This is a genomic window from Alistipes senegalensis JC50 (assembly GCF_025145645.1).
Taxonomy (GTDB): domain Bacteria; phylum Bacteroidota; class Bacteroidia; order Bacteroidales; family Rikenellaceae; genus Alistipes; species Alistipes senegalensis.
Map to the genome: position 1 here is coordinate 2,133,246 of NZ_CP102252.1, position 57,671 is coordinate 2,190,916.

At 62.0% G+C, this 57,671-nt stretch carries 36 protein-coding genes (2 of these 36 cut by a window edge); 27 read left to right on the forward strand and 9 right to left on the reverse strand.

Annotated features, from left to right (window positions below):
• The 16 genes from NQ519_RS08305 to NQ519_RS08380 all read left to right on the forward strand — a co-directional run.
• On the forward strand, window positions 1-368 hold the 3' end of the coding sequence (locus NQ519_RS08305) for a hybrid sensor histidine kinase/response regulator transcription factor (RefSeq protein WP_019151622.1). The gene continues 3,586 nt to the left of window position 1, outside the view; 368 of the gene's 3,954 nt are visible here — the last part of the coding sequence; its start codon lies beyond the left edge, outside the window; it ends in the stop codon at window positions 366-368.
• A gap of 108 nt (window positions 369-476) precedes the next feature.
• On the forward strand, window positions 477-1,775 hold the full coding sequence (locus tag NQ519_RS08310) for a TolC family protein (RefSeq protein ID WP_026076703.1): 1,299 nt from the start codon (window positions 477-479) through the stop codon (window positions 1,773-1,775).
• A gap of 19 nt (window positions 1,776-1,794) precedes the next feature.
• The gene (locus NQ519_RS08315; protein ID WP_019151620.1) at window positions 1,795-2,979 is read left to right on the forward strand and encodes an efflux RND transporter periplasmic adaptor subunit; all 1,185 of its coding nucleotides are present in this window, start codon (window positions 1,795-1,797) and stop codon (window positions 2,977-2,979) included.
• Window positions 2,980-2,981: 2 nt separating this feature from the next.
• Window positions 2,982-3,722: an ABC transporter ATP-binding protein gene (locus NQ519_RS08320; protein WP_019151619.1), complete on the forward strand. Its 741-nt coding sequence runs from the start codon at window positions 2,982-2,984 to the stop codon at window positions 3,720-3,722.
• 3 nt (window positions 3,723-3,725) lie between these two features.
• Complete coding sequence (locus NQ519_RS08325) at window positions 3,726-4,946, forward strand: ABC transporter permease (protein WP_019151618.1); 1,221 nt, start codon at window positions 3,726-3,728, stop codon at window positions 4,944-4,946.
• 24 nt (window positions 4,947-4,970) lie between these two features.
• Entirely contained in the window at window positions 4,971-6,020 is a 1,050-nt protein-coding gene (locus NQ519_RS08330) for a sensor histidine kinase (protein WP_019151617.1), read from the forward strand.
• Window positions 6,017-6,736, forward strand: coding sequence for a LytR/AlgR family response regulator transcription factor (locus NQ519_RS08335; RefSeq protein WP_019151616.1), 720 nt, complete (start codon window positions 6,017-6,019; stop codon window positions 6,734-6,736). The genes NQ519_RS08330 and NQ519_RS08335 overlap by 4 nt, the downstream gene beginning before the upstream one ends.
• Window positions 6,737-6,843: 107 nt before the next feature.
• The gene (locus tag NQ519_RS08340; protein WP_187120523.1) at window positions 6,844-7,362 is read left to right on the forward strand and encodes an RNA polymerase sigma-70 factor; all 519 of its coding nucleotides are present in this window, start codon (window positions 6,844-6,846) and stop codon (window positions 7,360-7,362) included.
• 36 nt (window positions 7,363-7,398) lie between these two features.
• Window positions 7,399-8,580: a FecR family protein gene (locus NQ519_RS08345; protein WP_083871130.1), complete on the forward strand. Its 1,182-nt coding sequence runs from the start codon at window positions 7,399-7,401 to the stop codon at window positions 8,578-8,580.
• A 127-nt stretch (window positions 8,581-8,707) separates the two neighbouring features.
• Window positions 8,708-9,556, forward strand: coding sequence for a WG repeat-containing protein (locus NQ519_RS08350; protein WP_019151613.1), 849 nt, complete (start codon window positions 8,708-8,710; stop codon window positions 9,554-9,556).
• Between the two features lie 297 nt (window positions 9,557-9,853).
• Window positions 9,854-13,672 (forward strand): SusC/RagA family TonB-linked outer membrane protein, encoded by a 3,819-nt coding sequence (locus NQ519_RS08355; protein ID WP_019151612.1) that lies wholly within the window; start codon window positions 9,854-9,856, stop codon window positions 13,670-13,672.
• A 13-nt stretch (window positions 13,673-13,685) separates the two neighbouring features.
• On the forward strand, window positions 13,686-15,221 hold the full coding sequence (locus NQ519_RS08360; RefSeq protein WP_019151611.1) for a RagB/SusD family nutrient uptake outer membrane protein: 1,536 nt from the start codon (window positions 13,686-13,688) through the stop codon (window positions 15,219-15,221).
• An 18-nt stretch (window positions 15,222-15,239) separates the two neighbouring features.
• Window positions 15,240-16,190: a hypothetical protein gene (locus NQ519_RS08365; protein ID WP_019151610.1), complete on the forward strand. Its 951-nt coding sequence runs from the start codon at window positions 15,240-15,242 to the stop codon at window positions 16,188-16,190.
• Between the two features lie 22 nt (window positions 16,191-16,212).
• A complete protein-coding gene (locus tag NQ519_RS08370; RefSeq protein ID WP_026076702.1) occupies window positions 16,213-18,801 on the forward strand; it encodes a zinc-dependent metalloprotease in 2,589 nt (862 codons plus the stop codon).
• Between the two features lie 13 nt (window positions 18,802-18,814).
• Window positions 18,815-21,379: a zinc-dependent metalloprotease gene (locus NQ519_RS08375; RefSeq protein WP_019151608.1), complete on the forward strand. Its 2,565-nt coding sequence runs from the start codon at window positions 18,815-18,817 to the stop codon at window positions 21,377-21,379.
• Between the two features lie 12 nt (window positions 21,380-21,391).
• Window positions 21,392-24,067, forward strand: coding sequence for a zinc-dependent metalloprotease (locus tag NQ519_RS08380; protein WP_227901146.1), 2,676 nt, complete (start codon window positions 21,392-21,394; stop codon window positions 24,065-24,067).
• Window positions 24,068-24,202: 135 nt separating this feature from the next.
• Here the strand turns inward: NQ519_RS08380 and NQ519_RS08385 are convergent, their stop codons facing one another.
• Window positions 24,203-25,123 (reverse strand): helix-turn-helix domain-containing protein, encoded by a 921-nt coding sequence (locus tag NQ519_RS08385; RefSeq protein WP_019151606.1) that lies wholly within the window; start codon window positions 25,121-25,123, stop codon window positions 24,203-24,205.
• 153 nt (window positions 25,124-25,276) lie between these two features.
• On the opposite strand from NQ519_RS08385, the gene NQ519_RS08390 reads away from it, so the two are divergent.
• The 3 genes from NQ519_RS08390 to NQ519_RS08400 are packed head-to-tail and all read left to right on the forward strand — an operon-like array spanning window position 25,277 to window position 30,626.
• Entirely contained in the window at window positions 25,277-26,290 is a 1,014-nt protein-coding gene (locus NQ519_RS08390; RefSeq protein ID WP_019151605.1) for an efflux RND transporter periplasmic adaptor subunit, read from the forward strand.
• Complete coding sequence (locus NQ519_RS08395; RefSeq protein ID WP_019151604.1) at window positions 26,287-29,337, forward strand: efflux RND transporter permease subunit; 3,051 nt, start codon at window positions 26,287-26,289, stop codon at window positions 29,335-29,337. Before NQ519_RS08390 ends, NQ519_RS08395 begins: the two co-directional genes overlap by 4 nt.
• Window positions 29,337-30,626 (forward strand): TolC family protein, encoded by a 1,290-nt coding sequence (locus NQ519_RS08400; RefSeq protein WP_019151603.1) that lies wholly within the window; start codon window positions 29,337-29,339, stop codon window positions 30,624-30,626. Before NQ519_RS08395 ends, NQ519_RS08400 begins: the two co-directional genes overlap by 1 nt.
• A gap of 40 nt (window positions 30,627-30,666) precedes the next feature.
• Here NQ519_RS08400 and NQ519_RS08405 read toward each other — a convergent pair whose 3' ends face one another.
• Window positions 30,667-31,821 carry an acyltransferase gene (locus tag NQ519_RS08405; RefSeq protein ID WP_019151602.1) on the reverse strand — a complete coding sequence of 385 codons (1,155 nt, stop codon included), beginning with the start codon at window positions 31,819-31,821 and terminating at the stop codon, window positions 30,667-30,669.
• Window positions 31,822-31,832: 11 nt separating this feature from the next.
• Entirely contained in the window at window positions 31,833-32,867 is a 1,035-nt protein-coding gene (locus tag NQ519_RS08410) for a GntR family transcriptional regulator (RefSeq protein WP_019151601.1), read from the reverse strand.
• Between the two features lie 159 nt (window positions 32,868-33,026).
• Here NQ519_RS08410 and NQ519_RS08415 point away from each other — a divergent pair, with 159 nt between their 5' ends.
• The 6 genes from NQ519_RS08415 (at window position 33,027) to NQ519_RS08440 (ending at window position 43,029) form a co-directional block, all read left to right on the forward strand.
• Window positions 33,027-34,499: a GH39 family glycosyl hydrolase gene (locus tag NQ519_RS08415; protein ID WP_019151600.1), complete on the forward strand. Its 1,473-nt coding sequence runs from the start codon at window positions 33,027-33,029 to the stop codon at window positions 34,497-34,499.
• Window positions 34,500-34,583: 84 nt separating this feature from the next.
• Entirely contained in the window at window positions 34,584-35,846 is a 1,263-nt protein-coding gene (locus tag NQ519_RS08420) for an MFS transporter (protein WP_019151599.1), read from the forward strand.
• Window positions 35,839-37,284, forward strand: coding sequence for a hypothetical protein (locus tag NQ519_RS08425; RefSeq protein WP_019151598.1), 1,446 nt, complete (start codon window positions 35,839-35,841; stop codon window positions 37,282-37,284). The genes NQ519_RS08420 and NQ519_RS08425 overlap by 8 nt, the downstream gene beginning before the upstream one ends.
• Before the next feature lie 20 nt (window positions 37,285-37,304).
• The gene (locus NQ519_RS08430) at window positions 37,305-39,164 is read left to right on the forward strand and encodes a class I mannose-6-phosphate isomerase (protein ID WP_019151597.1); all 1,860 of its coding nucleotides are present in this window, start codon (window positions 37,305-37,307) and stop codon (window positions 39,162-39,164) included.
• Window positions 39,145-40,059 (forward strand): ROK family protein, encoded by a 915-nt coding sequence (locus tag NQ519_RS08435; protein ID WP_019151596.1) that lies wholly within the window; start codon window positions 39,145-39,147, stop codon window positions 40,057-40,059. The genes NQ519_RS08430 and NQ519_RS08435 overlap by 20 nt, the downstream gene beginning before the upstream one ends.
• A 138-nt stretch (window positions 40,060-40,197) precedes the next feature.
• The gene (locus NQ519_RS08440) at window positions 40,198-43,029 is read left to right on the forward strand and encodes an FAD-binding and (Fe-S)-binding domain-containing protein (RefSeq protein WP_019151595.1); all 2,832 of its coding nucleotides are present in this window, start codon (window positions 40,198-40,200) and stop codon (window positions 43,027-43,029) included.
• A 15-nt stretch (window positions 43,030-43,044) separates the two neighbouring features.
• Here NQ519_RS08440 and NQ519_RS08445 read toward each other — a convergent pair whose 3' ends face one another.
• The 4 genes from NQ519_RS08445 to NQ519_RS08460 all read right to left on the reverse strand — a co-directional run bounded on the left by NQ519_RS08445 (window position 43,045) and on the right by NQ519_RS08460 (window position 51,263).
• The gene (locus NQ519_RS08445; RefSeq protein ID WP_019151594.1) at window positions 43,045-43,992 is read right to left on the reverse strand and encodes an aldose epimerase family protein; all 948 of its coding nucleotides are present in this window, start codon (window positions 43,990-43,992) and stop codon (window positions 43,045-43,047) included.
• Between the two features lie 2 nt (window positions 43,993-43,994).
• Window positions 43,995-46,154: a DUF6259 domain-containing protein gene (locus tag NQ519_RS08450; protein WP_019151593.1), complete on the reverse strand. Its 2,160-nt coding sequence runs from the start codon at window positions 46,152-46,154 to the stop codon at window positions 43,995-43,997.
• A gap of 74 nt (window positions 46,155-46,228) precedes the next feature.
• Window positions 46,229-48,115 (reverse strand): RagB/SusD family nutrient uptake outer membrane protein, encoded by a 1,887-nt coding sequence (locus NQ519_RS08455; protein WP_019151592.1) that lies wholly within the window; start codon window positions 48,113-48,115, stop codon window positions 46,229-46,231.
• Between the two features lie 25 nt (window positions 48,116-48,140).
• Window positions 48,141-51,263, reverse strand: coding sequence for a SusC/RagA family TonB-linked outer membrane protein (locus NQ519_RS08460; protein ID WP_227901144.1), 3,123 nt, complete (start codon window positions 51,261-51,263; stop codon window positions 48,141-48,143).
• Window positions 51,264-51,507: 244 nt separating this feature from the next.
• Here NQ519_RS08460 and NQ519_RS08465 point away from each other — a divergent pair, with 244 nt between their 5' ends.
• Both NQ519_RS08465 and NQ519_RS08470 read left to right on the forward strand, forming a co-directional pair.
• Window positions 51,508-54,876: a DUF5689 domain-containing protein gene (locus NQ519_RS08465; RefSeq protein WP_019151590.1), complete on the forward strand. Its 3,369-nt coding sequence runs from the start codon at window positions 51,508-51,510 to the stop codon at window positions 54,874-54,876.
• Between the two features lie 23 nt (window positions 54,877-54,899).
• On the forward strand, window positions 54,900-55,829 hold the full coding sequence (locus NQ519_RS08470; protein WP_044118773.1) for an endonuclease/exonuclease/phosphatase family protein: 930 nt from the start codon (window positions 54,900-54,902) through the stop codon (window positions 55,827-55,829).
• A gap of 75 nt (window positions 55,830-55,904) precedes the next feature.
• Here NQ519_RS08470 and pflA read toward each other — a convergent pair whose 3' ends face one another.
• A complete protein-coding gene (gene pflA / locus NQ519_RS08475; RefSeq protein ID WP_083871124.1) occupies window positions 55,905-56,630 on the reverse strand; it encodes a pyruvate formate-lyase-activating protein in 726 nt (241 codons plus the stop codon).
• Between the two features lie 92 nt (window positions 56,631-56,722).
• Window positions 56,723-57,671 carry the 3' portion of a formate C-acetyltransferase gene (pflB, locus tag NQ519_RS08480; protein ID WP_019151587.1) on the reverse strand. Its footprint extends 1,280 nt past the window's final position, so 949 of the gene's 2,229 nt are visible here — the last part of the coding sequence; its start codon lies off the right edge, out of view; its stop codon occupies window positions 56,723-56,725.

Sequence of the window (57,671 nt, forward strand, 5' to 3'; positions counted from 1 at the left end):
TCGGGATCACGACCCCCGGACTGAACAACACCGACGAACGGTTCATCCTCTCGGTGACGGATTATATCCACGCCCACCTCGACGATCCGGGGCTGTCGGTCAACGAACTGGCGCGTTTCGCGAATATCAGCCGCACGCAACTCTATCTCAGCATCAAGCGGCTGACCGACCGGACGCCTTCGGACTTCATCCTGCAAATCAAGATGCGCGAGGCGGCCGGGTGGCTGCAAACGACGGCGATGACCGCATCGGAGATCTCCTATAAACTGGGTTACTGCAATCCGAACCATTTCAGCCGCCAGTTCAAGGAGTATTACGGCGCTTCGCCCGGCGAATACCGCCGCCGGCACGCGAAGCCCGGGGCGTGAAACGCTCGTCGGTGAAATCCGCCCCGTCGTCGGGGTGATCGGGGCGAACGTCTATTTCATTTGTACGCACGGAAGGCAGCCGGTAAATTTGCGTCAAATGAAAATGCCATGAAACGAAGAGTGTGGATAGCGTGCGTCGCGTTGCTCGGCTGGCAGTTTGCGGCGGCGCAGGACTCGCTGAAGGTCTGGACGCTCGGGGAGTGTCTCGACTATGCGTTGGAGAACAACATCCAGCTGCGGCAGAGCCGCAACGACTATCTTTCGGGGATCGAGGACACCGGGGAGGCCAAAGCCGCGCTGTTCCCGTCGCTGACGGCTTCGGTGACGCAGGGCTTCACGAACTACCCCTCGTCGAACGCCACGGACCGCAACAGTTACACCGGGACATACGGGCTGAACGCCGGCATGACGCTCTACGAGGGCGGCAAACTGCGGACGGCCGTGAAGCGGCAGCAGGTGCAGAACCGCATCGACGCCCTTTCGGTCGAGGAGAGCGCCAACGACATCCGCATCGCCATCGTCCAAGCCTACATGCAGTGCCTCTACGCCGCCGAGGCCGTCACGGTGAACCGCTCCACGGCCGACGTCTCGAAGGCCCGGCGCGACCGCGCGGAGGCGATGTGGCAGGCCGGGTCGATCAGCAAGGTCGATTTCGCACAGCTGGAAAGCCAGTACGCGAGCGACGAATATCAGGTCGTCGTGGCTTCTGCGTCGCTCGACAACTACAAGTTGCAGCTCAAGCAGCTGCTCGAACTCGACATAACGGAGGAGATGAATCTTGCGGCGCCCGCCATCCAGGAGAGTGAGGTGTTGTCAGCCCTTCCCGCCAAAGCCGAAATCTATGCCACGGCGCTGGACGCCATGCCCGAGATCAAACGCGGGGAGCTGGCCGTCGAATCGGCGGAGTTGGGCATCAGGCAGGCGCGCGCAGGATTCTTTCCCTCCGTTTCCCTCTCCGCGGGCATCGGCACCGGGCACATGTCGGGCGGTTCGTTCGAAAGCGGTTCGCAGGTCTGGAACCGCTTCAACGAGAACGTCGGGCTCTCGGTGAGCATCCCGATCTTCTCCAACCGCAAGAACCGCACGGCGGTCAACAAGGCGCGCATCGCCGTCTCGAACAGCCTTCTGGAGCGGCAGAGCCTCGAAAAGGAGCTGCTCCGGGAGGTGGAGTCGGCCTATCTCGACGCCGTGTCGGCCCAGTCGCAGTACGTCGCCGCCTGCGAAAAACAGCGCTATGCCCAGCAGAGTTGCGACCTCACCGACGAGCAGTTCCGTGTGGGGATGAAGAACACCGTGGAGCTGATCACGGCGCAGAACGAACTGACGGCCGCCCGGCAGGAGGTTCTGCAAGCGAAGTACATGGCGCTGCTCAACATCGAACTGCTCGACATCTACCAGGGAAAATAAATCAAACACCATAATCACGATGAAAAAACGCAACATCCTGATCGGGGCCTGTGTCCTCGTCGCCGCCGCCGGCCTCTGGATCGCGCTGCGGCCGTCGGAAAAGAGCGGCATCACGCTGGAAACCGCCCCGACCGAGCGCATCACCATCCGCAACTCCGTGACGGCGACCGGCACGGTGGAACCCGTCACCGAGGTCGAGGTCGGCACGCAGGTGTCGGGCATCATCGACAAGCTCTACGCCGACTACAACGACGTGGTGAAGGCCGGGCAGCTGATCGCCGAGATGGACAAGGTGACCTTGCAGGCCGAGCTGGAGTCGTCGCAGGCCGAGCTGGCGAGCTGCAAGACCGAGTACGAATACCAGCTGAAGACCTACACCCGCACGAAGACGCTCCACGAAAAGGAGCTGGTGAGCGACGCCGAGTACGACCAGGCGTACTATCTCTACGAAAAGGCCCGCAACGCCTACGAGCAGGCCAAGGCGGACATCGTCAAGGTCCGCCGCAATCTGGGGTATGCGACCATCACGTCGCCGATCGACGGTGTGGTGATCAGCCGCGCCGTGGAGGAGGGGCAGACCGTGGCCGCGGGGTTCGAGACGCCGACGCTCTTCACCATCGCCGCCGACCTGACGCAGATGCAGGTGGTGGCCGATGTCGATGAGGCGGACATCGGGCAGGTGGCCGACGGACAGCGTGTGCAGTTCACCGTCGATGCCTATCCCGACGACACGTTCGAAGGCACGGTCGAGCAGGTCCGTCTCGAAGCGACGACCGAGTCGAGCGTGGTGACCTACGAAGTGGTCATCACGGCCTACAACCCCGATCTGAAGCTCAAACCGGGGCTGACGGCCAACGTCACGATCTTCACGCTGGAGAAGGACGACGCGCTGGCCGTTCCGACCAAGGCGCTGCGCTTCGTGCCCGACGCGGAACTGCTCGGGGAACTGGGCCTGACGGTCGAACAGCCTGCGGAGCAGACGGTTGCGGGCCGGCGCGAAATCTGGGTGAAGGAGGGGCAGACGCTTTCGGCACGGTTCGTCGTGACGGGCGCGGCGAGCGGCGACCGGACCGAGATCGTCGAAGGGCTCTCCGACGGCGATGTGGTGGCCGTGGGGCTGACGGCCGCCAGCGCCGCTCCGGCAGCCGCCGTCGAACGCAGTCCCTTCATGCCCTCGGGCCCCGGGGGAAACAAAAAGAAATAGCCATGAAAGAGGTCATCCGGCTGGAAAATATCCGGCGCGACTTCCGGGTCGGCGACGAGACGGTGCACGCCCTGCGCGGGGTGTCGTTCACCATCGAAGAAGGCGAGTTCGTCACCGTCATGGGCACGTCGGGATCGGGGAAATCGACGCTTCTCAACACGCTGGGATGTCTCGACACCCCGACCTCGGGCGAGTACTTCCTCGACGGCGTTCCGGTGCGTTCGATGGACAAGAACGAGCGGGCCGTGCTGCGCAACCGCAAGATCGGATTCGTCTTCCAGAACTACAACCTGCTGCCGAAGAGCACGGCCATCGAGAATGTCGAACTGCCGCTGATGTACAACTCCCGCTATTCGGCGGCGCAGCGGCGCGAACGGGCCGTCGCGGCGCTTACGGCCGTGGGGCTCGGCGACCGCCTGCTGCACAGGAGCAACCAGATGTCGGGCGGGCAGATGCAGCGCGTGGCCATCGCCCGGGCGCTGGCGAACGATCCGGCGGTGATCCTCGCCGACGAGGCCACGGGCAACCTCGACACCCGCACGAGTTTCGAGGTGCTGGTGCTCTTTCAGGAGCTCCACGCCGCGGGCCGCACGATCATTTTCGTCACGCACAACCCCGAGATCGCCCAGTACAGCAGCCGCAACATCACGCTGCGCGACGGGCGCATCACGAGCGACATCCGCAACGGGAATATCTTACGCGTAGCCGACGCCCTGGCGCAGCTGCCCAAACAGGAGGAGTAAACGATGAATTTCACCAATCTGTTCCGAATAGCCGTCAAGGCGCTGAGCAACAACAAGCTGCGCGGATTCCTCACGATGCTCGGCATCATCATCGGCGTGGCGTCGGTCATCACGATGCTGGCCATCGGCCAGGGGTCGAAGCGCAGCATCCAGGCCGAGATCAGCGAGATGGGGTCGAATATGATCATGGTCCACCCGGGCGGCGACCGGCGCGGAGGCGTGCAGCTGAGCGCCGACGACATGCAGTCGCTGAAGATCAAGGATTTCGAAGACATACGGGCCGACACGCGCTATGTGACCTACGTTTCGCCGGCGGTCAACAGCTCCGGGCAGGCGGTTTACGGGGCGAACAACACCCCGACGACGGTCTACGGCGTGAACCTCGACTACCTCGACATCCGCCGCTACAAGGTGGCCGACGGCGACGTGTTCACCGAGCACGACATCAAGACCGCCGCCAAGGTGTGCCTCATCGGCCAGACGGTCGTCGATGAGCTCTTCACCAACGGGGAGAATCCCGTCGGGAAGGTCATTCGCTTCGGGACCATTCCGTTCCGCATCGTCGGGGTGCTCGAAAGCAAGGGCTACAACAGCATGGGCATGGACCAGGACGACCTGATCATCGCGCCCTACACCACCGTTCAGAAGCGCATCCTCGCCATCACCCACTTGCAGGAGATCGTCTGCTCGGCGCTGAGCGAGGTCTATACGGACGACGCGATCGGGGAGATCACCGACATCCTGCGCACCAACCACCGTCTCAAAGCCGATGACGACGACGATTTCTCGATCCGCTCGCAACAGGAGCTGTCGTCGATGCTCACCTCGACGACCGACATGATGACCGTGCTGCTGGCCGCCGTGGCCGGAATCTCGCTGCTCGTGGGAGGCATTGGCATTATGAACATCATGTATGTCTCCGTCACGGAGCGCACGCGGGAGATCGGCTTGCGGATGTCGATCGGGGCCAAGAGCCGCGACATCCTCGCGCAGTTCCTCATCGAGTCGATCCTTATCAGCGTCACGGGAGGTCTGATCGGCGTGGTGTTCGGCGTGGGGGTCGCCGTCGTGGTCAATGTCGCCGCGGCGTTCCCCATCTACATTCAGCCGTGGAGCGTCTTCCTCTCGTTCGCCGTCTGCACCCTTACGGGGGTCTTCTTCGGGTGGTATCCGGCCCGGAAGGCCGCCATGCTCGATCCCATCGAAGCCATCCGTTATGAGTAAATTTTTTTTCGTACATTTGTCAATATGACTGCTTCGCAATCGAAATACAGAGCCTGGCTCGTGCACTTCACGGCCTGGGCCGTGATCTTCGGCATGCCGCTCTTCGTCACGGGACCCGACCGTCCGCTGCTGAGCGGCGGGGAATACCTGCGGTTCCTGCTGATCCCGCTGTCGTTCATGGTGGTGTTCTACACGAATTACCTCGGGCTGATCGACCGCTATCTCACCACGCGGCGGTTCGGACGCTTCGCGGGGTACAACGTCCTGCTGATCGGAGCCGTGATGATCGGCGTGCACCTGCTGTTCCGCTACGTCCTGCCCGACACGGGGCACCGTCCGCCGATGGAGCGGACGTGGCAGGACGCCCTGCGGTTTTTCGCCGGAAACGCCGTTCTCTACCTGCTGGTCGTCGGCGCCGGCGTGGCTATCCGGATGACGGGAGGCTGGTACCGTGCCGAGGCGGCCCGGCAGGAGCTGGAGCACAGCCGTACCGAAGCCGAATTGCAGAATCTCAAAAGCCAGCTCAATCCCCATTTCCTGTTCAACACGCTCAACAACATCTATTCGCTTATTCAGATCGACGTTGACCGGGCCCAGCGGTCGGTCCACGAACTGAGCAGCCTGCTGCGCTATGTCCTCTACGAGAGCAGCCGGCCGACGGTGCCGCTGAAAGCCGAGGTCGAGTTTCTGCGCGACTACATCGAGCTGATGCGCATCCGCCAGCCCCGCCACGTGCGGGTCTTCGTCTCGCTGCCCGGGGAGCCGAGCCCGACGCCCGTCGCGCCGCTGCTGTTCATTTCGCTGGTCGAGAACGCCTTCAAGCACGGGGTGAGCAACGAGAAGCCCTCCTACGTGACGATCGACATCCACGAGGAGGGGCGGCGGCTCGTCTGCCGGATCAGGAACAGCTGTTTCCCCAAGTCGGGCGATTCGGACCGCAGCGGTTCGGGAATCGGGCTGACGAACCTTTCGAAACGGCTGGAGATGATCTACCCGGGACGCTATACTTTCGAATACGGACAAGCCGGCGACGCCTATCAGGCGCTGCTGTGCATCGAACTGCCGGATGAATGAAACTGAGCTGCGCGATAATCGACGACGAGCCGCTGGCCGTGGAACTGATGGAGTCGTACGTCCGGAAGACCCCCTTTCTGGAGTTGCAGGGCTCGTTCGGCAGCGGCGTCGCGGCCTTCGGCATGCTGCGCGACCGTCCGGTCGATCTGCTTTTCTGCGATATTCAGATGCCGGGGCTGAACGGCGTGGAGTTCTCGCGGATGCTCCCCGCCGACACGCGCGTGATCTTCACCACGGCTTTCAGCCGCTATGCCGTCGAAGGATTCCGGGTCAATGCCGTGGATTACCTGCTCAAACCGATCAGCTACGCCGACTTTCTGGCCGCGGCGCAGAAGGCCCTCGAATGGTTCGAACTGAAACGCCGTGCCGGAGCGCCCGCCGACGACCTGCGGAGCATCTTCGTCAAGACCGAATACCGGCTGCGGCAGATCGAGCTGGAGCGGATTCTCTATATCGAGGGGCTGAAAGACTACGTGAAGATCCACGTCGAGGACGAACCGCATCCCGTCTTGTCGCTCATGAGCCTGAAATCGCTGGAGGAGCAGCTTCCCGCCGACCGTTTTATCCGCGTCCACCGCTCCTACATCGTGCAGCCCGCGAAGATCCGCACCATCGAGCGCAACAGCATCGTTTTCGGCCGGGAGCGCATCCCGATCTCCGAAAACTACCGGCAGGCTTTTTTCGACTTTCTGTCCGACCGTTCCCTGCTGCTCTGAGACGGGGCCGTTAAAAAATCGGCGGGATTGCCGCGCTCCCCGGATTATTTGTCTATATTTGCAAGGCACGGATACTGACTTTGACAGGGAAGAGACGGATGGTTATGATGAAAAATCAGCTCATAAAGGCGTTTCAGCGGGGCGAGGAGTGGGCCTTCCGGAAGGTTTACGAGCAGTTTTTCAGCCCGCTGTGCATCTATGCCGTCAAGTATGTGCGGGATGCGAGCGAGGCCCAGGACATCGTGCAGGACGTTTTTGCCGCTCTCTGGCTTCAGCACGACAACTTCAACAATTATTACACGATCCGTTCGTTTCTTTATATATCCGTCCGCAACAGGTCGCTCAACCTGCTTAAAAAGAACTCGCTGACCACCGAAAAGATGATCCGCGTGCAGCAGAACTCGCTTTCCGAAGCCCAGGAGTCGGAGATGGTCATCGAAACCGAAGTGGAACGGCGGCTGATGGCGGCCGTCGAGGCGCTGCCGACCGAGTGCCGGCGGGTGCTGATCCTCTCCATGGAGGGCAAGTCCTACCAGGAGATCGGCGAACTGCTCCATATAGCCATCAACACGGTGAAGAACCACCGCATACGGGCTGTGAAGAAGCTGCGTGAAAAGATGTTGTGAACCCTGAAAAGACCAACCGCGAAAACCGATTATAGCATGACTGATGAATTGATGATCTCCGATCTGATCTACAAGGAGCTGATTGAAGAGATAACGCCCGAAGAGAGCCGTGTCCTGAAAAAGTGGCTCGAAGACCCGGCGAACCGGGCCTTGTACGACCGGATCAGGCAGAAAAACGGCCTGGGCAGGCGGCTGTGCGAATATGTGGATGTCGATTCGCAGAAAGACTTTCGCAGCACGCTGCCCGCGCCTGCGCCCGTCGCTCCCCGCCGGGGATTGCGCTATGCCCTGTATGCCGCGGCGATCGTGCCGCTGCTGGTCGCGGTGACCTTCTTCGGCGCGAGGTTCGGCGGGAGCGGCCGGACCGATGTGCGCCATCCCGAAATCATGCACAACAGCGAGGGGGCCCGACTGATCCTCTCCTCCGGGCAGGTCGTGGACCTGGCGGACGACGAGGGGCGTCCCGTCGTTCTGGCCGAGGCGAATGCCGTCGTCGATGCCCGTGACGGCGAGCGCACGCTCTCCTACAAAAAGCCCGAAGCGGCGGCTCCGGCCGCGGAAGCTCCGGCCGTCGCGGCGGCTCCCGCCCTGCATACGCTGGTCGTGCCGCGCGGCGTGAATTACAATGTGGAACTTTCCGACGGAACCGTCGTTTACCTCGACGCCGATTCGCAGCTCGAATACCCCGTTTATTTCGCCGGGGAGCGGCGCGAAGTGACGGTTTCGGGTCGGGCCTATTTCGATGTCGCCCACGATGCGGAACATCCGTTCATCGTCCGGACCGGCCGGACCGAAATCCAGGTCTTCGGCACTGAATTTTGCGTTTCGGCCAAGGGGGCGCAGAGCGTTACGACCCTCGTGGAGGGCAGCGTCGGGTTGTTCGATGCCGGCAGCGGCGAGCGGCTGGCGGTGCTGACGCCCGGACAGCAGGCCGTCGTCAGCGGCGACCGCTGCGAGGTCCGGCAGGTCGAAACGCTCTATCAGACAGCCTGGAAGGACGGCTATTTCATTTTCGAATCGAAGCCCGTGGGCAGTATCATGGAGGAGCTCTCGGCATGGTACAACATCGACTACGTGCTGAAAGACTCCCTGCGGGATGTCAATATCACGGCGCGGATCAAGCGTTACGACGACATCGAATCCGTGCTGGACATCCTCTCCAAGACCCGCAGCGTGAACTTCAAACGCGACGGGCGGGTGATTACGGTTATGAATTGAAACCGCCTCCGGTAAAAGTCCTCATTTTTTGGTGAAATTTCGGCCGTTCGGGTAGCCCGGGCGGCCGATTTGTTTGTTATATTATACAAAGTGTAACTTCGGTTCGATACCGATAAATGAGCCCATCATGAAAAAACCGTTCCTTTTTTCCGCTGCGGCATTGCTCCTGCTGACGGGAGCCGCGGCGCCCGAGAGTCCCGAGTACACCGTGTCCAAACATCATAACGGGCCGGAACTCTATTACTACTATGCCGATACGGCGGGCAATCGGCTCAACGATGTCCGTTACGCCGAGGCGCATCCTTTCTGCGGCGACCGGGCCCTGGTCCGCGAGACGAAAAAGTACGGCTACATCGGCCCTGCGGGTGAACTGGCGATTCCTTATCGGTTCGATGCCGCCCTGAATTTCGGTGATCTGGGCTTCGACAAAGACCTGGCTGTCGTGCGGTTCGCCTTCCGCGACGAACTCCGCGAATTCATAACCCCGTGGACGTACGGCGACAGCGAAATGGTGCTGATAAACCGCCGGGGCGAAGCCGTTACGCCCCGTTATGAGGTGATCCGCCCGGTGGCGTACGGGTTGGCCGTGGTCGTGGAGACGCGCCGCAACCACGGGCTTCCGGTCGAAATCGCCGAGCCGAACGAAGTCCCCGACGCCTGCAAGTGGGGCTGTATCGACAAATGCGGCCGGGAGGTCATTCCCTGCATTTACGACCGCATTTTCGGGATCGGCGAATCGCTGTTGCTGGCGCAGAAGGAGGGCAAGTGGGGCGCCGTGGACAGCCGGGGGCGGGAGGTCATTCCGTTCATCCACGATTCCTGCCGTTACAGGAACGGGCGCGAGCCGGTTTTCAGCTCCGACCGGGACGGCGGGTGGCCCGACGTGAGCCGGGTTACGCCCGGAAAGGGGCGGATCGACATGTATGCCGGCGGGAAAAAGAGCGTTTTCGACGGGCTCGGCCGGAAGCTGAAATAGCCTTTGTCCTGCGGCTCGTGTCCGAAATCTCTCCGTATGCCCGGAGACGGAAAAACGACGGGATTCGGCATAACCGGCAGAAAATAGGAATAATCCGTCACTGAGCCGCTTCGAAGGCCGATTTCAGGTTACGGATTGAAACTTCGCCGGAATAAAAAATCACTTTTTTTGCAAAAATAAGCCGTTCGGGATAGCCCGAACGGCTTATTCGATTGTTATAATAATCGTGCGAGGCAGCCCGATTCCGCTTCGGGTGCCTCGGCGGTTAGGTTAGTATTAATCCTTAAACTTTTGCGTATGAAGAAATCTTTACCTCCGGAAAAGGAAATCAGAGAACGTTCCGGCTGCGGAACACGGATGGCGGTGAAACGGCTGCTGTGTCTTGCCGTACTGCTGATTTCCGCACTTCACGTATCCCCCCCCCTCGCTTACGGCCAGCCCAAAAAGCTCTTCACGCTCACGATTCGTGACGCTTACCTGACCGAACTTTTCCTGCAAATCGAGAAGCAGAGCAACTATTCGTTCGTCTACCAGACGGACGACATCGAGGCGCTGGGCAAAAAGAACTTCTCGTGCGTGCGTTCCGATCTCGAAGCGATTCTCAAACGGTGCTTCACGGGGACGGACCTCGTCTGGGAGATCACCGACGACCATGTCGTCATCCGCCACAAGGAGGGCCAGCAGGCCAAGTCGGACCGGGTGACGATCGAGGGCCGCGTGCTGGACGAGTACCGCAAGTCGCTCGCCGGCGTCTCCGTCGTGGTCAAGGGCACGCGCTATGGAACCACGACCGATGCGAAAGGCGAGTTCAAGATCGTCGCGCCCCGTCAGAAGGATATGGTCGTCCGGTTCTCGTTTATCGGCATGACGCCCCAGGAGATCAACTACGTCGAGGGCAAGAAACTGTATGTGAACCTTCAGCAGTCATCGACCGACATCGGCAACGTCGAGGTGGTCCACACGGGTTATCAGGAGCTGACGCCCCGCGAAATGGCGGCTTCGATCGTTTCGATCAAGGCCGAGAACATCTATAACCCCGGCCTTTCGACCATCGACCAGATGCTCGAAGGACAGGTTCCGGGCCTGACCTACATGCAGAGCAGCGGCCAGCTGGGAGCTGCGCCGAAACTGCGCATCCGCGGTACGACGACCGTCCTCGGTTCGCAGGAGCCCCTGTGGGTGATCGACGGCGTCGTGCAGAGCGATCCCGTGAACATAGATCCCGAGCAGATCAACGACCTCGACTTCGTGAACCTGCTGGGCAACGCCGTGTCGGGCCTGAACCCCGAGGACATCGACCAGATCGACATCCTGAAAGATGCTTCGGCCACGGCGCTCTACGGAAAGAGCGCCTCGAACGGCGTTATCGTCGTGACGACCAAGCGCGGCAAGCAGGGCCCTCCCGTGGTCACCTACTCGTTTTCGGGCACTTTCACCCAGCGGCCCCGCTATACGGACCGTTCGGTCGATGTGATGAACTCGCTGGAGCGCACCTCGTTTTCGCGCGAGCTGATGAACAACCGGCAGGTCTATCCCAACATCACGTCGTGGCTCGGCTACGAGGCTTCCTACCGCGACTACATGAACGGCAGCATCGACTACAACGAATTCGCACGTCAGGCGAGCTACTACGAGACGCTCAACACCGACTGGTTCGACCTGCTGATGCAGAACGCCTGGTCGCACCGCCACACGCTGAGCCTTTCGGGCGGAACCTCCAATGTCCGCTACCACGCTTCGCTGGGTATGAACAACCAGCAGGGTTCGACCCTGGGCGAGAAGAGCAAGACCTACACGGCGACGTTCAATCTGACGGGCAACTACAAGCGTTTCAAGGTGACTTTCGGCATGAACGGCTCGGTGACGGACACCGACGGCGAGCCCTCCGACCTTAAGATCAACGACTACGCCTACAACACCAGCCGTGCGGTGCCCGTCTACGATGCGGACGGCAATTACTGGTCCTATCTGAGATCGACCTCGGCGAGTGCCACCAGCACCGGCGACTCCTATCCGTTCAATATCCTCGAAGATATGGAGAACAGCTACCGCAAGCAGAAGAACAACAGCGTGACGGCGCGTGCAGGCGTTGACTACGACATCACCTCGACCTTGAAGATCACTTCGCTGCTCTCCTATTCCGTGTCGAACAACTACACGGGCAACTACCACGGACAGAATACCTGGTACGGGCGGACGCTCAACAAGCGGTTCAACGCTGCGACCGACTCGTGGTATTACGAGAATACGCTGCTGCCCGTCGGCGGCGAGCTGAAAGAGACCCGGACCGACCGCCGCGGCTATTCGGCGCGTGCGGCGCTCGTCTACACCGAGAAGTTCGGCAAGGACGCGCAGCACAAGATCGACGCTTCGCTGGGTACTGAAGTCTCCTCCACCACCTACGAGGGGCTGTCGCAGACCTACCGCGGCTACGACCCCGACCGCGGCAACATCATGCAGGGAGTGACTCTCATCCAGGGTACGGGAACGGAGAATAAAGTCAATTACGATGCATACGCCGACTGGCTGCAAACGGCCGAGGCGATGGGCGTGCGCACGATCAATCGTTCGAACAACCTCGCGGCCTACATGACGCTGGGATACGGCTACATGCAGCACGCCTATTTCAGCTTCAACATGCGCAGCGACTTCTCCAACGAGTTCGGTTCGCGCGCCAATGAGCGTTTCCTGCCCACGTGGGCCCTCGCGGGACGCTGGAACATCACCGAGAACGTGTTGAAGGATGTCCGCTGGATCAATTCGATGTCGCTGCGCGCCTCGTTCGGTTCGCAGGGCAATGTGCCGAGCGTCCCCACGCGGCTGGTGATCAAGGAGGGCGGTTACAACAAATATTTCGACTCCTATTCCAAGAGCATCAGCAAGTGGCCCAATCCCGATCTGAAGTGGGAGAAGACCTACACGACCAACATCGGTCTGGACTTCGCGCTCTTCAAGCGCAAGATCACGGGTACGATCGAGTGGTACTACCGCAAGACCACCGACGCCTACATGAGCCAGAGCGTCTCGGAGGTCAACGGCATCACCAGCTACACGGTCAACCGCGGTACGCTCACCAACCAGGGACTCGACCTGACGCTGAACTTCACGCCGATCAACCGTCTGACGGAGGTCAACGGCGAGATCAAGGGTTTCCGCTGGCGTTTCGACCCCTCGCTGGGTTCGGTCATCAACCAGCTGATCGACAAGGCCGTGCAGACGCCCGAGACGACGCTCAAACACGATAACGAGATCTATTATTCGGAGTATCTGAACGGAACGATTCACGTCGTGGGCCGTCCGATCAACGGATTCTACTCCTACCGTTTCACCGGGCTCGACGGCAAGGACGGGCGTCCGACGTTCGACAATTTCAGCCAGATGGTCACCGTCACCGATCCCCGGACCGGCGAGCAGACGGAGATCACGCGCGCCAAGTGGCTGGACGAGTATTTCGATACCAACCAGCAGCGCTACATGACCGTCATGTCCTATTCGGGCACACGTGTCCCGACGATCCAGGGAAGCCTGCGCAATACGTTTACCTACAACAATTTCACGCTGAGCGTCAACCTGGCTTACAGCCTCGGGTCGAAAATCCGTCTGACGAAACTTTATCCCAACGTCTCGGGAATCAACGGCACCATCGCGCCGCTGCCGACGGAGAACGTCCGCCGCGAATGGCTTCGCCGCTGGCAAAAGGCGGGCGACGAGAAGTACACCAACATTCCGGGCATTCTTTCCGGACGCGAGTTCACGGAGACGCTGAGCCCCTGGTGGCAGAGCGGTGTGTCGGGAACCGACATCAAGAATATCATGACGTATCTTTTCAAGGACGGTTTCGCCCCCAACATCTGGCAGATGTACGACTATTCGGATTCGCGCGTCGTGAGCGGCAACTACCTGAAAATCCAGTCGATTTCGCTGCGCTACCAGCTGCCGCGGAAGTTCTGCAACAGCATCCGGATGAAATCGGGGTATCTGATGTTCACCGGCACCAACCTCTACACGTTCGCCAATTCGCGGCTCAAAGGACAGGACCCGACCACCTCGGGCGGCTCTGCGATCGCCGTGTCGATCCGTCCGACCTACTCGTTTACGCTCAATGTCTCATTCTAAAGTACAGCCCGCTATGAAAAAAATACTTGCTATTCTGTTTTCCGGGGTTCTGCTGGCCGGCCTGCCTTCGTGCGGCGACTTTCTGGAAGAGTACTCCCAGACACTCTCCTATGTGGACGATCTCTCCGATCTCGACGAACTGCTGATCGGCGGCGCCTATCTGGAGGATCGTTCCAAGGTATGCAAATATCTGTGGATTAATTATATGGACGACGACTGCAAGGAGGAGTGGTTCGGACCTAACGAGGGAAACCGTCCCATGAACTACATCCGGGGAATTTACCTCTGGGAGCGCTATCCCTGGTGGGAGGATAAATCGGTGGTGCAGAATACGGCTAACAGAGCTCCCTACGGAGGCAACCCCTCCTGGCAGGACCTCTATGTCAAAATCGCCGTGACGAACGCCGTGATCGAGGAGGTCGAACGTTTTGCCGGGGATTCGAAGACCCGAAACCTCTACCGGCAGGTGAAGGGCAGCGCCTGTTTCCTGCGCGCGCTTTACTACTTCACGCTTACGAACCTCTGGGGGCTGCCCTATGTGGCCGAGACGGCTTCGACGGACCTGGCCGTGCCGCTGAAAACCGAGTCGGCGATCAAGGCCGGCGGTTTCGCGCGCAATTCGGTGCAGGAGCTCTACGACCAGATCGTCAAGGACCTCAAGATGGCCGTAGAGTGCTTGCAGCCCGTCGAGCGCAGCAACAAGCTCTATGCCAACGCCTCGGCGGCGCGGCTGCTGCTGGCGCGGTGCTATCTCTACATGTGCGACTGGGCCGAGGCCCGGAAATGGGCCGGGGAAGTCATCGCCGACGTTTCGAACGCCACGTTCCGCATGTGCAACATGAACGATTTCACGTCCAGCGCTTATCAGACTGCGACTACGGCAGACCGAAGTTTGGCTTGGAGCGAGTACATTTTCCTGAACGGCTGGCAGGTCATACTTATGAATACGACCAAATGTCCGCAGCCCTCTTATTCGGACGAACTTTACGGTTCGTATGCCAGCAACGACCTGCGGAAGAGCTACTGGTTTTTCAAGAAGTCGTCCGGAGGCAATAGCTTTTCGCATTTCCTTTTTCAGGCGAAGATCTCTTATTTCACGCCGCTGAGTTTCACGCTGCCCGAGGCTTACCTGATCGAAGCCGAGGCCGCCGCTATGGAGGACGACTGGACGGGAGCCGCCGCCGCGCTCAAGACGATTCGTGACAACCGCATCAAGACGGGAATGGAGGATGTCGCCTACGAGACCTTTACGGGACAGGAGATGATCGACTTCATCCGCGCCGAACGCCGCCGTGAGCTGGCTTTCCGCGGCTTGCGCTGGTACGACCTGCGCCGCTATGCCGTGCTGCCCAAGTATCAGCTCAAGACCACGATCCGCCATGCCGTTTACGAGTGGGGCGACAACGCCGCCGTGCTGAGCGGTTATCATGAACTGGGCGAATGGCCCGGCGACGGGGGTTGGGTGATGCCTTTCCCGACCTATGCGTTGCAGAACAACGAGGGAATGCTGGTGGACAACGATCGTCCCGACAGAGTGCTGGTACAATAATTTATAATGAGAGAGAATATGAAAAAAGCAATATATGCGGCTGTCGCGGCGCTGCTCGTTGCGGGCTGCGGCAAGGACAAGGACCTGAGCCCGTCGGGGCTGGATCGGAACTGGTTCGCCGTGGAGGATTCGAGCGATCCCGTCGATCACCTCCGCTACGAAATCTATTCGCAGACGGGTATCGCCTTGTTCCGCAATGACACCATCGGCTCGATCGACCGCGGGCTCGACGCGCTGGGCAATCCCTACGTCTACTACGAGGTGCTGGACGTGAACTACGCCATCACCAGCCGTACCGAGGTCGCCACCTACGAGCTTTCCGAGGATGACGATGCCGTCATCGCGGGTCTCGAACTGATGCGCGACCGGGTGATTCCGATCCTGCCCGAGAAACTCTATCCGCGTTGTTTCCTGCTGGTCGGCCGGCTCGACATCGACCAGAAGAAGAACCGGAAGGGCGAAGCTTCGGCTTACAGGGGGATGATGACGACGGCCGTAGGCCGCCTGAACTCCATCAAAACCATGTCCGAAGCGGAGAAGAAGCGGTTGGCTGCCGAGATCGCGGCCGAGGTCATCTCCGTGTATCTGGTCAACGAGCGCGCGACGGAGCTGGAAGATTTCTACGCCAAGGCGTACGCCAGCACGCAGGGCGGCGATAAGATCAGTCTCTACGACTATGTTTACGACATCAAGGAGACGAATTCCAGCGCCACCAGCCCGGTTTTCAAGGACTGGAAGGAGTACGGGTTCCTGGTGTACGATACCTCGGACACCAGCTTCAACGACACCGCAGGTTCGCGGAGCTACAAGACCGTGGGACAGCGCCGCGACGTGGAGACCTTCCTGGTCGAGGTGCTGCTCGGCGACGACGACGGCTTCGGGACCACATATGCGGACTATCCGCTGATCCTGGAAAAATATGCGCTGCTCAAAGCGCTTTGGGCCGAGATCGGGGAGGAACTGCAATAAAACCAAAACTGCCGATAACTGAATGAGAAACAATCTGTTGCTGGCTTTGTCGGCGTTGTGCGTGCTGTTGTGCTGCACAGCGCCGGCATCGGCCTTTTCGGACCTTCGGAAGAGGGAGTCGAAGAAAGAGCGTGCCGCCGAGGCGAAAAAGCCCGGCAAGTACGAGAAACTGTTTGAAAAAGGGGTTGAGAAGCGCGCCTCCGGGGCATTCGCCACGTTGCACAAGGTGAATGGCAAACTCTATCTCGAATTCCCGCTGGAACTGCTGGGACGCGAGATGCTGCTCTCCTCGGCGACGGTGCAGACCAGCGACAGCCGGTTCTGCATCGTGGGCTACCGGACCCGGACGCCGATGCACCTGCGCTTCACGGTCCGGGACACGCTGCTGACCATCCTCCGGGTCAACGCCCGTCCGGACCGCCCGGACGACGGAGATCCGCAGGCCGCGGCCCTCGCGGCGCAGAACTTCGCGGACCCCGTATGGGAGGGGTGCCGGATTCTGGCCTACAACCCCGACAGTACGGCGCTCGTTTTCGATGCTACCAAACTGCTTTCGGATTGCAGCGACCCTGCGATGGAGCCCGTATCGCCCCATATCGGGACGTATGACCTCTATTTCACCCCGGACAAAAAGCTGACTTCGATTCTCGAACTGGGGGCTTACGACAAGAGCCTTTCGGTGACCACCCGCTTTTCGGGCCGGACCAGCGTCAAGGACAAAGGTGTGGTGATGTACGAAAAATATCCGCTGACCGTCACGGCCCGGCGCACGCTGTTGCTGCTGCCCGGGAACAAGATGAAACCGCGCATCTCCGACCAGCGTGTCGGGGTGTTCCTCACCTCGAAGCAGCGGCTTCCCGACGGTTCGCCGACCGAGACCTACACGTTGGCCAACCGCTGGCGGTTGGAGCCCTCCGATCCGGCGGCTTATGCCCGCGGGGAGCGGGTGAAGCCCGTCGAGCCGATCGTGTTCTATCTCGACAGCCTCTTCCCGCCGGCCTGGAAAGGGGCCATCCGCCGCGGCGTGCTGCGCTGGAACGACGCTTTCGGGAGGATCGGATTCGCCGATGCCGTCGAGGTGCGGGATTTCCCGGCGGACGACCCTGCGTTCGACCCCGACAACCTCGAATACTCCTGTATCCGCTATGTGCCTTCGCAGGTCGAGAACGCAATGGGGCCTTCGTGGGTTGATCCTGCGACGGGCGAGATCATCAACGCTTCGATCCTCATCTGCAACGACGTGATCCGGCTGGCTGCGGCCTGGCGCTTCTTGCAGACCGCGCAGGTCGATGAGCGGGTCCGCACGGCCGACATACCCGAAGAGCTGCTGATGGAGACCCTCAGCGGCGTGGCGGCGCACGAGGCGGGCCACTGCCTCGGACTGATGCACAACATGGCTGCCTCGTCGGCATTCCCCACCGATTCGCTCCGCTCGGCGGCCTTCACCCGCAAATACGGCATCACACCCTCGATCATGGACTATGCACGTTTCAACTACGTGGCGCAGCCCGGGGACAAGGGGGTGCGGCTCGCGCCCTCGGACCTGGGCGTCTACGACTATTACGCTATCGAGTGGCTCTACCGCTGGTATCCGGGCGATAAGAGCGTCCGCGAGGAGCAGGCCGAGGGCGAGAAGCTGATCGACGCGAAGGAGGGCGACCCGATGTACCGCTACGCGCCCCAGCAGGTGCTGAGCCGCTACGACCCGTCGGCCGTCGAGGAGGACCTCGGGGACGATGCCGTGAAGTCGGGCGCCTACGGCGTGAGCAACCTGAAGCTGATCGCCGCCGGCATGGACGACTGGATCGGCGGCGGCGATCCCGATTACAAGCTGCGCAAGGATCTCTTTCGGAAGATGGTCGATCAGTACCACCGCTATATCTACACGGCGATGCACAACGTGGGCGGCATCCGGCTCGACAACTCCCGCCGTTCGGTCGGGGAGGGGACGCGCTTCGTCTCCACGCCGGCCTCGGTGCAGGAGGCTTCGCTGCGCTGGGTGCTGCGGGAACTGAGCGACTGCGACTGGCTGGTCATGAAGGCCCATGCCACGGGTTATCCGCTGGGCTATTATCAGAATTACATGCAGGAGACGCTGTTCGAGTCCATGCGCAAACGGCTGATTTCGCTGTGCGCCGGGGTGACCCTGTCGTCCTATCTGGCGCAGGAGGAGCCTTTCACGGTCGGGGACTACCTCGATGTCGTCTACGAGGAGCTGTGGGAGAATGTCGTGGGGCAGAAGCCCCTGACGCCGTCGTGCCGCATCATGCAGCGTCACAGCATCGTCCTGCTCAACTCGAAGATCAAGGCGATGGGCGGTCACGCGCTGTTCATGCTGGCCTATGCGCCCGACGATGCGGACCTGGAACTGTTCGGCCTCGACCGGGCCGCCGCTGAGGGGAGCGCCTCGCTGGGCAAGGGGTACGGCTGGCAGCCGACGATCGACGTTGCGGCGCTCGACGAAACGGAGACGGCCTTCTTCACCCTGCTGACGAAGCTCCGCACGCTGCTCACCGAGCGGATGCCCCGGGTGGCGGAGGACGAAAAGACCTACTACCGGGCCATGCTTTATTCCGTGGAGCAGATGATCGGCTCCCGAAACCTGAAATAACCGCTTCTTCAAGATGATGATGAAATACATGAAACTGATCGCGGTCGTCTGTGCGGCAGCATGGGCGGTCGCCTCGACGCCCGAAAGTTATGCGGGGCCCCGCAAGCGTGCGAAGGAGGGAAAGGAACAGACCGTCCGGAAAACGCCCTACGAAAAACTTTTCGACGGCAGGAAACACACGACCGCCGTCGGCGAGCTGGTCACCCTGCACAAGATCGACGGCAAGGTCTTCTTCGAGATTCCGTTGGCCTCGATGGGGCGGGATATGCTGCTGGGAACGACCCCCGCATCGACGATGTACGTGCGCGGATGCGTCGCAGGGCTCCGGCAGCAGGCGCCGATGCACGTCGCGTTCAATCTGGAGGACAGCACCGTGGTTCTGGTGCGGCGGAACGACGCCTGGCTGCGGAAGGGCGTTTCGGAGCGCGTCGGGACGGCCGTCGCCGCGGTCGGCTGCGACAACATCGTGGGGCAATACCGGATCAAGGTCTGCAACGACGACCGGACGGCCGTGGTGATCGACGCCACGGAGCTCTTTTGCACGGACATTCCGGAACTCTCCCCGATCGGCGAAGGATACGATCCGTTCGATATTTCGGCCGTGATGAAGACCGGCCTGACCCGCGTGACCGATGTCCGGAGCTTGAACGGCGAACTTTACGTCTGCACTTCGACGCAGTACAGCGTGAGCGAATGGCGGTTCATCTTTCCGGTGGCCGTCAATCTGCCCGTGGATGTGGATGTCGTCTTCTCGCTCGTTCCCATGCCCGAGGAAAGCATGCGGCCCCGGCCGGCTGACGACCGTATCGGCCTGTTCACGATCGAAAAGAAGGTGCTCTCCGAGGAGGGCGGGCCTGTCGGCGAGGTGAAGTACGCCGCACGCTGGAACATCGTTCCGGCGGATACGGCGGCCTACCTGCGCGGCGAGCTCACGGACCCGGTGCGCCCGATCACGATGTACATGGACCCGAATATGCCCGAGACGTGGCGCGAGCCGGTGAAGCGCGGCATTCTGAGCTGGAACAGGGCTTTCGAGAAGGCCGGGTTCCGGGAGGTGATCCGCGTGGAGGACTTCCCGAAGGACGATCCCGCGTTCAATCCCTACGGCATCAACACCTCGTGCGTCTGGTACGCTCCGTCGAACATCGAGAATGCCGAAGGACACTTCTGGACCGACCCCCGCACGGGCGAGATCCGCGGCGCCACGATGGTCCTGCACCAGCACGTCGCCGCGAAGATCAACCGCTGGCGTTTCGTGCAGACGGCGCAGATCGACCCCCGGGTCCGCAACGTCGTGATGCCCCGGGAGGTGATGGACGAGTCGCTGGCCTATGTCGCCGCGCATGAGATGGGCCACTGCCTGGGGCTCGCCCACAACATGGCCGGATCGTCGGCCATCCCGGTCGATTCGCTGCGCTCGGCGACGTTCACGCAGAAATACGGCACGACGGCTTCGATCATGGATTACGCCCGTTTCAACTACGTGGCGCAGCCCGGCGACGAGGGCGTGCGGCTCACGCCGCCCGAGATGGGCGTTTACGACGAGTATGCCATCGGCTGGCTTTACCGGTTCGTGCCCGACGCCGCGCAGGAGCGGGCGACGCTCGATGCGTGGATCGCCCGGCATGCCGGCGACCCGATGTGCCGGTACGCCGCATTGCAGGACGCATCGTTCAATCGTTTCGACCCCTCGGCTCTGGGCGAGGACCTGGGCGACGACGCGATCCGCGCCGGAGAGTACGGCATCCGCAATCTGAAATATATCATGGACAACCTGCCGTCGTGGATAGGCCCGGACAACGACCCCGACGGGGCGTACCGCAAGAGCGTGGAGACCAAGCTGCTGAAACAGTATCAGCTCTATCTGGAAACGGTGTGGCGCAACGTGGGCGGAATCTACGTCTACAACCGCGGGGACCGTCCCGACGGAGCGCGCTACAAGTGCGTGCCCCGCGAGGTGCAGAAGCGTTCGGTGGAGTGGGTGTTCGGACAGTTGCTCGGCTGCGAGCAGCTCCAGAATCCCGAGGTGTACGAGAAATTCTCCATCAACGTCCCCTCGCCGCTCAAGGCCGTGAACCTGATCATGGGCAGCCTGGGGCTCTCTTACGATATGCTGGCTTACTGCAATGTCCTGTCGGACGATCCCTACACGCTGGAGGAGCTTTTCGACGACATCTACGAGAACGGCTGGAAGAACAGCATCGAGAACCGCAAGCTGACCGCCGCGGACAAGCTCTTGCAGCGCGGCCTGCTGAGAGGTTCCGAACTGCGTATCGCCGGTGTGGGCGGAACCCGTCTGGGCGCGCTTTCGTCCGACAACGGGTTCGGGGACTTTCCCGAGACCGTAGCCGGCATCGTGCCGGACGGCGAAGCGCCGCTTCGCTCCTATGTGCAGCCGATCGTCCCCGGCACCACGCAAAAGCTGTACAGCATGGACGACGAACAGACGCTGAAATTGCTGAAAAAACTGAAGACGCTGTTGGAAAAGCGGGTTGTCGATGCGGCCGATCCCGCCGACATCCCGTTCTACCGGGCCCAACTTTTCTCCGTCAACAAATTATTGAAACCGAAAAAATAAAACCACGCTAAAATGAAGAAGACTCTCTTTATCTGCATGCTCCTTGCGACGGCCCTGCTGTATGCCCAGCCGTCGGCGGCCAAGAGCAAAAAGAAAAAAACGGCCAAGACCGAGCAAAGCCAGGCCGACACGGTCAAAAAGAAAAAGATCTCGCCCTACGAAAAGCTGTTCAGGGGCAAGAAGTGCGTGAAGGCCGGCGAGGGCTTTATGACCCTGCACATCGTGGGCAGCAAGCTCTACTTCGAGATGCCCCTCGCCGAGATGGGCAAGGAGATGCTGCTGGCCACGACCGTGACCGAGACCACCGACAACACGGTGGCCATAAACGGCTACAAGGCCAAGACGCCCCTGCACATTTCGTTCTCGCTGGGCGACAGCGTGGTTTACATGCACCGGATCAACTCCCGCGTGAGCTACGATACCGACGACGAGCGGATGCGCAGTGTCGCCGGCCGGAACTACGGCAATCCGATCGTGTCGAGCTACAAGCTGCTGGCCTACAACCGGGACAGCACGGCCGTGGTGTTCGACATGAGCAACCTGTTCAACGGCAGCGACAATTCGACCTCCCCGATCCAGGAGGGCGGCTTCCCGATCCTCCTGCGTGCCTCGGCCAACAAGTCCACCGTGGATATTTACGATGTCAAGTCGTTCGAGGACAACGTCGCCGTCAAGACTTCGATGACCTACAACGTGAGCGCGAAATCCGTGCTGGGCGGGACGCTCTTCTCCGACAAACCCGTGACGCTCAAGGTGACGCGCACGCTGATGCTGCTGCCCGAGGAGCCGATGAAGCCGCGTATCTCCGATTCGCGCGTGGGAGTTTTCCTCACCCTGAAGCAGCACATTCCGGCCGACGGCGAGGAACTGGTTGACTACTCGCTGGCCAACCGCTGGCGGCTGATTCCCTCGGACAAGGAGGCTTACGCCCGCGGCGAGCTCGTGGTTCCGGAGAAGCGGATCGTCTTCTACGTCGATACGCTCTTCCCCAAACAATGGGTGGCACCCATCAAGGAGGGCGCCTTGCGCTGGAACAAGGCTTTCGAAAAGATCGGTTTCAAGGATGCGGTCGTGGTGCGTGATTTCCCGGCCGACGACCCGAAGTTCGATCCCGACAACCTCAAATACTCGTGCATCCGCTACGTCCCCTCGGCCGTCGCCAACGCTATGGGCCCCTCGTGGGTGGACCCCCGCACGGGCGAGATTCTCAACGCCTCGGTGCTGGTTTACAACAATGTGATCAAGATGCTGACCCAGTGGCGTTTCGTGCAGACGGCGCAGGTCGATCCCCGGGTGCGTGCCAAGACGCTGCCCGAAGATGTCGTCTACGAGTCGCTGGCCTATGTGGTGGCGCACGAGGTGGGCCATACGCTGGGCCTGATGCACAACATGGCCGCTTCGGCAGCCTATCCCGTCGAGAAGCTCCGCGACCCGGCCTTCACGCAGAAATACGGCACCACGCCCTCGATCATGGACTATGCGCGCTTCAACTACGTGGCGCAGCCGACCGACAAGGGCGTGAAGCTGACGCCTCCCGAGCTGGGCGAGTACGATTACTACGTCATCAAGTGGCTCTACTCCTACCTGCCGGGCGACAAGAGCGCCCGCGAGGAGGCCGAGACGCTCGAAACGTGGGTGGACGAGAAGGCCGGCGATCCCATGTACCGCTACGGCAAGCAGCAGGTGGCCAGCCGTTACGATCCCTCGGCCTTGGAGGAGGATCTGGGCGACGACCCGCTGAAAGCCAGCCAGTACGGTATCAAGAACCTGCAATACATCTCGTCGCATCTCAACGAGTGGATCACCGACGATCCCACGGGCGAGCACCGCAAGGCATTCTACGACCAGATCGCCAAACAGTATGCGCGTTACGTGAACAACGTGCTTTATAACGTGGGCGGCATCTACCTCACCGAAGCCAAGGACGGCACCAAGGCCCGGCGCTTCGAATCGGTTCCCCGCCAGCGGCAGAAGGAGTCGCTCCGCTGGGTCCTGAAACAGATCAGTTCGAACGAGTGGCTCGACAACGACGACATCTGCCGGCGCTTCGGTCTGAACATGAAGTATTCGCCCGAGATCAACAACGCGCTGGCCGCGACGCTGACCAAGCTCTACATGAACGTGACCCTTTCGTCGTTCGTCGCCGGGAAGGACCCCTACACCGTGGCCGAGTTTTTCGGCGACCTCTATACGGGCGTGTGGGACAGCGCGATCAACAACCGCAGGCTCACCAACGGCGACAAGATCGTCCAGAAGGCCGTCGTCAAGATGATGGGCACTGCGGCCAGCGCCGTCGGTGCGAAGAAACCCTCGTCGCTGGCCGACGGCATGGTCAGCTTCGAGGAGGCTTATGCCCCCTCCGTCGATCGGATACTGCTCTACGGACTGGACGAGGGAGGACAGGCCGCACAGTTCGAATCGGAACTGCGGCGTATCGAGGAGGAGCAGGGCAGCCGCTATGTGGCCGAACGTCTTTTCGAACGGAATTTCGGCTACGGCTACGCCTGGCAGAACTGGGTGCGCTCGACGGTGATCGACGAGGCTCCGGTCTATTATCTGGAGATGATGCTCAAAGTCCGGTCGCTGCTCGCTCGGCGGGTCGATACCGCTCCCGTGCAGGATCGTCCCCACTACAAGGCGATGCTTTACGCCGTCACCCAGATGATCGACCAGACGGATTACAAGTAATATGTGAATCCGCTGCGATGAAATGCCGGACCGGAAAGGCCGCATTCGTACTGCTCCTCGCGGGCGGCACGGTGCGGCCTTTCGCATGGGAGCGGGCCGCCGGGCATCCGGACGCCGGCCGGCGTTGGCCGACGGCTATTTCCCCGTCCGGTAGGCGGTCGGGGTGAGGCCGGTGTGCTCCTTGAAATATTTGCCGAAGAACGACTGGTTGGGAAAGCTGAGGTAATAGGCCACCTCCTGAATGCTCATCGTGGAGTATTTCAGGAGGTTTTTCGCTTCGAGCACGACGTAGTCGTCGATCCAGTCCGAGGCCGTGCGGCCCGTCGTCTTGCGGATGATCGTCGTCAGGTATTTGGGCGTCAGGTGCAGCTGCGCGGCGTAGAACCCGACCGAGCGGTGCTGCATGTAGTGCCTGGCCAGCTCCTTCATGAACTGGTTGAAATACTCCTCGTTGCGGCTGCGGGCCGAGGCGGGCAGGACGGCCGCCGCCGAGATGTGGCGGTCGATGACGCGGCAGACCTTGTAGGCCAGCGTGCGGATGACCGAGCGCATGACCTCGTCGGAATAGAGGTCCGTGCGCGGTGCGGCCCCTTCGGCGTCGATCTCGGCGAACGACCGCGTGATGCCGTTCCACTCCTCTTCGGTCAGCCGCAGGCAGGGCTGCTCCTCGACGCAGAGGAACAGCCGCGACAGCAGTTTGAAGTCGATGTTGATGCGCCGGATGAACTCCTCCTCGCACATCACGGCGTAGACCGAGGATTCGCGCTCGACGGACTCCATTTGCAGGATCGAGCCGGGAAGGTGTACGAAGAGCGTCCGTTCTTTCAGCGTGTGGTGCCGCAGCCCCGAGGTGAAGGTGATCGAACCTTTGGAACAAAAAACGATGGCGAAGGCGTTCAGACGGGTCGGGTAGCGGAACAGGCCGATGTTGAATTCGTCCGTCACATCGACGCGCGAAGCGATCACGCAGCCATCGTAATAGAGGTCTCCCGGGCGCAGGGTGTTGGCTTCGAGAAGCGTGGCGAGCGAGAAACTCCGGATGTTCTTTTCGTTCATTTTATGCTTGATTTTTTCGCAAATATAGTAAATCGGGAAACGGTTTTTCGCCGAAAGGTACGAAATCGAACCAATCGGCGAATTTAACCGACACGGCGGCCTTTTTCAAGAGCCCCTAAAAGGAGAACTTTGCATCGAGAAAATGCGAAATCCATGAAACGAACGATCCTTGCAGCCGCGCTGCTTATGGCCGCGGGCTGTTCATCCCCCGAAAAGGCCCGGACGGTCGATCCGCTGCGGGTCGCAACCGTCGCCGCCGCACCTTCGGCCGATGCCGGAGCCGCGGTTTATGTCGGCACGATCGAGGAGGAGGCGTCGGCCTCCCTGAGCTTCCCGGTTCCCGGAACCGTCGCCCGCACCTTCGCGGACGAGGGGCAGCGGGTGCGTCAGGGGCAGCTGCTGGCCGAGCTCGACCCCACCTCGGCGCGCCGGACCTTCGAGGCCGCCGAAGCGGCCCTGAACCAGGCGAAGGATGCCTGCGAGCGTCTGCGGCAGCTTCACGACGCCGAGAGCCTGCCCGAAATCCAGTGGGTCGAGGCGCAGACGCGGCTTCGTCAGGCCGAATCGGCCTTCGGAATCGCCCGGAAGAACCTCGAAGACTGTTCGCTGAGCGCGCCTTTCGCGGGCGTCGTGGGCCGGCGGCAGGCATCGGCCGGAGAAAATGTGCTGCCGGGCGTTCCGGTGATGACGCTGCTGCGGATCGGGAGCGTCAAGGTGCGCTTCTCGGTGCCCGAGCAGGAGATCGCCGGGCTCGGGGCGGAGAGCCGCATCGGGGTCGTCGTCGCCGCACTGGGCGACCGTGCCTTCACGGCCGGGCGGATCGAGAAGAGCGCCGTGGCGAACCCCGCGGCCCATACCTACGACGTGCGGGCGACGCTTCCGAACGACGGGGGCGAGCTGCTGCCGGGCATGGTGTGCCGTGTGACGGTTTCGCCGGCCGGAGCCGCCGAGGAGATCGTCGTGCCGGTGCGCGCCGTGCAGCAGGCCGGCGACGGCAGCCGCTTCGTATGGACGGTGCGCGGCGATTCGGCCGTGCGCACGGCCGTCACGACGGGGCGTCTGGTGAACGACGGCATCGTGCTGACCGGGGGCGTCGCTGCGGGCGACCGCGTCGTCGTGGACGGCATGCAGAAGATCGGCGAAGGCAGTAAAGTGACGGAGCGATGAAAGGTTCGAACAACGTGATCGCATGGTCGATGCGCAATTTCCGCATCACTTTCCTGCTCGTCGGGTGCCTCTTCGTGTTCGGCATCTACGGGCTGGTGCGCATTCCCAAGCAGGAGTTTCCCGAATATACGATCCGGCAGGGCGTCGTCGTGGGAATCTATCCGGGCGCCACGAGCGAGGAGGTCGAAGAGCAGCTGGCCGAACCGCTGGAGCAGTTCCTGATGACCTATAAGGAGGTGAAGCGTCCGAAGACCACCTCCACCTCGCAGAACGGCATGTGCTATGTGATGGTCGAGCTGGAGGACGACGTGAACGACAAGGACGAGGTCTGGTCGAAGATCAAGCACGGGCTGGCGTCGTTCAAGATGCAGCTGCCCTCGGGCGTCGCGGCGCTCGTCGTGAACGACGATTTCGGCGACACCTCGGCGCTGCTCATCACCCTCGAATCGGATACGCGCTCCTACCGCGAGCTGAAAGGCTATATGGACGACCTGAGCGACCGCCTGCGGCGCATCGAGTCGGTTTCGAACCTGCGTCCCTACGGCGTGCAGTCGGAGCAGATTTCGGTCTACGTCGATCGGGAGCGGCTGGCGGCCTACGGCATCGGCGAGAAGGTGATCTCCGCGGCGCTGGCCTCGCAGGGGCTCACGCCGCTGGGCGGTGCGGTGAGCAATGCCGAGACCGAGACGCCGATCCACATCGCACCCTCGCTGGCCGGGGAGCGGGAGGTCGCCGAGCAGATCATCTGGAGCGACCCCGAGGGCCACGTGCTGCGCGTGAAGGACGTGGCGCGCGTCGTCCGCGAATACGACGATCCGGACAGCTACATCCTCAACAACGGCCATCGCTGCGTCCTGCTGTCGATGGAGATGCGTGCGGGATTCAACATCGTGGAGTACGGCCGGGAGGTGGACGAGGTGCTGCACGCCTTCATCGAAGAGGAGCTGCCCGCCGATGTCGAGGTGCAGCGCATCGCCGACCAGGCCAAGGTCGTCGGGGACTCCGTGCGCGGCTTCCTCCGCGACCTGTTCGTCGCTATGGCCATCATCATCGCCGTGATGATGCTCCTCTTTCCGCTGCGTTCGGCCATCGTCGCGGCCATCACCATCCCGCTCTCCACGTTTATCTCGGTGGGCGTCATGTATCTGTGCGGCATCCCGCTCAACACGGTGACGCTGGCCGCGCTGATCGTCGTGCTGGGCATGATCGTCGATAACTCGATCGTGGTGATCGACGGCTATCTCGACTATCTCGGGCGGGGTTATTCGCGCTGGTTCGCCGCCGTGGAGAGCGCCCGGGAGTTCTTTCCTTCGCTGCTGCTGGCCACGGTCTGCATCTGCATGATCTTCTATCCGATCCTCTTCACGATGACGGGCATGTTCCGCGACTTCCTGACCTTCTTCCCGTGGACCATCACCATCAACCTGATGGTTTCGCTGCTGCTGGCCGTGCTGGTCATCCCGTTCCTCGAAATACTCATCATCCCCAACGTGCAGCCGCGCAGGGAGGATCGGAAATCCGTCACCGACCGGGTGCACGACTGTTACCGCCGGGTGCTGGCGTGGACCTTCCGCCACGGCTGGCTGACCATCTCGGCGGGCGTCGCCTCGGTGGTGGTGTCGCTGCTGATCGCCACACAACTGAAACTGCGCATGGTGCCCTTCGCCGACCGCGACCAGTTCGCCGTGGAAATCTACCTGCGTCCCGACACGCCGCTGGAGCGCACGGAGGCCGTCGCCGACTCGGTTTACCGGGTGCTGCATGCCGACGGGCGGGTGAAGTCGGTCACCTCGTTCGTGGGGTGCTCGTCGCCGCGCTTCCAGATGAGCTACGCCCCGCAGATCGCGGGCAAGAACTACGCGCAGTTCATTGTCAACACCACGTCGGTGGACGATACGGAGGCCATTCTCGACGAGTACGCCGATGCCTGGGCCGAGCGTTTCCCCGAAGCCTACGTCAAGTTCAAACAGCTCGACTACCAGAACGTTCCCTCGCTCGAATTCCGCTTCTACGGCAGCGACATCGACTCGCTGCGCCTCTCGGCCGACCGGCTGATGGCCCGCATGCGGCAGATGCCCGAGCTGGTGTGGGTGCACTCCGACTACGAAGATCCGCGCGCGGTCGTCGATGTGAGGCTCGATCCCGTCACGGCGCCCCAGCTGGGCATCACGCGGACGCTCGCGGCCGTCAATCTGGCGCTGGCCGCCGGGGACGTGCCCGTGGGTTCGGTCTGGGAGGGCGACTACAAACTGCCCGTCGTGCTGAAAAACGACGCGCGGCAGGGCGAACGGTCGCTGGCCGACATCGGCGACACCTACCTCTCCTCGTCGGTGCCGGGGGTGAGCGTCCCCCTGCGGCAGGTCGCCGACGTGGAGCCCGTGTGGAGCCAGTCGAAGATCGTACACCGCAACGGCATGCGCTGCATCACCGTCTCGGCCGACCTGAAACGCGACGTCAACGCGATGCGGATGACTTCGCGGATCAATGAAGTGCTGAAAAACGAGATCGCGCTCCCGGCGGGCGTGGAGACCGAGTTGGGCGGCGCCCGCGAGTTCGACGCCGAGACCATTCCGCCCATCGCGTCGGGACTGAGCATCTCGCTGGTCATCATCTTCTTCTTCATCCTCGTGAACTTCCGCAAGTTCGGTATCACGCTGGTCATTATGGCCGCCATGTCGCTGTGCCTGTTCGGGGCCATGATCGGGCTGTGGATCGCCGACTTCACCATCGGGCTCACCTCGGTGCTGGGATTCATCACCCTGCTGGGCATGATCGTCCGCAACGTGATCTTGATGTACCAGCATGCCGAGGACAAGCGCAAGGTGTGCCGCTGGTCGGCGAAGCTGGCCGCCTACGACGCCGGCAAGCGCCGCATGGTCCCCATCTTCCTCACGACGGCCACCACGGCCGTGGGCGTCGTGCCGATGATGCTGGGCGGCAGTACATTCTGGGCCCCCGTGGGCCTCACGATCTTCGCCGGGGGCATCGGTTCGCTGATCCTCGTGGTGACGATCCTTCCGGTTCTCTATTCGAAAATCTACAAGTGATGAAAAAGGCATTCATATATCTGCTCTTTGCGGCCTCCGCTCTTCCGGCGGGAGCCCAGACCCTTACGCTCGACGAATGCCGCGCCGCGGCCGCCGAGCACAACCGGACTTTGCAGAACAGCCGTTACGACCTCGAAGCGGCCCTCCAGACCCGCCGCGAGGCGTTCACCGGCTACTTCCCGCAGGTGTCCGCCACGGGCGGCGTTTTCCAGGCCCAGCACGGGCTGGTGCAGGCCGACTTCGGCATGACCGTCCCGCAGCTGGGGACGATGAACCTGCCGCTGTCGATGGTCAAGCGGGGGCTCGTGGGCGGCATCACCGCCGTGCAGCCCCTCTTCGCGGGGTTGCAGATCGTCAACGGCAACAAGCTCGCCCGGCTGGGCGAAGAGGTCGGGCAGTTGCAGCTGCGGAAGACCGAAGCCGAGGTCCGCGAACAGACCGACACCTATTATTGGCAGATCGTCTCGCTGCGTGACAACCTCTCGACCATCGGGGCCGTGGAACGGCAGCTGGAGGAGATTCACCGGCAGGTCGAACTTTCGGTCAAGGCGGGTCTCGTGACCACGAACGACCTGCTGCGCGTGGAGCTGCGTCAGCGGGAGATCGCCTCGAACCGGCTGAAAGTCGAGAACGGATTGAAGGTGTCGAAAATGTTGCTGGCCCAGCATATCGGCGTGGACTGGCACGGGTTCGATGTCGGGGATGCGGATTTCGGGGAGCCCGAGGCGCCGGGGGCTTTCTATGTTTCGGTCGAGGAGGCGCTCGACCGCCGGGCCGAATACCAGCTGGCCGAAAAGAACGTCGAGGCGCAGAAATACCAGAAGCGCATGGAGCGCGGCAAACGCCTGCCGACGGTGGGCGTGGGGGCCGGGTATCTCTATTATAACGTCACGGACAAGGACGTGGACGACGGGCTGGTTTTCGCGCAGGTTTCAGTGCCGATTTCCGACTGGTGGGGCGGCGCCCATGCGCTGAAAAAGGCCCGCATCCGCGAACGGCAGGCCGAGAACGACCGGCAGCAGGCCCGCGAGATGCTCGCCGTGGAGATCGAACGGACCTGGAGCGAGGTGGTGGAAGCCTATGCGCAGATCGAGCTCACGCGGCGTTCCGTGGCCTCGGCCGCCGAGAACCTGCGGCAGAACCGGAATTTCTATCAGGCCGGAACGGCCCCGCTGACCGACCTGCTCGATGCCGAGACGCTCTACACCCGGAGCCGCAACGATTTCACTTCGGCCTGCGCCGCTTACCGCACTTCGCTGGCCCGATACATGCGTGTGACGGGCCGCTGAAAAAAGCCCTGCCGAACGCGGCAGGGCTTTTTCGTGTCGGTCACTCCACGAACCGCCGGGTCACGCGCCAGCGCTGCATGAGCCATACCGTGAGCCAGCTCGCGGCGAAGGCTCCGCAGGCGATCAGCGGGATGCGCACCAGCGCCGGAAGTCCCGGAATCCGTTGCACGAGGTCGTAGCCGGCCTGCACGAAGATGAAGTGGCAGAGGTAGATGCCGAACGTGGCGCCCGCCAGCCGCGAAAGCCATGCGCGGGGCTGTGCGGCGGCTTTCTGCACGAGGATAAAGACCGGGGCGGTCATCAGAAAGACGTTGATGCCGGCGAAATACCAGACGATCTCCAGATAGGCGTAGTTGCCCGGGAACGCTCGCTGCATCGTCACGTAGCCCGCTCCCGTGACGAGGTAGCCGACGAGGAACGCCGGGATGCAGATGCCCAGCGTCTTGCGCCAGCTCCATGCGGGCGGGAATTTCACGAGGTAGAAAGCCAGCACGAGGTAGCCCGCGAAGCCCGAGACGTAGTAGAAGGTTCCGAATTCGTTCCAGTCGCAGACGCCGTAGAGGCCCATGTTGCCGTAATTGCCGGCGTAGCCCAGCGCCGGGGCGAGCATCTTCACGTAGGGCAGCAGCAGCGTCGCACCCCAGATGCCGAGCACGATCCGCAGGTCGCGCCGCGAGGCCCGTTCGAGCCATGCGCTCAGGATCGGCAGGATGAAATAGAGCCCGAGGAGCATGTAGAGATACCAGAGCGGGGTGGTGTCGTAGGTGAAGTTGAAGACGAAGGTCCACATCTTGCGGAGCGTGGCTTCGCCGGTGAACAGCGCGGGGTCGATCGACGGGCTGGCCGTGCCGACGCAGCGCATGTAGAGGAAATAGAGCACGGGCAGCGCCAGCGACCAGAAGACGAGCGCCGCGAGGATGCGGCCGATACGCTTGCGGTAGAAGGTTCCGGCATCGGTCCGCACGGGCAGCAGCAGTACGCCCGACATCATCACGAAGAGCGGCACGCAGGCCCGCACGAGACTGCCGGCCAGCGCTCCTTGCAGGAAGGTCGCGCGGTCGCTGTCGAACACGGCGACGAAGGGGTCGCAACAGTGGGAGAAAACCACCAGAAAGCAGGCGATCACGCGCAGGAGGTCTATCCAGCCGATGCGTTCGCGTGCCGGGGCGCCGGGGTCGGGGAGTCGGTTCTTCATCGTCGGGGCGCCTAAAAGGTGTTGCGGCGGATCATCTGGAAGTCGCACTTGACCTTGGAGAGCGATTTTTCGAGGATCATCCGGGCCACCAGCACGCCCATCTGCCGGAAATCGGTCGAAATGGTCGTCAGTCCGTTGAGGATGATCTCGTTGATCGGCGACTCGTTGTAGGAGATGATGCTGATGTCGCGGCCCACGCGGTAGTTCCGCTCGCGGGCCCGGCGCACCAGTTCGATCAGCCCCAGGTCGTACTGGCTGTTGAGAATCAGGTAGACTTCCTTTTCGCGGATGATCTCGGGGGTGATCTCCGTGTGGAACTCCACGGCGATCCCGTTGTCGCGGCAGAACCGCTCCACGGCTTTGCCCACCGAGGCGTAATAGAGGCTCGACGGAAGCGTCACGACGTTGAACCGGGAGCAGGTTTTGAGTTTCTTGAGCCCGTATCCCAGCCCTTCGTAGGCGTCGTTGGCGAAATCCTGATAGACGGCGCCGTAGTTGCCCGGCAGCTCCTTCATCCAGTGATCGACCAGAATGAGTTTTCGGTTGGGGATGCGCGTGAGTATCTTCAGCACCCGTTTCTGCGAGGCGGCGTCGAGCGGGAAGTGGGGCGTGATGACATAGTAGTCGAACAGGTCGAGATTCTCCTCGACGTAGTATTCCAGCAGATCGACGTTCTGGTTGTGGAGCCGGATGGTGATCTCGGCCGCGTCGCCGATCTCCCCGGCGAACGAGTTGAAAAGCACCTGTTTGTAGTTGCTCAGCTTGTCGAACAGCACGAGGACGCTCATTTTTTCCGAGACCCCTGCGGCCGAAACATAGAATCCCTTGCCCTGTCTGGCGTCGATGAATCCCTTGTTCCGAAGGATGGAGTAGGCTTTTTTGACGGTCTCTTTCGAGATGTCGAGCATGGCCGAGAGCTCGTTCATCGACGGCAGCAGGCATCCTTCGGCATACTCGCCGCTGCGCACCAGTGCCTCCACCTGCCCCACGATCTGTTTGTAAACCGGGACTTGGCTTTCATGATCTATTTTAATCGTTTCCGGCATGTTCTGTCATTAAAAAATGAAATAATAGTTGGTTTGTTCGTTTTTTTGCGTATATTTGCACCACACTACACAACACCAATCAAAGCAAGTACCACACCTCACAACTTTTATGTTGTCGTGTTACAAATATATGAAAAAAAACGCTAACCACTTTTTTTAATGAAAAAAACTTTCTTTCTCGGCCTCTCCGGTCTTTTGCTCGCCTCGGCCGCCCCGGCACAGCATTGGTCGCTGACCTGGAAAAAGATGCAGGCGGTTTCTCCCGGACTCGAACAGATCGGTTCGCTGTCGGCTGCCTCGTCGCGCGAGCTGGCCAACCCGCGCTGGTCGGTGGGATGCGAGTGTCTCGACCGCGAATATGCCGATTTTTCGGCTTACAAACCGTATGTGGGCGAGCTGGGCGTGGGCGCCGTGCGCATCCAGAGCGGCTGGGCCCGCTGCGAGCAGAAAAAGGGGAAATACGAATTCGGGTGGCTCGACGAGGCGGTTGACGGACTCCGCGAACAGGGCATCCGTCCGTGGATGTGCCTCGCCTACGGAAATCCGGTGTACGGGGCCCAGAAGAGCCTGGGATCGCGCATATTCACCGACGAGGAGACGCTGCGGGCCTGGGAACGCTATGTGACGGCCGTGGCGCGCCGTTACAAGGGCCGCGTCAGCGAGTGGGAGGTGTGGAACGAGCCGAACCTTCGGGGCGCCGACCAGTCCGCGGCCTATGCCGAACTGCTGATCCGCACGGCCGAAGCCGTCCGCAAGGTCGATCCCGAGGCGGTCATCATCGGTTTCGGCCTTTCGCGCATGCCGCTCGGATTCACGGGCCGGGTGCTGGACATCGTCCGCGAGCGCGGCAAACTGGACCTCATCGACTATGTGAGCTTCCATCCCTATTACGAAAATCCCGACGACGCCACGCCCGGCATCGAGGCGCTGGCCGAATTGGTCGCCTCCTACGATCCGCGCATCCGCCTCTTCTCGGGCGAGAGCGGCTGCCCGGCGGTCCTCGAATGGGCCCACGCGCTGCGCTACCACGAGTGGAGCGAGTACAGCCAGGCCAAATGGGTCGCGCGGCGTCTGGCCAACGATTTCGCGCTGGGCATCCGGTCGTCGATCTTCGCCATCGCAGACAATCAGTATCCCAATATGTTGCAGTCGTTCGGGCTGCTGCGCACGAACCTGCTGAAACAGGTGGTCTACAAACGGCCGTCGTATCATGCCATGCAGTACATGGTCAACCTGCTGCACTGCGGGGTGAAGCCGGCGGGAAGGCTGGCGTTCACGGCCAATACGGCCCGTGAGATCGCCCTCGTGGGACTGTCGGATGCCGACGGCAAGCCGATCGGCGCGATGTACTGGTACTCCGACCGCATTCCGGGCGACGAACTGGCCTGGGACCGCGTCGAGATGAGCGTCGAGGGGCTTTCTCTGGAAGACCCCGTGCTCGTGGACGCCGTCACGGGCCGTGTCTACGACCTGCCGCTGCCCCACGGCAGCCGCGACGGAGGCCGCATGAAACTGACCGGATGCCCGGTGTGGGACGCCCCGATGCTGCTGATCGAGCGCAGCGCCGTGCCGTTCCGCGGCGAAGCCGTCGAACGCAAGGCCGCCGGAACCCGTCAGGATATGCTTTATTGACCCAGCTTTTTCGTTAAGCCGAGCGCAGAGCCGCATTCGACCGGGCGCTGCCGAGGCGAGAGTGCATAAATGAACCTATAACCAATGACAACCGCAACCGTCGGGAAGAAAAACCCGAAGTACAAATGGGAGGTGCTGGCCCTGCTGTGGGTCGCCTATCTCCTGAACCAGGCCGACCGTCAGGTCTTCAACGTGGTGCTTCCGCTCATCCGCGAGGACCTGGGCCTGAGCGATGTGGCCATCGGCTCCATCGCCACGGTCTTCAACCTTTTCTACGCCGTGCTGGTGCCCATCGGGGGACTGGTGGGCGACCGTTTCAGCCGGAAATGGATCGTCACGGGGAGTATCCTGTTCTGGAGCGTGGCCACGATGTTCACGGGCCTCTGCAACGGGTTCGTGATGCTCGTGCTGATGCGCAGCGTCGCCACGGGCGGCGGCGAGGCATTCTTCGGACCGGCCAACTATTCGCTGCTGGCGCAGTACCACGACAAGACCCGGGCTTTCGCCATGTCGATCCACCAGACCGCCTACTACATCGGCATCATCATCAGCGGCTACGCTGCGGGCTATGTCGGGCAACTGTGGGGCTGGCGCAGCGCCTTCTACGTCTTCGGCGCCGTCGGCGTCGTGCACGGCGTCATCATGGCCGTGCGGCTGAAGGACAAGAAGGAGCCGGCCGCCGCCGCCGCCGCGTCGGCCGCGGAGCCCAAGCCCCGGTTGACGGAGGGCTTCCGCATGGTCTTCACCACGCCGACGGCCCTGATCCTCACCATCTGCTTCTCCGGGCTGATCTTCGTGCTGACGGGCTATCTCACGTGGATGCCGACCTACCTCTACGAGAATTTCGGCATGGACCTCGCGGGCGCCGGCTTCCACTCGATGTTCTACACCCACTTGTTCGCCTTCGTCGGCGTGCTGTTGGCCGGACGCCTCTCGGACAAGCTCGGAAGCCTGCATCCCGCATGGCGTATGGCCATGCAGGGCTTCGGACTGCTGGCCGCCGTGCCGTTCATCGTCCTGATGGGCAACTCGGTCACGCTGTGGGTCATCTACGTCGGGTTCGCCGGCTTCGGATTCGCCCGCGCGTTCTTCGACGCCAACACCTACACGGTGCTCTACGACGTTATCCTGCCCCGGTATCACTCCTCGGCCTCGGGCGTGATGATCATGACCGGATTCGCCATCGGCGCGCTGGCTCCGCTGGTGCTGGGCATGGTGAAGCAGGCCGCGGGGCTGTCGTTCGGCATCTCGATGCTGGCCGTCGTGTGGCTCGTGTGCGGCGCGGTGATGCTCCTGGGAGCCAAATATTTCTATATGAAGGACTATAACAAGATCAGACATGAATAGTAACCTGAAAACCAGAAAAGCGAAAGCAGGTCTGCTGCTGATCGCGTCGCCCCGTTTCAAGACGCTGGGCGAAGGGCTCCGGCGGGGCACGTATGCCGAACGCAAGGACGCCGATGTGAAAAAGATACTTGCGACGATGGAATTCCTCGACGTTGTGTTCCCCGGGATCGTCTACGACAAGGAGGAGGCCGTGGAGGCTATGGACCGCTTCTACATGGAGAAGGTCGATTTCGTCATCGCCGAGTTCCTTTCGTGGTCCGAGGACTTCGCGTGGATACGCTTCCTGCGCGACATGCCCGAGGTGCCGATCCTCTTCGTCAACGTCGCCAAGGACCACGTTTCGTTCCGGGACACGCTGGACGAGGACGACTTCATCGACTACCTCTGCGCCGGAACGCTCGTCGGATCGCTCGAAGCCTCCGGGTCGGTGCCCCGCACGGGACGCCGGCACGTGAAGGTCGTGATGGGTTCGCGCGAGGAGGTCACCGGGCAGATCCGCCTCTTCGCTTCGGCGGCCCGCGCCCGCGCCATCCTCCGCCAGTCGAACCTGGGGTTGCTGGCCAACTACAACGAGGCCATGTGGTCCACCTACATCGACCCGTACGACTTGTTCACCAAGCTGGGCCCCGAAATCCGCTTCCTGCCCTATTCGACCTACGGCGAGATGATCGATGCCGTGAGCGACAAGGAGTTGCAGGCGTACTGCGGCGAGCTGACCTCGCGCTACAAGATGATGGACGACGTGGCGCGCGACAAGTTCGAAGCCTCGGTGCGCGCCTCGATCGGCTTGCAGAAGATGGCCGAGCGGTCGGACATCGACGTGATGGTCTTCAACGACATCGACCGGGCCATGTTCGAGCTGGTGGGCCTGCGCGCCGGGTTCTACCATCCGTGGTTCAACGACAACTGTTCGGTGCTGGTTCCCGAGGCCGACATCGGCGCGGGTCTCATCACCTACCTGCTGAAGCTGATCTCGGGCAAAAACGTCAACTTCCTCGAACCCTTCCACATCGAGTCCGATTACGGCACCTTCGCCGGCGGCCATGCCGGTCCCAACGACCACAACGACCCCGCCTGGCAGCAGAACGTGGTCATCGCCCGCGACGTGCGCTTCGCCAAGACCTCCTACAAGTACGCCGGGGCTCCGTTCGCCTGGTACCGCATCTCGCCGGGGCGCAAGACAATGGCGCAGCTGGTGGAGTGCGACGGACGCTACAAGCTGGTCGCCACGCTGGTCGATTCGCTCGAAGGCGATCACATCCTGGCCACCTATTCGCACAGCATCTTCCGCCCGGTGGTTCCCGTCGAGCGGCTCTTCGAAGAGATCCTGAAAATCGGCACCACGCAGCATTTCGCCATCGTTGACGGCGACTACCTGCGCGAGCTGGGCATGTTGGCCGAGATCATGGACTTCGAATATCACGAAATTATGAATTAACCCTATAAAACCGTATTTCTATGAGTTTCATGTACAACCCCTTTCCGTATGACGACCCCCGCGCCGTCAACCGTCCGGCACTCCCGAAGAAGACCGTCGGGGCGGTCGTCGCCGGAACCTCCAAGGCTGCCGCCGCCCTGGCCGGGGAGATCGCTTCCCGCCTGAAAGCCGCGCCCGGCAAAAACGTCGTCGTCGGGTTCGACGGCTACGCCACGGCCGACTGGACGCGGATGGTCAACCTGCTCTCGCAGCAGCTGCTGGGCAAAGGGATCGGAGTGGACGTAGCGGCGTTTACCGAGGTGCTCAAATCCGAGCGGGAGATCGCCGACATGATCAACCCCAATCTGGAATGGGACACCTCGAAGGACCCGTCGCTGCTGTTCGGTCGCCTGATCGAGCGCGGTTACGAGGATCTGTTCGACGCGTCGAAATTCGCGGCGTTCAGGCAGCGCCTCGAGGCACTCCGGGCCCCTGCCGCCGAAGGGCGCGTGCTGATCGTCTACGGCAGCGGATGCCTGGTCGAGGAGGTGCGCGGACTCTATGACATCAAATGTTATTTCGACGTGACGCCCAAGGAGGCGATCCTCCGCATCCGCCGCGGCCAGTTCGCCAACCTCGGCGACCGGGTGGCCGCTCCGGTCAACCGGGTGATCCGCCGCTGCTACTACGTCGATTTCGAGATGGGCGTGCGTCACCGCGGCAAGCTGCTGCGCGGCGAGCTGCTCGATTTCTACATGGCTTCGGACAGCCCCGACCATATCCACATGATTCCGATGGAGGCGTTGTCCGACATCTTCCGGGCGCTGGCCGGCTATCCGTTCCGCTGCAAGCCGGTCTATTTGGAGGGCGTGTGGGGCGGCACCTACGTCAAGAAGCTCCGCAACCTGCCCGACTCGATGCGCAACTGCGCGTGGGTCTTCGACCTGATCCCGATGGAGGTGTCGATCGTCGTCGAGGCCGGGGACGAAAAGATCGACTTCCCCTATTTCTCGTTCGTGCAGAAGGAGGGCGAGGCCATCATGGGCCGTCCGTGCGTCGAGAAGTTCGGCGGTTACTTCCCCATCCGCTTCAACTACGACGACACGTTCCACAGCAACGGAAACATGTCGATCCAGGTGCATTCGGGGGCCGAATACAATCAGAAGAATTTCGGGGAGCTGGGCCGTCAGGACGAGAGCTACTACGTGGTGGTGGCCGGACAGGACGCCAAGACCTTCGTGGGCTTCCGCGACGATGCCGACACCGAGCAGTTCATCCGCGACATCAAGCTGGCCGACACCGAATACAAGCCCGTGGACTACCTGAAATACGTCAGCTACGAGGATTCGAAACCCGGCTTGCAGGTGATGCTTCCCGCCGGGACGATCCACTCGTCGGGTCGCAACCAGGTGGTGCTCGAAATCGGCAGTCTTACGATCGGCTCTTACACCTACAAGCTCTACGACTACCTGCGCGCCGACCTCGACGGCAAGCCGCGCCCCATCCACACGTGGCACGGCGAACGGACGCTGGCCTACGAGCGCACGACCAGCTGGGTGCGCAATAACATCGTCCAGCAGCCCCGCACGGTGCGCGAGGGCGACGGCTGGGCCGAGAAGATCGTCGGCGAGCACGATTTGCTCTACTTCACGCTGCGCCGCCTCGAATTCGAGAAACGCATCGAGGACGACACCTGCGGCAAGTTCCACGTGCTGACGCTCGTGGACGGCGAACGCATCCGCATCCGTTCCGTCGCACAGCCCGAACGCTATTTCGATGCCGAGTATATGGATATGGTCGTGGTTCCCGCGGACATGGGCCGTTACGTGATCGAGAACCTCCGCACGGAACCCATCTGCGTCCACAAAACGATGCTGAAAGATGGGTTCGACAAGGAATAGCTGCCGCCTGCTGCTCGATGTCGGGGGAACGTTCCTCAAATCGGCCGTGGCGGACGCCGCCGGGCAGCTTCTGTCCGGGTCGGAGTTCAGCTGTCCGATTCGTTCGGAGGGCTCCCGCGAGGAGATCGAAGGCTCCCTGGCCGCTACGGTGGCCCGGGGCGCGGCCTTTGCCGCGGAGCGGGGCATGGAGCTCGCCGGCATCGGCATCGCCATTCCCGGACCGTTCGACTATGCGGCCGGCGTCTCCCGCATGACGCACAAGTTCCGCAGCATCTGCGGTGTCGATCTGCGCGGCGTGCTGTACGCGATGCCCGGCGTTCCCGCCGATGCGGAGATCCGTTTCATGCAGGACGTGAACGCCGCGTTGGCCGGGGAGATCGCCCGGGGCAACGCCGCCGGATACGGCGCCTCGGCGCTCGTGTCGCTCGGCACGGGGCTGGGCTTCGCCCTGAGCCGTGACGGACGGGTGCTGTGCAACCCGGCGGGCGGTCCGAAGGTGGTGATCTTCAACCTTCCCTACCGCGACGGTATTTTGGAGGACTACGCTTCGAAACGGGGATTCCTGCGCATTTACGGCGAGCTTGCGGGCCATACGGACCCGGCGCTGACGGTGGCCGATCTGGGCCGCATGGCCGGAGAGGGGGATGCCCGGGCCCGCGAGACCTTCGCAACGGTCGGGGGCATCCTTGCCGCGGCGCTCCGCGACCTGCTCGTCGAACATGGCGTCGAATGTCTCCTGCTGGGCGGTCAGATTTCGCGTTCGTTCGCCCATATGGAAGCGGCCCTGCGCGACGGACTGCGCGATGTCGCGGGGCTGACCCGCATCGCACCAGCGGAGCATATCGGCGAAGCGGCCTTCTACGGACTGCTGGCCCAGGCGGACGGCGTTTGCTGACATGCGGGCGTTGTGGAAAACCGTTCATTCGTGCGATTGTCTCCGAACCGGCGGGCATGTCGAAGTATCTAATTGTCTTCATTTTTTTATCTTTGCAGGAGAGGCGGCTGCCTCTCCTGTTTTCGAATCGCAGAGACCATGACTGAGAAACACCGCAGATTCCTGCGCGCCGTGCGCGCTTTTATCCCCCGCAAGCGGGTTTACACCGACTACCTGCGCCGGTTGGCGTGGGGCACCGACGCGGGATTTTACCGGCTCGTCCCGCAGATCGTCGTGCGCGCCGCCCACGAGGAGGAGATCGTCCGCATCATGCGGGCGGCCGCCCGGCTGGGCGTGCCCCTGACCTTCCGGGCCGCGGGCACGAGCCTTTCGGGGCAGGCCGTCAGCGATTCGGTGCTCGTGGTGGCGGGCAAACATTGGGAGCGTTGCGAGGTGCTCGACGGCGGCCGCGCCGTGCGGCTCCAGCCCGGCGTCGTGGGTGCGCGGATCAACGAGGTGCTGAAACCTTTCGGATACCGCTTTCCGCCCGACCCGGCTTCGATCCGAAGCGCTATGGCGGGCGGCATCGTGATGAACAACGCCTCGGGCATGAACTGCGGCACGCATGCCAACAGCGACCGGATGCTGCTCTCGGCGCGGCTGGTGCTGGCCGACGGCACGCTGCTCGACACGGGCGACGAGACGAGCCGCCGGGACTTTTCCCGGAGTCACGGGGAGTTTCTGCGCGCCGTCGAAGCGCTGCGCGACCGGGTTCGCGGCGACGAGGCCCTGACCCGGCGCATCCTGCACAAATACTCGATCAAGAACGTCATGGGGCTGAACCTGCTGCCGCTGGTGCGCTTCGACGATCCGTTCGAGATCATCGCCCACCTCATGGTCGGTTCCGAAGGGACGCTGGCGTTCCTGGCCGGGGTCACGATGCGCACCGAGCGCGAATACGAACACAAGGCCAGCGCGATGGTCTATTTCAGCGACATCGGCGAGGCGAGCCGCGCCGTCGTGGAGATGCGCAAGTTGCAGGACGCCGCCGGGGAGCGCATCGTGCACAGCGCCGAGATGCTCGACAGCAAGTCGCTGGCGTCGGTCGGCGATGCCACGGGCGAGGGCCTTACGGCCGTGCTGACCGAGACCAAGGCCCACACGCCGGAGGAGCTGGCCGCCAATGTCGCCCGCATCGGGGAGCTGCTGGGGCGGTTCGCGCTCTACGTTCCCGCACGGTTTACGGACGATCCGGCCGAGCAGGCGAAATATTGGGCCGTCCGTTCGGGCATCTTCCCGGCGGTGGGCGGCAGCCGTCCCGCCGGGACCACCTGCCTGATCGAGGACGTTGCCTTCCACATCGAAGACCTGCCCCGCGCCACGGCCGAATTGCAGGCGCTGATCGCCCGCCACGGCTACGACGACGCCTGCATCTACGGGCATGCCCTCGAAGGCAACTACCATTTCATCATCAACCAGTCGTTTTCGACCCCGGCCGAGGCGGCGCGCTACGAGGCGCTGATGAACGACGTTGCGGAACTCGTCGTCGGCAGGTACGACGGCTCGCTCAAAGCCGAGCACGGCACGGGGCGCAACATGGCGCCCTTCCTCCGCCGCGAGTGGGGCGACGACGCCTTGGCCGTGATGCGGGCCGTCAAGGAGTTGTTCGACCCTGCGGGATTGTTGAATCCCGGGGTGATCTTCAACGACGATCCCCGCTGCCACCTCTCCCATTTCAAACCCCTGCCGCTGACCGATCCCCTGATCGACCGCTGTATCGAATGCGGGTTCTGCGAGGTGAACTGCCTGACATGCGGGCTGACCCTCTCGTCGCGTCAGCGCATCGTCGTGCGCCGCGAGATCGCCCGGCTGAAAGCCTCCGGCGAGAATCCGCGCCTCGTGCGGGAGCTCGAACGCGGCTACCGTTACCCCGGGGAGCAGACCTGTGCCGGGGACGGGCTCTGCTCGACGAGCTGTCCCGTGGGGATCAATACGGGGGAACTGACCCACGCCCTGCGCGCCCTGAGGGTGCCGCCCGGGAGTGCGGGACATGCCGCCGGGGAGTTTGCGGCCCGCCGTTTCGCCGGGCTGAAAAACACCCTGCGCCCCGTGCTGACGCTGGCCGATGCGGCGCACCGGGTTCTCGGCACCCGGACGATGACCGCCGCCGCGAAGGGGCTGCATGCGCTGGGGCTTCCCCAGTGGCTGCCCTCGATGCCGCGGGCCTACCGCATGCCGGACGTGCTGCGCACGGCGCCCGAGCCGGAACCGGACAAAGTGGTCTATTTCCCGAGTTGCATCAACCAGACGATGGGCCTCGCCCGTGAAACCCCGGTCGCGGAACCGCTGGCCGAAAAGATGGTCGCATTGCTCCGCAAGGCGGGTTATGAGGTCGTTTTTCCCGAAAACATGGAACGCCTCTGCTGCGGCACGATCTGGGAGAGCAAGGGCATGGCCGACATTGCCGACCGCAAGACCGCCGAGCTGGAAGAGGCGCTGTGGCGCGCCAGCGGGGAGGGACGCTGGCCGGTGCTGTGCGACCAGAGCCCCTGCCTGCACCGCATGCGCGAGAAGATCGGCCGCATGAAACTCTACGAACCGGCGGAATTCATCTGGACCTTCCTGCGCGACCGGCTGGAGTTCCGGCCCCAGCCGGGACCCGTCGCCGTGCATGTCACCTGTTCGATGCGCCGCATGGGGCTGGACGGAGTGATCGTCGCGCTGGCGCGGCTGTGCGCCGACGAGGTGGTGGTGCCCGAGGAGGTCGGATGCTGCGGATTCGCCGGCGACCGCGGATTCACGCATCCCGAGGTCAACGCCTGGGCCCTGCGCAAACTGCGTCCCGTCATCGAACGCTCGGGCGCGAAGGCGGGTTATTCGAACAGCCGCACGTGCGAGATCGGGCTTTCGGCCCGTTCGGGCGTGCCCTACGTTTCGATCGTCTATCTGGTCGATGCCTGCACGACACCCAAAGAAAACCCCGGAGCCTGAGCCCCGGGGTTTTTCTCATACCAGCAGTTCGTAGTCGATGTGCCATACGCCCGTCTCCCCGGGAAAGACCCGGAACGGGGTGTAGGGTTCGAGGCAGGCCGCCGTGGGGCAGGCCCAGAAGACCATGTGCGACAGCTTTCCGCTGCCCGAAACCCGGATGCCCGCACCCGTGCGGAGGTTGCGGAGACTGAATCCGTACTCCCGGGCCTCGGGGTCCTGACCGTGGAGGTCGCCCATGAAGACCGATTCGCCGGGGTTCAGCGGACGGCTGAAAGCGATGCCGTCGGGCGTCAGCGCCACGCTGTCGTAAGCCTCGCGCCACGTTCCCTCGGGGCGGAACGGGAAATGGATCGAGGTGTCGGGGCCTGTGGCCATGCGGTCCGGCGTGAAGAAGTTGTGGTTGTAGACATGGCCTGTGAGCGGCGCGGGACCGAGGTTTTTGAGCGTGTACTCGATCCGCAGGCCCGGGGCGTCGGTCAGCCGCAGCGTCTTGCGGTAGTCGTAGCCGTATTCGTCGCTCAGCAGCCGGTGGCGGAACTCCACGCGGTCGCGCTCGGCGGTCACCTCCCGGATGCCGGGATCGGCGATCTCGTAGAGCCGGAAGCGGTCGTAGGGCTGGTCGGAGGACCTGCGCAACGTGCCGACCCCGATTTTGAGGAACTCCTGCCCGGGACGCGCCTGTTCGTAACCGATCTGGGTGAATTCGTCCGCGGGGCCCGTCAGTCCGTCGTGCCGCAGGGGATCGTGCCGGGGCTGCCATTCCGAGACGTAGCGGTGTCCCCGGCTGCGCAGGTCGCGCACGACGCCGCTCCAGTCGAAGCGTGTGCCCCGGTAGTAGCCGCATTCGGCGTCGGGGAGGCACACCACGGCCGAGACGTGGCGGTTGGCGATGCGCAGGGCGGGAGCCTCCGACACCCGGGTGCCGGAAGCTCTCGTCGTTGCATTCGGTTGCAGCTCGCGCATGGTTATTTCGTCTTTTCGTAAACCAGCACGGCGAGGTCGTATTGCCCCAGCGTCACTTCGCGGCCGTCGGCCGAAACCCGTGCGCCGCCCAGCGTCGAAGCCTCCGTGAAACGGTAGCCCGGAACCTCGATCGTACCCTTCACGGCGGCTCCCTCCTGCGTGCGGGTGGCCACTACGGCCATGCCGTCGCCGTTGGTGTAGGCGCGCGCCTCGATGCCGGGGTTCGACAGCGTGAAGCCCTCCGTGTCGCGGTAGGTGCCGACCAGCAGCAGGTCTTCGTACTTGCCCTTGATGGCGTTGACCTGGGCCAGATAAGCCTGATAATGCGGCGTCTTGTCGATCAGGTCGCGGCAGCGGTAGATCTCGATGTCGTTGCGCAGGCCCTTCAGCAGCGTGTTGTTCACACGGCGTTCGATGTCCGTGTCGTCGCGGATCTCGCGGTCGGAGATGATGATCTCGGGGAACGTGTAGCGGAACCAGTCGATGAAGCTGTACTTGCCGGCGGTGACCTGATAGATGTGGATGTAGTCGCAGTACTGCGCCGTGACATCGGTCAGCCACTCCGTGCCGAGCGCGAACTCGGGGTCGAAGCTGACGTTGCGGTCGCGGACCATTTTCAGCACCTCGGCCTTGTCGGCGATCACCCGCATGTTGGGCACCGGGAACTCCCGGCTCAGGTCCCAGTTGGTGGCGCGTTCGCCGTATCCGAGCTGGTCGTAGAAGACGCTGTTGGCACCGTACTCGCGGGCGCGGTCGGCCCATTCGAGCAGCATCTTGCGCCAGATCGGCGCGCGGGTGTCGGCCACGACGAACGTGCGGGCGTTGTAGTCGGCCAGGAACGTGCCCTGACCCGTGAAGCGGTACTGTTCGAAGAGCTCGGCGCCCGTGTTGTCGCGGTAGCAGATCTCCTTGCCCCGGCCGCTCTTGTAGAACTCGCTCTCGCGGTCGATCAGCTTGCCGTTGAAATAGAGCAGCACCTTGCCGCCGTCCTTCTTGTAGTCGGCGATGGCCTTTTTCCAGCCTGCGTCGCCGCCCTGCGCGGGATCGGCGTTGTAGTGGGGATTGCCGTGGTCCATGCCCGTCTCCCACCATCCGAAGGTGAAGACGGCGTCGGCCCCGACGCTCTCGCCGACATCCTTGATGCGGCCCGGCAGGTCGGTGTACTTGAACAGCAGTTCGCCGTACTGGTGGCGGAAGATGATCCGCTGCCAGCTGCGCATCTTCTTGACCCACATCGGCGCGTCGCGGTGGTCCCACCACGTGTCGGCCCAGCGGCGGTAGTGCTTCGAGGTCTCGTGCCACGAACCCGTGTAGGGGGCTATGACGTTGGCGTCGCACGTCCACGTTTCGCCGGCGAAGCAGTGCGGGAACTTGTAGAATCCCGATTCCAACCGCGTGAATTCGCCTTCGGCGTCGGGGTAGAGGCGCAGGCCGTGCCCCGTGTCCTGGAACGTCGTGTCGTGGCTGCCGAAATAGATTCCCTCGCTGTCGCCCACGTAGGCGAAGCAGTTCGAGGCCATGCAGCCGCCCGTGCCGCCCGTGACGGTGCGCATGGGGTATTTGGCGTCCATCTGGCGGAACTTCTGCGCCGGGGTCTTGTAGGGCGAAGCGTTGCTGTGGCGGAAAATCATGCCTTTGGGATTGTCGTACAGCTGGCCTCCGGTGTGGGTGAGCAGCAGCTTGTGGTCTTCGGGAAGCGCCATGCCGCCCACCAGCGGGTAGTGCAGTTCGCGGACGATCGTGTGGGGCTGGCCGTTCTCGATCTTCGACGCGAAACGCACCTCGTCGCCTTCGAGCGTGATGTCGAGCGTGAGGCGCATGTCGAGCTTCACGGCTTCGCGGGTGGTGAAGTCGGTGGCGTTCAGGCGGTCGTAGGTCAGTGTCAGCGTGTCGCCCCGGCGCGAGATGCGGGGCGTCTGCTCCCCGGGCAGCACCTCGATCTCCTTGGCCTTCTGCGTGTCGTAGTAGAGGCGCCAGAGATAGTCGCCGCCGGCGTAGTCCCGGCCGGTTTCGAGGTTCCTGATGCTGGTCAGGCGGCCCCGGTCGTCGATCGAGACTTGCAGTTTGTCGTTTCGGAGCGTGTGCTCTTTCGGAGCTGCCCCGGCGGCCGGGAACAGCAGGATGCCCGTGCATGCGAGCAGCAATTTCACCATTTTGTTCATGTGTCTCTTCGCGTTGTCGCCGCACCGGCGCCGGACGCCCCGCGAAGGGCGCCCGGCGGGTCCGGCTTTGTGAGTTAGTAACCCGGGTTGTTTTCCTTGATGTTCTTCATGACCTGCATCGTGGTGGTCGGGAGAGGCCACAGATAGCTCTTCGGAGCCACGAACTTGCACTCGGCGAGAATCTGTGCGTAGGCGTTGCTGTTGAAGAAGTCGGCGGCGCCTTTGGCCACGGGGGCCATGAAATCGACGCATCCGTCCTCGTCCACCTGAGGCACGGCCCCGTGGAACCACATGTTGTTGTCGATATAGGCGCGCTGGAGCTTTTGGTCTTTCTTCGGCAGTCCGATCCAGGGGCGGTTGAGCACCTTCTCGGCGATGCGCCAGCGCCAGATGTCGTACAGGCGCAGGTTCTCGAAGGCGAACTCCATGCGGCGCTCGGTGCGCAGGATCGTGCGGAGCTTGTCCTGCGACCGCTCGGTGATGGCCGGATAGTCGGAGGTGGCCGTGACGGACGCCTTGTAGGCGCGGGCGCGGACCTGGTTCATGGCGTCGAGCACCGTGTCGTCGATCTCGTTCAGCTCGATCTTCGCCTCGGCGTACATCAGCAGGACATCGGCGTAGCGCAGGATGAGCTTGTCGTTCTCGGGCTCGAACGGAGCCAGCCAGTCCTCATCGACGTGCTTTTTCAGCACCAGACCGTTGTAGGAGGCGTATTGGTTCGAGGTGCCCTGAATCTTGTAGGAGCGCGAGTCGTTGTTGACCACTTCCGCCCCTTCGCGCGAGCTGTACACCTTGTCCCGGTCGAAATGCGGGTCGAAGATCACGCCCAGATGCTGCGTGCCGTGCTCCACGATGGTATAGGTGCAGCGCGGGTCGCGGTGCTCGAACGGTTTGTGGGGGGCGTAGACCGTCGATTCGTCGATGGGCTTGCCCTGATCGTCGAGGAACGCGCAGAGGAGGTACCACGAAGGAAGGCAGGTCGTGCAGGTCGGGGCTCCCGACAGACGGGGCAGTTTGGCCGTGCAAGCCTGACCGCCGAGATACTGGTATTTCGAGTCGTTCGACAGCGCTTTCGAGCGGGGAATGTTGAAGATGCCCTCGGGCGAGTGTTTCGTGGCGTTGCGGAACAGCTGTCCGAAATCCGAATGGAGGGTGTAGGCATTCAGCTGCATGCAGTTCCAGGCGGCGTCGCGGGCCTCCTTGAAGAGCTTCTCGGCTTCGGCCGGATCGTCGTCGCCGAAACCGCCCCGTTCGGTCGAGTCCCATTTGCGGATCGACGCGAAGTGGAGGGCGAAGCGGGCCTTCATGCCGTAGGCCGCGCCGCGCGTGGCGCGCTCGATCTCGCCTCCGTAGGATACGGGCAGGATCGGCGCTACGTCGTCGAACTCTTTGAGAATGTCGGGAAGAACGGTCCACATGTCGCTGCGGGTCAGTTCGTAGGCGCTCTCGCGGCCCTGCTCGGAGTCCATGTCCATATCTTCCGGAACCACGACGGGATCGCCGAAGTGGATCATGATGCGGGCGTAGAAGCAGGCGCGGTAGAAGCGGGCGTTGGCCATGATGCGGTCGTAGCGGGCCTGTTCGATCCGGCCTTCGTGCTTGCGGAGCTCGGTGATGATCTTGTTGCAGCGGTTGATGCCCGTGTAGGTGATGTCCCACATGCGGACCGAGAGCGGATAATCGGAGTTCACGCCGTCGATCAGGAAACGGCCCGGGGAGTTGCGGTTCTGCCCGTCGTCGGTCAGCATGTCCAGCTCGGTCTGGTTGCCGGAGGTCCATTCGTTGCGTTCCATGGGCCAGTAGGTGTGGTGGAGCAGGGCGTTGAGGTTCAGTTCGAACTGCTCGGCCGTCTGGAACCACGAGCCGCTGGCCGCCTTGTCCCTGGGCGAAAGGTCCAGGTCGCTGCACGAAACTGCCAGGCTGCCGGCCAGGGCGAATAATGCGATTTTAATGGTTTTCATATGCTTTTCTCTCTTTGATGCGACGTTAGAATTTGAGCTGTGCGGAGAAGAGTACCGATTTGGTGATGGGATAGCCGGTGGTGCCGACCTCGGGGTCCCAGCCCTCGGGGAAGTGGCTGTGGGTGAAGAAGTCGGTGAGCGTCACGGCGAAGCGCAGGCTCTTGACGTGGATTTTGCTCATCCATTTCTGGGGCAGGGTGTAGCCCAGCGAGATGTTTTTCACGCGGAAGTAGGAGCCGTCGAAGAGCCAGTAGTCGGAGATCGCATAGTTGTTGTTCGCGCTGGCCCACGAATAACGCGGGTATTTGGCACGCTTGTTCTGTTCGATGGTGTTTTTACGGCTCCACGAATTCCCCCCCCCGATGTAGGTGGCGAAGTTATACCACTGACCGCGGAGCGGCTGCACCATCTCGTCCGTCAGATAGGAGTTGCGCTGGCCGACGCCCTGGAACGTCAGGTTGAAGTCGATGCCGCGCCAGGCCAGATCGACCGAACCGCCGTAGTTGAAGTGCGGGAGCGAGGAGCCTAACACCCGGCGGTCGTAGTCCGTCGAGATGAGCGGATTGTTCGGGTCGCCGTCGCCGAAGTTCCGGTAGCGGATGTCGCCCGGGGAGACGTAGGAACCCATGGTCGCCGAATTCGCAACCTCTTCGGGGGTCTGGTAGAGGCCCTCGCTGACGTAGCCGTACCACGATTGGTATTCCTCGCCCTCGCGGATGATCTTGCCGTTCGAGATGACCTCCTTGTTGCCGATGTAGCCCATCTTCGAAACGTCGTCCGAAAGGTTGAACGTGAGTCCGTAGCTGAAATCGCCGATGTTGTCGCGCCAGCCGAGGGTGATCTCCCAGCCTTTGGTGTTCATGTCGCCGATGTTGTCGTAGGGGTCCGAGAGTCCCATGATCGGGGCGATGGGGACTTGCAGGAGCATGTCGCGCGTCTTTTTGTAATACCAGTCGCCGGTCACCGACAGGCGGTTGCGGAACAGCGAGAGATCGACGCCCACGTCGAAGGTCGAGGTGGTCTCCCAGGTGATGTCCGTGACGATGGCGGCGGCCTGCGCATAGCCCGACAGGCCCGTCAAGGTCGAACCTGCGTAGCCCATCGTGTGATTGTTGGCCAGCACGGCCTGATAGGGGTAGTAGCCCTTGATGCGCTCGTTGCCCAGCTCGCCGTAGGAGAGGCGCAGCTTGCCGTGGTCGAGGACCTTGCGGGCGCCCTCCATGAATTTCTCCTCGGTGAAGACCCAGCCCGCCGAGGCCGAGAGGAACGTGCCCCAGCGGCAGTCGGGCGCGAAGCGCGAGGAGCCGTCGCGGCGGATATTGCCCTGAACGTAGTATTTCGACTTGTAGTTGTACATCAGGCGGCCGAAATAGGAGCGGCGGGCCAGTTCGTTGATGTTCTTCGAGTTGGCCGTGACGCCGTCGGAGTTGCCGGCGTTCAGGTCGGGGATCAGCGAGTGGGCGTACGACGTGTTCTTGGCCACGATCGTACCCTCCTGATACCAGTAGTTCTCGTAACCGATCATGGCGCTGAAGTTGTGGTCCTCGCCGAAGGTGTGCCGGTAGTTGGCATAGACCTGCGTGGTGTGGGCGAAGGTGTCGCCGCGGTCCTCTTCGAGTTCCGTGGTCAGGGCGCTGCTGATGTATTTCGAACTGGTGAGGCTCTCCTCCTGATAGCTGAAATAGGAGGTCTGGCGCTGGAAGTCCTTGATCTTGGTGTAGGAGAACTGGGGCGAGAAGATGCCCGTGACGGTCAGTCCCTTGACGGGGGTGATGTCCAGCTGGAACTTGGCGTTGGCCAGGTACTTGTCGCTCTCCTTCTCGCCGGCCGACATCAGGGCTGCATAGGGGTTCACGCCGTCTTTGCCCGGGGCATAGCGGCCGTCGCTCCATTTGGCCTGATAGATGGGCGGGATGTAGCGCATGCGATCCGACGGCGATGAATGGGGGTTGAGCTGATCCACGTAGCGCAGCGAAATGTCGGCCGAGGCTTTCATCCACTTGAATACCTGTATGTCGTTGTTCAGACGGGCCGTGTAGCGCTTCCACGAGAGGTTCTTGCGGAACAGGCCGTCCACGTCGTCGAAGCCCAGGCTCAGCACCGAGCTGCGCTTGTCGCCGCCCGACTGGATCGTCAGGCTGTGCGAATGGCGCACGCCCACGTCTTTGAGTATCAGATCCATCCAGTCTACGTTCGGATAGAGGTCCGGATTCTCCCGGTTGAGCATCGCGTAGTTCTCGACGTATTCGCGGGAGTAGTCCTGATACCAGCCTCCCGAGGGCAGGTCGTTGTAGCGCAGTTCGTTGACCGCCGCCATGTAGTCGCTGGCGTTCATGTACTCGGGTTTCTGGGACTGGAAATCGAGTCCGAGCGTATAATTATAGGTGACGCTCGCGCCCGACTTGCCGGCCCGCTTGGTGGTGATCAGGATGACGCCCGCCGCGGCCTGAGAACCGTAGATCGAAGCCGATGCGGCGTCTTTCAGGACGGTGATGTTCTCGATGTCGTTGGGATTTACGTCGTCGATCGAGCCGGCTACGCCGTCGATCAGCACGTAGGGGTCGGACGCGCCGTCGGTCATCGAGGTGATGCCGCGGATGCGGATCGTGGCCGAGCCGCCCGGCGCCGAGTTGGTGCGGGTGACCGTCACGCCCGGCATGGCGCCCTGAAGGGCCTGCGAGATGGTCGGGGTCTGACGGTTGAGGATCGCTTCGCCTCCGATCGAGGAGAGCGACCCCGTCAGGTCCTTTTTCCGCATGGTGCCGTAGCCCACGACGACCACTTCGTCCATCGAGGTGCTCTCCTCCTGGAGCACGATGTCGAACGACGTGCGGCTGCCGATGGGCAGGGTCTGGGACTTGTAGCCCAGGTAGGAGACGAGGAGCGACGCATCCGCGGCGGGCTTTTTGGCCAGCCGCAGGGAGAAGTTGCCCTGAGCGTCGGTCGTTACGCCCTGCTGGGTTCCCGAGAGAATGATGGTAGCGCCGGGAACCGGCTCCCCTTTCTCGGTCTTTACGCTTCCCTGAATGGTGAAGTTCTGGGCCGAAGCGTACGATGGCGAAAATAGAATCGCTGCCAGAAGCGCACAGAAAGCCGCGATCATCCGAAAATCGCACTTTCTTTGAAATTCATCGTAACTTTTTTTCATCTTTTTAGAATTAGTAGTATATTTGCGCTGTACACCACACCACACAACAGATAAGACGGACGGATTTAGTGTGGTTTAGTGTGGTACAAAAATAAACGTAATATTTGATATTCCAAAGAAAAGACGATCTTTTTTGAATTTTTTCGCGGAATGTCACCAAAATGTAACGAGGACCGCCGGGCAGGAGAGGCTTATGCACTTCGTCCGGATTGTTGAAACCTTAAACGAACCTTTACTTACACTTATGAAAAAGTACTTGTTATGGATATGCACGGCGGCGGCTCTGCTGGCTGCCGGGGCTTCCTGTTCCGACGACCCGGAAGTCGATAGCGTCGGCCGGGTAGGCATTCAGCAGGAGAGCCTGACCGCCGACGGAGCGGGCGAGGATCTGACCCTCAACGTGACCAGCAACGCCTATTGGCGCATCAATTTCACCGATCCCGAGACCGGCGAGTCGGTTCGCTGGGTCACGGCCAGCGAGACCAGCGGCATGGGCAACACCGCGGTGACGCTCAAAGTCGCCCGCAACCGTTCGACCAGCGCGCGCAGCACCTATGTCAATGTAATCACCGAATCGGAGTCCTCCGCGGTTTCGGTCCTGCTGTCGCAGAGCGCCGGCACGATCGGCGGCGGCGACGGGTACGATTTCCCGATCTCCCAGACGTTCGCTATCGACGCCGCCCTCGCGCTGGACAATGCCTTTATCGAAGGGGCTGTCTGCTACTTCGACGACGGCATGATCCTGCGCCGGACGGGTTCTCCGACCGTGATGGAGTTCAGCACCAAGACCCACACCAATCCCACGACGAACTGGTATTTCCAGCGGGGCGTCGTCATCGGGGAGTGGGAGACCGGCGATGCCCTCCAGCTCGAAATTCCGGTGAAGGAGGAGCTCTCGGGCGACCTGCGCTACTCCTACGGCAGCCGCCGCGACGGCACCCAGAGTGCCGGGCATGCCTGGGTCTTTGAGTGGAGCGCCGACGGTGAGAGCTGGACGAAGTTCGACGGCACTTGCTCCGGCGGAGTTTCGGACGCCGTCTGGAAGACGATCGACTTCACCATTCCGGCCGACAAGAAGATTCCGGCCGGCGGCAAGCTCTGGATTCGCCACCGCTGCACCGACGGCTCCAAGGCGAGCACCTCGGCCTCGAACCAGACCGTTGCTTATCAGAGCGCGTTCTGCATCACGAAGGCTTCGGCCGAGCCGACTGCGGTTCCGCCGATGAACAACGACAAAGTGGTCTTCTCGACCGGTTTCGACGACGTGATCGACGCCAAAGCCGCCTATATCGACATCCCGCTCGACTTCATGTCGTCGTGGAACGACGGGGCCTATGCGCTGCCGCGCGAACAGTCCGGCATCGTGAATGTGGTCTCCTGCTGGAGCCGTCCGGGCTTCCTGCAAGTGGGCCGCGGCGACGAGGCTCTCATCACCCGCTACACGCAGGGAGCCTACACGATCAAACTGGCGTCGCGTTTCGAGGCGATGCGCATTTCGAAGTGCGATCTCAAACTCACCTTCCTCGCTTCGGCGATGATCGACGCCTACGGCAAGCCGACCGATCCGGGCGTGGTCGTGAAGGCCGACGCCGAGAGCGGTGCGACGGTCGAAGGCGGCACGCTCGAAGGGGTGGCCGACAACGAGTTCAAGCCCTTTACGGTCTATGTGCGCAACGCGAAGCCCGAAACGGAGATCACCATCACGTCGGCCGACATGGCCTCCAGCACGGACGACGTGCGCTTCTTCCTCGACGACATCGTGCTCGAAGTCGAGGGCGAGCCGCAGCGTCCGAGCGCTGACGATCCCGTGAAGTCCGATATTTCGGCCGTCCGCGCCATGAAGGGCGCCGAAGCGGTGACGATCAGCGACAACTATTATATACAGGGCCGCGTGGTGGCCGTGGACAACGTTCCGGCCGGCTGCTTCGCCGTGCAGGATGCCGACGCCGGCATCTTCGTCGAACTGGCGGATCACGGCCTCGCCGTGGGCGATCAGGTCGAGGTGGTCGTGAAGGATGCCCGGCTCGCTGCCGATGCCGACGGGCTGCTGGTGGTGACGCCGACGGCCGCCGATAAGGTAACCAAAACCGCGGCCGCTTCCGAAGTGCCCGCCGCACGGGCCGTCTCGGTGGCCGACCTGACGGCCGGGACCTACGAGGCGATGCTCGTCACGCTGCCCGAATCGCAGGTGATCGACGCCGATCTGTCGAAGACCCTGGGCGGGAACGTCACGCTCGAACTGGAGGACAAGAGCACCTATACGATGAAGACCTATGCTTCGGCGTCGTTCGCTTCGACGGCGGTTCCGCAGAAGCGCGGCGTGGTGAAGGGACTCGCCGGGGCATCGTTCCTGCTGCCGACCTCCGCGGCCGATCTTGCGGCCATGACCGGAACCCGTTTCGGCGAAGCCGTCTACGCCATTACGCCGATCTGCGGTATGCTCAAAATGTTGCTGGGCGGGACGCCGTCGATTTACAATGCGACATACGACGATGCGAGCAAGACGGTGACTTATACGGATACGGGTTGCACGATCACCAAACTTGGTAATACGGATGTGGCGGGCAGCGGCCTGACTTGCAAATCGACTCCTTACGACGGCCGGTTCACGACCAACGGCTGGGGTGGCGATAACTGGCAGGATAATGCCCTGCTTTTCAAAATCAAGGCTACTTCGGTGCTGAAAGGCAATCTGCGGTTCGGTTTCGGCCTCTTTGCGGCTTCGACGGCTCTGGTTCCCCATAATTACAAAATCGAATGGAGCCCGAACAATACGACTTGGTACGGCGATATGGATGTACGCCAAGGTCCCTATACCGAATCCGGCGATAATAAGTTCTCCATTCCGACTCAAGCTAACAACGGCGCCTATAAGATGGCATTCTTCAATATTCCGGATGACATGGCGATAGCCGAGAACGGCTATCTTTATATCCGCATCAGTCAGGCCGATACGGAATGCCACAAGACGGGCGCCACGATCAGCACGAGCGGTGAATTGCAGTTCCAGCATGCGTTCTATCTTACAACCAACGAGAAGCGCGCCTATCACACTTCGACGCTGCCGTCGGGTGAAAACGTGCTGTTGACCGAGGGCTTCGACGATGCTTTCTACGGACATGACTATTTCATTCCGACCTGGCAGATGAGCGCCAGTTCCAATGTCCCCAATGTATATACCGCTCCGGAGGGTTGGAATGTGACGCTGGCTTATGAACTCCCGGGATATATTCGTCTGGGCAGCAGCGCTGCGACGAGCGGAACTATTACCACTCCGGCTTTGACGGCATTGGGCGATATTCCGGCTGACATTACCCTTACTTTCAAGATCGGTATCCATATGGGCGGATCCGCCTCCTATGCGCCCGATCCGACTACGCTGACCGTAACGGCCGAGGGTGCGGGCACAGCCGCTGAACCCGTTCACGAACTGGCTTCGTTGCCGGCGGAATGTAAACCCGCTACCGAAGCGGAGGCCAAAGCGATGGAGGATGCCTATTATAAATGGTACCCTGTGACGGTGAAGGTTACGGGGGCTACGAAAGACACCAAGATTACGATCGGAGGTACGGGCCGCCATTATATCGACGACATCGTGATTACGAAGGACTAACCTGAATAACTATAAAAAAAACTATGAAAACACTGAAGTATCTGCTTTGTGGAATTACAATGTGCGCCCTGGCGTGCTCGTCGAGTAAGGATGACGGACCCGGACCCGACAAAGGCGAATCGAACACGCTGAAAATAATGTCGTTCAATGTCCGCTACAACAGCGCCAACGATGAGGGCGACACGAACTGGGAGGTACGCAAGGCGGCCGTCGTGAAGATGATCAACACGGTTCAGCCCGATGTGGTCGGCTTGCAGGAGCCGCGCACGGAACAGCGGACCTATCTGAAAAACAACCTGCCGAACTACGGCTATCTGGAGGTTCCCGGAACAGGGGCCGGAACGGGCGGAAACACTTGCCTGATCTATCGTCAGGACCGCTTCACGAAGGTCAACGACGGCTATTTCTTCCTCAGCCCGACCCCCGACGAGCCCTCCCGCTGCTGGGACGTGGGCGATTCGCAGTGGCGGACTTCGGTTTGGGTTCACCTGAAAGAGAAGGAGACCGGCAAGGAGTTTTTCTTCCTCTCGACGCACATGCCCGTGCGCACCAATTCCAGCTATCCCAACGAGCCCTATATCCAGGCGCGCATCAACAGCGCCAACCTCAATGTCGAGCGGATGAAGAAAATCGCGGGTGAGTCGGCGATGTGCTTCATCGTGGGCGACATGAACTGTTCGGAGAAGGCCGCCGACGGTTCGGCCAACGCCGACGGCGTGCGTGCGCTGAAACCCTACCGGGACTGGATGAAATCGGGCCGCGACATCGCTCCTACGGGGGATGCTTACAGTTTCAACAACTTCGGCAAGGGAACGGCCGCGCCGAGCCGCAATCTCGACCATATCTTCTACCGTAACGTGACGATGGCCATGTCGTTCCGCACGCTGACCGACAATTACGGGGTGAAGTATGTTTCCGACCACTATCCGATCCTGCTGACGGTGCTGTTCTGACCCGAAGCACGCTTTTCAGACGAAAACCGCCCCGGCTCCTGAGAGCCGGGGCGGTTCCGTGTTTTCGGAACGCGGTCAGTTGACGATGACCGTCGGGAAGTATTCCCGCAGCAGGGCCGCCGCGCGGTCGAGCTCTTCGGGGGTGTTCTCCCGCACATGGCGGAGCTTGTATTCCAGCCCCATCGCCTCGTATTTGTGAACCCCGAGGGTGTGGTAGGGGAGCAGTTCGACCCGCTCCACGGATTTGTAACCTCCGAGACGCTCCCCCAGCGTGCGGATGTCGGCTTCGGCGTCGCTGTAACCCGGAACGAGCACATAGCGCAGCCAGAACGGTTTTCCGTGGGCTTCGAGCCATGCGGCCGTCCGCAATGTCTGCGTGTTCTCGCGTCCGGTGAGGGCGCGGTGGCGTTCGGGATCGGCCTGCTTCACGTCCAGCAGCACCAGATCGACCAGCCCCAGCAGCTCTTCGACGGCCGGGTTCCACACCCCGCCGTTCGAGTCGATGCAGACATGGATGCCGGCCTCTTTCAGCGCGCGGACCAGCGGAACGAGTTCCGCGGCCTGGAACGTGGGTTCGCCGCCCGAGAAGGTCACGCCGCCGCGTTTGCCGTAGAACGGTTTCTGATCGACGGCTATGCGCAGAATCTCCGCAGGATCGGTCGGCTTGCCCTCCCCGGCCTCGATCGTGTCGGGGTTGGCGCAGTAGAGACAGCGGAAATTGCAGCCTTGCAGGAAAACGACGAGCCGGAGTCCCGGCCCGTCGAAAGTTCCCATCGATTCGTAAGAATGTACACGAAGCATAGAAAAAAGTGAAATGTGAAAGGTTAAAAGTGAAAAGTCGCTGTATTTTAATAAAATACCTTTAACCTTTCACTTTTAACCTTTCACCTTGATTACATTCTTTCATGGAAGCTGCGGCTGATGACCTCCAGCTGGTGTTCGCGGCTCAGCTTCGTGAAGTTCACGGCATAGCCCGAAACGCGGATCGTCAGCTGCGGATACTTCTCGGGGTGCTCCATGGCGTCTTCCAGCATCTCGCGGTTCAGCACGTTGACGTTCAGGTGGTGGGCACCCTTCGTGAAGTAGCCGTCGAGCATCGTCACGAGGTTGTCGATGCGCTCCTCGGCCGTCGGGCCCAGCGATTTGGGGACGATCGAGAAGGTGTTCGAAATACCGTCCTGCGAGTCGCGGTAGCGCATCTTGGCCACCGAGGCGAGCGATGCGATGGCGCCGCTCTTGTCGCGGCCGTGCATCGGGTTGGCTCCCGGGGCGAAGGCCACGCCCTTGAGGCGTCCGTCGGGCGTCGCGCCGGTCTTCTTGCCGTACATCACGTTCGAGGTGATCGTGAGCAGCGACAGCGTCGGGCGGGCGTTCTTGTAGACGGGCAGTTTTTTGAGCTCCTCGCTGAAGTAGTAGACGAGGTCCACGCCCAGGTGATCGACGCGGTCGTCGTTGTTGCCGTAGCAGGGGAATTCGCCTTCGATGTCGAAGCCTTCGGTGAGCCCCTCGGCGTTGCGGCGGGCCGTCACACGGGCGTATTTGATGGCCGAGAGCGAGTCGAGGGCGATCGAAAGGCCCGCCACGCCGTAGGCGAGGTTGATGCGGGGATCGGTATCGACGAACGCCATCTGGGCTTTCTCGTAGTAGTATTTGTCGTGCATGTAGTGGATGATGTTCATCGCCTCGTTGTAGACGCGGGCGATCTCCTTGAGCACCATCTTGTAGTTGCGCATCACCTCCTCGAAGCGCAGCGGACCCTCCGACAGGGCCGGGATGCCCTTGACCATCAGCGTGCCGGTGTTCTCGCAGCGGCCGCCGTTGATGGCCAGCAGCAGGGCTTTG

Bases quoted from the DNA above. Each gene is read 5' to 3' on its own strand.
- NQ519_RS08450 (WP_019151593.1), bottom strand. From the start codon at position 46,154: ATGAACAAAATGGTGAAATTGCTGCTCGCATGCACGGGCATCCTGCTG.
- NQ519_RS08385 (WP_019151606.1), bottom strand. From the start codon at position 25,123: ATGAACGAAAAGAACATCCGGAGTTTCTCGCTCGCCACGCTTCTCGAA.
- NQ519_RS08415 (WP_019151600.1), top strand. From the start codon at position 33,027: ATGAAAAAAACTTTCTTTCTCGGCCTCTCCGGTCTTTTGCTCGCCTCG.
- NQ519_RS08345 (WP_083871130.1), top strand. From the start codon at position 7,399: ATGACTGATGAATTGATGATCTCCGATCTGATCTACAAGGAGCTGATT.
- NQ519_RS08460 (WP_227901144.1), bottom strand. From the start codon at position 51,263: ATGAAAAAAAGTTACGATGAATTTCAAAGAAAGTGCGATTTTCGGATG.
- NQ519_RS08395 (WP_019151604.1), top strand. From the start codon at position 26,287: ATGAAAGGTTCGAACAACGTGATCGCATGGTCGATGCGCAATTTCCGC.
- NQ519_RS08400 (WP_019151603.1), top strand. From the start codon at position 29,337: ATGAAAAAGGCATTCATATATCTGCTCTTTGCGGCCTCCGCTCTTCCG.
- NQ519_RS08465 (WP_019151590.1), top strand. From the start codon at position 51,508: ATGAAAAAGTACTTGTTATGGATATGCACGGCGGCGGCTCTGCTGGCT.
- NQ519_RS08440 (WP_019151595.1), top strand. From the start codon at position 40,198: ATGACTGAGAAACACCGCAGATTCCTGCGCGCCGTGCGCGCTTTTATC.
- NQ519_RS08335 (WP_019151616.1), top strand. From the start codon at position 6,017: ATGAAACTGAGCTGCGCGATAATCGACGACGAGCCGCTGGCCGTGGAA.
- NQ519_RS08310 (WP_026076703.1), top strand. From the start codon at position 477: ATGAAACGAAGAGTGTGGATAGCGTGCGTCGCGTTGCTCGGCTGGCAG.
- NQ519_RS08370 (WP_026076702.1), top strand. From the start codon at position 16,213: ATGAGAAACAATCTGTTGCTGGCTTTGTCGGCGTTGTGCGTGCTGTTG.
- NQ519_RS08430 (WP_019151597.1), top strand. From the start codon at position 37,305: ATGAGTTTCATGTACAACCCCTTTCCGTATGACGACCCCCGCGCCGTC.
- NQ519_RS08330 (WP_019151617.1), top strand. From the start codon at position 4,971: ATGACTGCTTCGCAATCGAAATACAGAGCCTGGCTCGTGCACTTCACG.
- NQ519_RS08320 (WP_019151619.1), top strand. From the start codon at position 2,982: ATGAAAGAGGTCATCCGGCTGGAAAATATCCGGCGCGACTTCCGGGTC.
- NQ519_RS08355 (WP_019151612.1), top strand. From the start codon at position 9,854: ATGAAGAAATCTTTACCTCCGGAAAAGGAAATCAGAGAACGTTCCGGC.
- pflA (WP_083871124.1), bottom strand. From the start codon at position 56,630: ATGCTTCGTGTACATTCTTACGAATCGATGGGAACTTTCGACGGGCCG.
- NQ519_RS08445 (WP_019151594.1), bottom strand. From the start codon at position 43,992: ATGCGCGAGCTGCAACCGAATGCAACGACGAGAGCTTCCGGCACCCGG.
- NQ519_RS08420 (WP_019151599.1), top strand. From the start codon at position 34,584: ATGACAACCGCAACCGTCGGGAAGAAAAACCCGAAGTACAAATGGGAG.
- NQ519_RS08435 (WP_019151596.1), top strand. From the start codon at position 39,145: ATGGGTTCGACAAGGAATAGCTGCCGCCTGCTGCTCGATGTCGGGGGA.
- NQ519_RS08470 (WP_044118773.1), top strand. From the start codon at position 54,900: ATGAAAACACTGAAGTATCTGCTTTGTGGAATTACAATGTGCGCCCTG.
- NQ519_RS08365 (WP_019151610.1), top strand. From the start codon at position 15,240: ATGAAAAAAGCAATATATGCGGCTGTCGCGGCGCTGCTCGTTGCGGGC.
- NQ519_RS08325 (WP_019151618.1), top strand. From the start codon at position 3,726: ATGAATTTCACCAATCTGTTCCGAATAGCCGTCAAGGCGCTGAGCAAC.
- NQ519_RS08425 (WP_019151598.1), top strand. From the start codon at position 35,839: ATGAATAGTAACCTGAAAACCAGAAAAGCGAAAGCAGGTCTGCTGCTG.
- NQ519_RS08350 (WP_019151613.1), top strand. From the start codon at position 8,708: ATGAAAAAACCGTTCCTTTTTTCCGCTGCGGCATTGCTCCTGCTGACG.
- NQ519_RS08410 (WP_019151601.1), bottom strand. From the start codon at position 32,867: ATGCCGGAAACGATTAAAATAGATCATGAAAGCCAAGTCCCGGTTTAC.
- NQ519_RS08390 (WP_019151605.1), top strand. From the start codon at position 25,277: ATGAAACGAACGATCCTTGCAGCCGCGCTGCTTATGGCCGCGGGCTGT.
- NQ519_RS08455 (WP_019151592.1), bottom strand. From the start codon at position 48,115: ATGAAAACCATTAAAATCGCATTATTCGCCCTGGCCGGCAGCCTGGCA.
- NQ519_RS08405 (WP_019151602.1), bottom strand. From the start codon at position 31,821: ATGAAGAACCGACTCCCCGACCCCGGCGCCCCGGCACGCGAACGCATC.
- NQ519_RS08315 (WP_019151620.1), top strand. From the start codon at position 1,795: ATGAAAAAACGCAACATCCTGATCGGGGCCTGTGTCCTCGTCGCCGCC.
- NQ519_RS08380 (WP_227901146.1), top strand. From the start codon at position 21,392: ATGAAGAAGACTCTCTTTATCTGCATGCTCCTTGCGACGGCCCTGCTG.
- NQ519_RS08340 (WP_187120523.1), top strand. From the start codon at position 6,844: ATGAAAAATCAGCTCATAAAGGCGTTTCAGCGGGGCGAGGAGTGGGCC.
- NQ519_RS08375 (WP_019151608.1), top strand. From the start codon at position 18,815: ATGATGATGAAATACATGAAACTGATCGCGGTCGTCTGTGCGGCAGCA.
- NQ519_RS08360 (WP_019151611.1), top strand. From the start codon at position 13,686: ATGAAAAAAATACTTGCTATTCTGTTTTCCGGGGTTCTGCTGGCCGGC.